Below are 57671 nucleotides of genomic sequence, written 5' to 3'. Positions count from 1 at the left end.
CCATGCCAGGGAGTACTTGAAACATCACGATCGTCCCGCCCACGGCATTTGCAGCGATACTTGCTGTGCCAAAGAGTGAAACAAGGCTCAAAACGATGATGCGACCCACATAGAACATCGAATTTTCAAAGCCATAAGGCACACCGATATTTAAAATTTTCTTGATGATCTCGTAGTCAAATTTATAGATAAAGCTCTTTCTTATGTGAAGTTTTAGCCTTATATCAAGAAGCAAATAGACTATGACAAAGCAAGCAAGCATCTTGGCTATAAGCGTACTTATGGCGATACCTAAAATACCAGTATGAAATGTATAAATACTAATGGCAGTTAGAAGTACGTTTAATAAATTTGCAGCCGCCATAATATACATAGGAAGCTTAGCATTTGACATCGTGCGAAAGATCGCCGCAGCTGCTGCATAGACAGCCAAAAATGGCGCGGAAATGGCTGAGAAAACAAGATAGTGGCTAGCATCATGCCTTACTTGCTCACCAATATCGCCAAAGACATAATCTAGGATAATATCTTTTAAAACTATGATGACCGCTGCGATAAAAAGGGCAAAGATAAAACTAAACCAAACGAGCTGATTTGCTGTGATTTTGGCGTTGCCACTTTGTTTATTACCAAGATACTGGCTAGCAACCACTGAGCCGCCAGTAGCGATAGCAGTAAATATGCTAATAAATAGCGCCATGACAAATTCCACAAGACTAATCGCACTTACAGCGCTTTCACTAACACTTGTGCCATTAGCGAGTTTGCAAGCCCTAGGCTATACTCTAAAAACTGCTCAACCACAATAGGGAAAAATAGCTTCGCAAGATCAGCATTTGAGAAAAATTTTGTATTTTGATCTTTGATTTTGTTTACCATGCTTCCCCTAAGATAAACTTAAAAATTTTAATATTTAAGCCAAGATCTGCTTTTTGCAAATCCTGACTTAAAAATTTAGTGTCTCGAAAGATAATTTGTATCGTAGTTATTGCTTAAAAAGTCTTTGTTTTCCATCATAGCGATGTGAAAATCTTTTGTTGTTTTTATGCCATTTATTATGAGCTGATCAAGAGCTACTTTCATCTTGTGGATTGCTCTGTTTCTATCAGTGTCCCAAACTACGAGCTTACCGATCATACTGTCGTAATACGGTGGTATAGAGTAGTCTTGGTAGATGTGGCTATCCATTCTCACGTTGCGGCCACCTGGGCAGACATATTTTGTGATCTTGCCAGGACACGGCGTAAATGTATTTGGATCTTCAGCTGTTATCCTGCACTCGATCGCATGACCTTTTAGCTCAATGCTCTCTTGTGATGGTAGTGCCTCGCCTTCAGCCACTTTTATCATAAGCTCGATGATATCAAGTCCGCTTACCATTTCGCTCACCGTGTGCTCAACTTGAAGTCTTGTATTCATCTCGATGAAGTAAAAGTCCAAATTTTTATCAACCAAAAACTCAAACGTACCAGCTCCCTCGTAGCCGATCGCTTTTGCCGCTTTTATGGCTGTTTCGTGAAGCCTCTTTCTTGTTTTTTCATCAAGTAAAATAGCTGGGCTTTCTTCGATCAGCTTTTGGTGGCGACGCTGCATAGAACAGTCGCGCTCGCCGATGTGAAGCACATTGCCATGGCTATCACCGATGACTTGGACTTCGATGTGGCGTGGGTTTAGGATATATTTTTCCATATACATTGTTCCGTCACCAAACGCACTCATCGCTTCACTTTCAGCTGACCAAAAAGCCTTTTCTAAATCCTCTTCACGTTCAACCACGCGCATACCACGTCCACCGCCACCTGCAGCAGCTTTTAAGATAACAGGATAGCCGATCTTTTTAGCTAGCTCTTTTGCAGCTTTTGTGTCAGCCACTGCTCCATCTGAACCGGGGATGACTGGTACTCCAGCTCTTTGCATAACCTGCTTTGCCTTGCTCTTATCGCTCATCAAAGCCATTGCAGCAACACTTGGTCCTATAAATTTGATCTTATGATGCGAGCAAATTTCTACGAAATTTTGATTTTCACTTAAAAAGCCATATCCAGGGAAAATAGCATCTGCTTCGCTGATCTCAGCTGCGCTTATGATAGCTGGGATATTTAGGTAGCTATCGCTTGAGCGCTCTTTACCGATGCAAATGGCCACGTCGGCGTATTTTACGTAGAGTGCGTCTTTGTCGGCAGTTGAGTAGACTACAACAGCTTCTTTACCCATCTCCTTTATCGTTCGCAAAGCACGAAGAGCGATCTCGCCGCGGTTTGCGATTAAAATTCTTTTTAATTCCATTAATTTTTCTCCACGCCAAATAACGGCAATCCAAACTCAACTGGCTGTCCGTCAGAGACTAGCATTTCAGTGATCTGGCAGTCAAACTCAGCCTCGATCTCATTCATGATCTTCATAGCTTCGATAATGCCCACTACATCGCCTTTTCTCACTCTTTGACCTACTTTTACGAATGGAGCCGCGCCTGGGCTTGGAGCAGCGTAGAAAGTACCTACCATAGGAGATTTTATACTATCTTTTGGCGAGTTTGCAGCTGGTTTTACCTCTGAATTAACGACTACATTTACAGGTGCTGGAGCTGGTGCTTGTGCTGCTGGTTTAGCAGGCGCGCAATAATCTGAAAATTTTTCAAGCTCTACCTCAAAATCACCACTTTTTATTTTGATATGATTCATCTCCATATCATTAAAAAATTCGATAAGCTCTTTTATATCTTCTTTTTTCATAGAAATTTCTCCTAAATTTTTATATAAGCGTCTAATTGTAGCGAAAATTAGATAAAAATTTTTTTTATGAAGCAAAAACGAGAACTCAAAGCTACTCTTTTTTGCTAAGTTATTTTTCAGTAATAATTATCTTAATACCTTTAGTATCAACTAAATTTTCATCGATGATGATCTCATCTATCTTTGCTGCCCTTATCACGCCACTTTTTGGATTTTTTATGCTTTTTATCGCTCCGCTTGTGCTTACATCGACACTTGAATATTCAAACGCAAGACTCGTATCCATAAAAATGCAATCTTTTACGACCAAATTTTCCACGTAACAAAGGGCTTGCAAGCTCTTTATCGTGCAGTTTATGAGCGTTACATTTTTTGAGTTCCAAGCCAGATATTCGCCTGAGATTAGACAGTTTTGTGCAACCACGTTTTCGCAGTTCCAAAAAGCATCTTTTGAAATGAGCTTTGAGTTTGTGATATGGACATTTTTACAACCATCAAAGCAGTAGTTTCCGTCTAAATTTAGCCCATCGATCTCTAAATTTTCGCTATTTGCCCCAAAATAATCGCCACTGGCAAAAACATTTTTTATCTTCACATCCGTGCATCCCCAAAGTGTTTCACTAGCATCTGAAAAATTTATATTTTCTAATGAAATTTGCGAGCTTTTTCTAAAGCTTTTTGGAGCGTTGATGAGCGCGTCTTTGAAGCTTAAATTTGCACTGTACCACATGCCAGCTCTTGCTAGAGGCTCCAAGTATCCGCCATTTAGCGTGACATCGCTTGCGTACCAAAGTGGGTATTTGTAGGCAAAAACGCACTCATTTAGCTTTAAATTTGAGCTATGCTTTAGTGGCGACTCGCCATCTTCAAAGATACAGTTTGTAAAATTTACACTTTTTGCCCCAAACATCGCACGCTCGCCAGTAAAAATTTCTGCATTTTTCTCTTGCATTTTTGTCCCTTATTAATTTTTGCTGTTAAAATTATACTAATTTTCATCTAATTTATTCGCTTTACTAAATTTACTTTAAAGACGCAAAGCGTTATAATCGCCCAAAAAAGGAGCAAAAATGGGTTTAAAGTCAGACTCTTGGATAAGAAAAATGTCGGTTGAGAAAAATATGATAGTACCGTTTGCTGAGGAGCAGGTTGGACGCGGCGTCGTTAGCTACGGCGTTTCTAGCTACGGCTACGATATCCGCGTTGGTGATGAGTTTAAAATTTTTACAAACATCGGCGGAACCGTGGTCGATCCGAAAAATTTCGACGAGAAAAACGTAGTCGATTTTAAGGGCGATGTCTGTATCGTGCCGCCAAATTCATTCGCTCTAGCGCGCACGATCGAGTACTTTAACATGCCAGATAACGTACTAGCGATCTGCCTTGGCAAAAGCACCTACGCAAGGTGCGGCATCATCGTAAATGTAACACCTTTTGAGCCCGGATTTAAGGGGCATATCACGATAGAAATTTCAAATACTACGCCACTTCCTGCAAAAATTTATGCGAACGAAGGCATTGCGCAGGTGCTATTTATCGAGGGCGACGAGCCATGCGAAGTGACGTATGCTGATAAAAATGGCAAATACCAAGCTCAAGAAGGCATCACACTGCCAAGAATTTTGAAGTAATTTTTATGCCTTTGCGACTTTGCAAAGGCTAAATTTAAATACTACTTTTACAATTTCCTCTAAACATTAATTAAAATTTGACGAAATAGAATCTAGAAAGATAAAAAAATTTTTAATAAATTTTAAAATTTTGGCATAGCTTTTGCTTAAATTTTTATAAAATACAATTTAGATTTAGCTATTTATACCCCAAAAAATAGTTAGTAAAGGGCGCAATAATGTTTAATGATAAATCAATACTAATCACCGGCGGAACAGGAAGTTTTGGTAAAAAGTACACCGAAATTTTGTTAAAAAAATACAATCCAAGAAGGCTAGTTATCTACTCACGCGACGAGTTAAAGCAATACGAAATGGCTCAAGTCTTTAAAGATAAAGCGATGCGTTTTTTCATCGGCGACGTGAGGGACTATAAGCGCTTAAGAACCGCGATGAATGGCATAGACTATGTCATCCACGCAGCTGCGATGAAACATGTACCAATCGCAGAATATAACCCAATGGAGTGCATCAAAACAAACATTGACGGCGCTCAAAACGTCATCGACGCCTCTTTGGAGTGTGGCGTTAGCAAAGTGATCGCACTCTCAACCGACAAAGCATGCAACCCTGTAAATTTATATGGAGCTACAAAGCTAGCAAGTGACAAGCTTTTTGTTGCTGCAAATAACATTGTTGGAGACAAAAAAACAAGATTTAGTGTCGTAAGATATGGAAATGTCGTTGGTTCTCGCGGATCAGTCGTACCGCTCTTTAAAAAGCTGATCGCGCAAGGAGAAAAAGAGCTTCCTATCACGCATGAGAAGATGACTAGGTTTTGGATTACGCTTGAACAAGGTGTAAATTTCGTCCTTAAAAACTTTGAGAGGATGAAGGGCGGCGAAATTTTCATACCAAAGATCCCATCGATGACGATGGTAGATCTCGCAAAAGCCCTTGCACCAGACCTTGGCGTCAAGATCATAGGCATTCGCCCAGGCGAAAAGATGCATGAGATGATGATCTCAAGAGACGACGCGCATCTTACATACGAATTTGATGATTACTACGTTATCAGTCCGTCTATCCAGTTTTTAACAGCCCAAGACTTCTCGACAAATGCTCTTCATCAAAAGGGCAAACCAGTGAGCGAGGACTTTGAATATAGCTCAAATACAAATAAAATTTGGCTCGATAGAGCAGGCCTTCTTGAGATGATAGGAGATGCTAAATGATCCCTTACAGCCGTCAGCAGATCACAGAAGAGGATATAAAGGCAGTCACAGATGCCTTAAAAGATGACATCTTAACAGGTGGCCAAAAGGTCAGTAAATTTGAAGAGGAGCTGGCAAAGTATGTTGGCGTAAAGCACGTGATCGCTATGAACTCAGCCACTTCGGCCCTTCACGTAGCCTATCTTAGCCTTGGCGTAAAGGGTGGCGATGAAGTGATCACGACACCTATCACCTTTGCAGCCACTGCAAATGCAGCTTTGATGGCAGGAGCGCAGGTCAAATTTTGCGACGTAAAAGCAAATGGTAACATCGATGAAGAGAAAATTTCAGCTCTAATCACTCCAAAGACAAAGGTGATAACTGCGGTTGATTACGGTGGCAATCCAGTGGAGCTAGATAAGATCATAAATTTAGCCAAAAAGCACGGCATAAAAGTGATAGATGACGCTTCTCATGCCCTTGGTAGCGTGCAAAATGGCGTAAAAGTGGGCGTTAAGGCTGATATTAGCATATTTAGCTTTCACCCAGTAAAGCCTATCACCACGCTTGAAGGCGGTGCGCTTGCTACAAATGATGATGAGCTAGCAAGACTTGCAAGGCTATATAGAAGCCACGGTATCACTAAAACAAAGCTTTGGGATAGCGACATGAGCCTGCTTGGATACAACTACAGGATCACAGACGTGGCCTGCGCTTTGGGGCTTAGCCAGCTAAAAAGGCTGGACGGCTTTATCGCTAAAAGAAATGAGATAGCTAAATTTTATGATGAGAAATTTAGCGGGTGTGAATATTTTAAAACTATAAATATCCCAGCAAATACAACTAGCTCAAGGCACCTATATCCGGTGCTTTTGGATAAGAAATTTTGGGATAAAAAAGAGCAAATTTTTGAAGCGCTCTTGCAAAAAGGCGTTGGCGTGCAGGTGCATTATAAACCAACATATAAATTTAGCTTTTATAAAGCGCTAGTTGGCGAAATTTCACTGCCAAATGCGGAGAAATTTTATAGCGCCGAGCTTAGTATCCCATGCCACCATGGCATGAGCGTGGATGATGCTAAATTTGTTGCAAGCACGCTTTTTGATGTGCTAAAAAGCTTTAGCGAGTAAAAATGATCTGCATCATCCCAGCAAGAGGCGGTAGCAAGAGAATACCTGGCAAAAATATAAAAGACCTTTTAGGCAAGCCCTTAATCGCATATAGCATCGAGGCTGCACTAAATTCTAAAGTTTTTAGCGAAGTGATCGTAAGCACTGATGACGAAATGATCGCAAATGTGGCTAGAGAATTTGGAGCTAGTGTGCCATTTTTTAGGGAGGCGAGCTTAAGCGATGACTACGCGACGAGCACTGACGTGATAAAAGACGCGATAAGGCGCACAAATTCTAGCTTTAGTGACGTCTGCTGCCTTTATGCCACAGCACCGCTCATAAAGGCTGAAATTTTAAAAGATGCCGCAGGAGAGTTTAAAAAGCAGGAGTGTAAATTTTTATTTTCAGCGACTGCGTTTGATTTCCCTATACAAAGGGCGATAAAACTTGACGAAAACGCTAGAGTTAGCATGTTTTATCCGCAGTTTGAAAAGACACGCTCGCAAGATCTTGAGCCTGCGTTTCATGACGCTGGGGCATTTTATTTTGGCAAAAAAGAGGCTTGGTTGGAGTGCAGTGCTATCTTTGCGCCACACTCAAAGGCATATTTATTGCCAAGAAATTTAGTCTGCGACATCGATACGCTAGAGGATTTTGAGTTTGCTAAAAAGCTTTATTTGATAAATAATGGAAAGATTTGATTGAAAGAATTTAAAGGACTCCCCCTGCTAAAAACGCTCGTGCGCGCTGATAGTAGCAGCAAGATAGGGCATGGGCACATCAGGCGAGACCTTTTGCTTGCTAAAAAATTTAGTAACATCTCATTTGCGTCTTTGAGGCTAGATGGTGACATTTTTGATGAGATAAACTACCCTAAATTTAGCTTAACAAGTGGCGATATAGATGAGATTTGCGAACTTATAAAAGATAATAAATTTGAACTTCTCATCATTGATCACTACGGCTTTAGCTTTGAAGACGAAAGAGCTATAAAAGAAAAAACCGGCGTTAAAATTTTATCATTTGACGACACTTATGAAAAACATTGTTCAGACTATATTTTAAATGTAAATTTATATGCACAAAAGGCAAGATATGAGAGGCTTGTAGAAAAAGGCTGCGAGGTATTTTGCGGAAGCAAGTTTTTGCTAGTTAGAGATGAGTTTTATGAAGAAGCGCAGGTAAAAAGGGAGAAAATTTATGACTACGCTATCATTCTTGGAGGCACTGATATCTCAGGGCTAAGTGCAAAAATTTCAGAAAAACTGCTTCTTAAAAAGCTAAAAACAGCAGTCATAACAACTAGCGGAAATAAAAACTTAAGCGCTCTAAAAGAGCTATCTAATAAAAACGAAAATTTCAGCCTTTTTGTAGATAGCAAAAGCGTGGCAAAGCTCATGAACGAAGCCAAAATGCTCATCATAACAGCAAGCTCACTCGTAAATGAAGCTTACGTTTTGGGAGCTAAATTTAAAGCCATTTGCGTAGCGGATAATCAAAAAGAGATCTTTGCTTGGCTTAAAGAAAATGGATATGAAGCTTACTGGGGAGATGAAATTTGCTTGAGCTTATAAATTTTACCTCGCTTAGTGGAGAGCAAAAACTGATGGTCTTAAAGTGGCGAAACGACGAGCGGATAGCTAAATTTATGAAAAATAAAAGCGTTGGCAAAGAGGAGCATTTTGCTTTTTTAGAGAGATTAAAGAGCATTCAAGATAAGATTTATTTTCTAGTAAAAGATGAGGGTGAATTTATCGGAGTGGTGAGCTTCGTTGATATAACGAAAGAGAGTTGCGAATTTGGTATTTATAAAAATCCGGAGCTAAAAGGAGTGGGTAAAAAGCTGCTTGATCTCATAAAAGACTACGCTTTTTTTACATTAAAGGTTGGCTCGCTAAAGGCAAAAGCTTATAATAGTAACGAAAAAGCACTCGCACTTTATAAAAATTTTGGCTTTAAGATCTACGCAAAAGATGATGAATTTAGCTATCTTGAGCTTAAAAAAGAAACGGACTAGCGGATGAAAATAGGAAATTTTGATACAGACAAAAAGGTCTTTATAATAGCAGAGCTCTCTGCTAATCACAGCGGTAGCCTAAAAACGGCGGTAGATACGATAAAGGCGGCTAAGCGTGCTGGGGCGGACGCAATAAAGCTTCAGACATATACGCCTGATAGTTTGACTCTAAATTCGCACCTAGACGACTTTGTCATAAAGGGCGGACTTTGGGACGAGCGAAATTTATACGAGCTTTACCAAGAGGCGCTAACGCCAAAAGAGTGGCACGCTGAGCTTTTTAAAGTAGCAAAAGAGGAGGAGCTTGTCTGCTTTTCAAGTCCATTTTGCAAGGATGACGCCAACTTTTTAGAACAGTTTAACCCACCAGCCTATAAGGTCGCAAGCTTTGAAGTGACGGATTATGATTTTGTAGAGTTTGTGGCCAAAAAAGGTAGGCCCATCATCATCTCAACTGGCATAGCCTACGAAGAAGAGATACAAGACGTGGTGCAAATTTGCAAAAATGCAGGTAATAGCGACATCGCCCTTTTAAAATGCACTTCAAGCTACCCAGCGCCGCTAAATGGCATGAATTTACAAACGATAGCTAATATGAGAGAGAAATTTGGCGTTGAGGTTGGCTTTTCAGATCACACTTTAGGCGTGACAGCCCCAGTTGTTGCGGTTAGCCTGGGTGCTAGGATAATTGAAAAGCATTTTATACTTGATAAAAGCGTAAAAAGCGTTGATAGCGCATTTAGCCTTGATGAGAGAGAATTTGCTCTTATGGCAAAGTGTGTTAGAGAGGCTGAGGAGCTTTTAGGCGTGGTAAACTACGAGCTAGATGAAAAAGCGGTTCTAAACAGGAGATTTTCGCGCTCACTTTATGCGAGTGCGGATATAAAAAAAGGTGAAATTTTTAGTGAGCAAAATGTAAGGAGTGTGCGCCCAGGGTACGGACTGCACCCTAAATTTTTAAAAGAGCTGATCGGCAAAAAAGCAAAAAGAGATATAAAATTTAGCGAGAGATTAACAAAGGAGGATTTTATATGAACAATAAAAACGATAAGGCATCTAATAAAAAGGCGAAACCGTCTAAAGATAATGTATCAAATATCCAAAATCCTATCTTTCAAAAAAATCTTCAAGCACTATTTCAGCAAGATGAAATTCTAGCAGCAAGGCTTTGGTCTATTGCTGGAAATGAAGACTATGAAATTTTTATAGGAAAAGATCCAATTGATATAAATTTAATAAACAAGCATACTTTTAAATATATCTATGAAAATCCTGGAGCAGACATTTTAAAGCTACTTGAAGATATAGAAAGTGACTATAAACGTTATCCGATACTATTTTTTTATGGACTAGGCAATGGCGTACTCTATAAAGCACTAGCAAAAAATGAAACACACCAAAAAATCGTGGTCATAGAGCCAGAGATCGAGATCATATATCTTGTTTTAAACGTTATTGATCTATCAAGCGAACTAGAAAGTGGGCAGATAATACTTTTTTATTCAAAATTTGCAACCTATACACATTTTTATTATCTGGTTACAGAAGCAAAACTAAACTCATATGCAAAAACCTATGATAATCTTATGATTCATATGCCTTTTTATGATCAATTTGAAGAAGACTACATAAGAATAAATAAAGAGATTACAAGAGCATTTTCTCAAATAGTAGTTGCTCACGGCAATAGCATAGACGATCTTTTATTAGGTACAAGACAAAATTGTGAAAATTTAGTGCCCATGATTAGCAATTATTGCTACACAAGTCTTGTTAAAAAAAGATATGGTCTTATGGATACAGCTATAATTGTATCAACTGGCCCAAGCCTAGATAAACAGCTTAATACGCTTAAAAAATTTGCTCCATATGTTAGCATTATAAGCGTTGATGCCTCTTACCCAATCCTTGCGAGGCATGATATCAAGCCTGATTATGTGATGTCGATTGAAAGAATAGAACCAACTTCTAGTTTTTTTGAAAAAAACATCCAAATATTGATGACAATATACACTTTATTGTTGCCTCAGTTACACACAAGCAAACTATTAAAAATATCTTGCCAAGAAAACTAGTACTAACTATGAGACCTCAACAAGAGGAGTATATGTTTGGCCTAAAAAGATATGGATATTTGGGCGTAGGGCATAGTTGTGCAAACATGGCCTACCAACTAGCCTATGTCTTAGGACATAAAAATATCGTTTTCATAGGACAGGATCTAGCGTTTGGCAAAGATGGGGCGAGCCATGCAAAAGGTCATGCTTTTGCGCAAGCGGATGAAAATATATTTGTTAAAGCTTATGGCGGAGAGGGAGAGGTTAAAACAACGTATGTTTGGACTCTATTTAAAAATCAGTTTGAAAATGACATCGCCCAATCAAGCTTAGAGAATATAAAATCATATAACTGTACCGAAGGTGGTGCTAGAATAGAAGGCACTATAGAAAAGCCGTTTTTAGAAGTAATGCATGAGCTTTGCAAAGGCAAAGAGATTAAAAAACTGCCTAATATAAAAAAAGATAGTGAAACGACGGTAAATAAAAACCTTTTAAAAGCTTATAAAGTCATACTTGCAAAAATAAAAGCTCAAAGTGAAGTCAAACAACAAATAGAAAAAGTCTTTTTAGAAGTAGTGCCTAGTATAGATAAATTGCTTGAGCTCAATAAAGAAAATAAAATAGAAAAAAAGCATTTTGATGAGCTTCTTAAAATAACAAAAAAGATAGATAAACTAAAAGATGTAATCGCAAAACGTAATTATCAAAAATATGTAGATAATATATTGCAAATTTCAGTCTATTATCAAGAACTTGAGCTTGCAAAAATTTCTGTAGCGCCAAGCGACACAACTATCCAAAAAACTAACAAACTTCTTATGTGGGTAAATATGCACAAATACTGGATATTCTCTGCAGCTGGTGGTCTAAATGCCGACATTGAAGTTACTAAAAAAGCTTCAAAAACACTTGTTGCTGAGCTAAAAAAGAGAAAACTAATAACTAAAAACGAGATAGGAAAAGCAAAAGAAAATTTTATACTGAGTATATAAGCTAATTTGTAAGTAGAATTATTTTATTTACAGTCTTTTTATTTGGCTTACTAGTTTTAGTAAGCCTCTGTCACAATTATAAATTTATAACACAACCCATTATTAAACCACTAGAGCAAAAATGAAATAGATACATTACTGTTTATTTTTAGTAGATAAAGCCCCAAAGTTAAACTCTGGGGCGTGGGTTTGCGTATTGTAAAAGCATTAACACTCTAAGGCTTTGTACTGCAACAAAGCCTCTATTTTAAAACCTTAATTAACTACTGTAGTAGCTTCATTACGTTTTGTTGTACGCTGTTTGCTTGACTCATAGCATAAGCACCTGATTGAGCCAGGATGTTATGTTTCGAGAAGTTAGCAGACTCGCTAGCAAAATCTACGTCTCTGATTTGAGATTCTGCTGATTTTACGTTAACTTGAGTTACAGTAATGTTATTAACTGTAGCTTGAAGTTGGTTTTGAACTGAACCAAGGTCTGAACGAACTTGATCAAGTGTTTTTTGAGCAGACTCAGCAATACTCATAACAGCCATCGCACCACGAAGTGTCATAACACCAGCAGATTGAGCTACTGATAAAGCTCCACTCATTCTTTGGAAGCCCATAGCAGTTGCTAGGTTTTTATCTATTTGACCTCTTATGTCTCTTAGTGATACTGATTGTTGAGCACCACCATTAGCAGAGAATGCTAATGATAGTTTAGCAACGCCACCAGCATTTAACTTAATATCTCTACCATCAAGGCGAACTAGGTTTAGTCTACCTACGAAACCGGTTAAAGATGTACCCTTACCAGCATTACCTTTGCCACCAAGACCTTTTGAGATATCTTTACCACTTGCTACGATAGCACGGCCATCGCGGCTTGTTAGGACCATTTTACCTGTTTCAGCATCAACAGAAGCTTCAACGCCGGTTTGATCTTTTACAGAGTTGATAGCATTTACAAGCGCACCGTTTGCATCATTTGCTTTAACTTCCAAGTCGCCAATTTTAACGCCATTGATTGTTAAAGACTGAATTAAGCCACCGACAATAGCAGCACTAGCTTTCCAAGTAACATCAGCTGTAGCTCTAACACCAGTTCTATCAGCAACTTTATTGATATTCTCAGCCAAAGAACCAAGTCCTTTACCTATACCTGTTGAGATAGTAGCAGCTGTAACGCCAACATCATTTACACCATCAACGTTTAAGAATTTAAGATTTACTACACCCATAGCTGTAAGTAGTCTTGAACTCTCAAAACGTGTAAGACCGATCTTATCAGATGTGGTCGCACCAATACTTGCTTTAACAGTTTGGTTTGAGTAAGCACCTATTTGGAATTCTTTATTAGAGAATGTTCCGTTTAGCAGTTGCTGACCGTTAAATGAAGTAGTGTTACCGATATTGTCAAGCTCTTCCATTAGACGAACGATATCAGCTTGCAATGCTTGGCGTGATTGAGTTGTTTGGCCGTCTTGAGCTGATTGAGTAGCTTTTGTCTTGATAGTATCAAGAATTTTTAGCTGCTCGTCCATAGCTTTATCGGCAACTTGAATGATACCAATAGCATCATTACCGTTTGCAATAGCTTGACCTAAAGCTGAAGCTTGACTTCTTAAGCTATCTGCGATAGATAGACCTGAAGCATCGTCTGCAGCTGTTTGAATCCTAAGACCTGAGCTAAGTTTGTTAAGTGACTTAGATAGGTCAGTGTTGTTGCTAACTGCGTTAGCGTGTGTGTTAAGTGCGTTTACGTTTGTGTTAATACGAAAACTCATTGTAAATCCTTTTAATTTTTTAGTTACGACTTCTTGTCGCACAAAAACTATATCGTGAAATTTTTTAAAAACTTTATAGGCATGAATGAAAAATTTTCAAAAGATAGACCTTGGGCTTGATTTTTTATGCCTTGATACTTTAAAAATTATTTTTGCTACAATTACGCCAAAAAAATTAAAGGCTATATATAATGAAAAGCTTAATCATCGTGGAATCTCCCGCAAAAGCAAAGACTATCAAAAATTTTCTAGATAAAAGCTACAACGTCATCGCCTCAAAAGGCCACATCAGAGACCTGCCAAAAACAAGCTTTGGTATCAAGATAGAAGATGATAAATTTACCCCAGAGTACCGCATCAGCAGTGATCACTCCGCCATCGTAAAAGAGATAAAAGAGCTTGCTAAGGGTGCAGATGAAATTTACCTCGCGACCGATGAGGATAGAGAGGGTGAGGCGATCGCATTTCACATCGCAAACGCTATCGGCAAGGAGCCAACTAGCCTGCCTCGTATCGTCTTTCACGAGATCACCAAAAGTGCCATACAAAATGCTCTAAAAAGCCCAAGACACGTCGATATGAATAGCGTCAATGCCCAGCAAACAAGGCGCTTACTTGACCGCATCGTTGGCTACAAGTTAAGTCCGCTTTTAAATTTAAAGATACAAAAAGGCTTAAGTGCTGGCAGGGTGCAAAGTGCAGCGCTAAAAATAATAGTTGATCGTGAGCGTGAGATACAGGCATTTAAACCGGTTGAATACTACACTATCGACACCATTTTTAAAAAAGACCTAGACGCTGAGCTAGTTAAATTTGAAAATCAAAAGATCGAAAAGCTAACTATCCAAAACCCAGACCGCGCAAAATACATCATTGAAAATTTACAAAATGAGAAATTTAGCGTCCGAGAGATCGAGAGTAAAGATAGAAAGATACAGCCAAGCCCACCATTTATGACATCAACACTTCAGCAAAGTGCGAGTAACCGCCTTGGCTTTAGCCCTAAAAAGACGATGATGATCGCACAAAGCCTCTATGAAGGTGTACAGACTCATGAGGGCTTCATGGGTGCGATCACCTACATGAGAACAGATAGCTTAAATTTAGCCAAAGAGGCTGTCGTAGCCGCTAGGGAGCATATCCTCCAAAACTACGGCAAAGAGTACTTGCCAGCCAAAGCGATAAGCTACACAACAAGCTCAAAAGCCGCACAGGAAGCTCACGAAGCGATACGTCCTACAAATTTAAGCTTTACGCCACAGATAGCTGCTAAATTTTTAGAAAAAGATGCGCTAAAACTCTACACGCTCATCTATAATAGATTTTTAGCATGTCAAATGAGCGCATGTGTAAGCCAAACGCAAAATGTCTACGTCGCAAGCGAAAAAGGCGAGTTTAAAATAAGTGGCAGGAAGGTGCTATTTGATGGCTTTTATAAGGTTTATGGCGAGCTTGATAAAGATAAAATTTTGCCAAATTTAAAAAAGGGCGACGAGATGAGCTACAAAGCATAAAAAGCACGCAAAATTTTACCGAGCCGCCGTCTCGCTACTCTGAAGCTGGCCTTGTTAAAAAGCTAGAAAGTCTAGGCATCGGTCGCCCAAGTACATATGCACCAACTATCTCACTGCTAACATCAAGAGACTACGTCAGAATCGAGAAAAAGCAGCTCATACCAAACGATATCGCATTTAGCATGATAGGTGTTTTAGAAGAGCACTTTAGTAACATCGTCGATAGCGAATTTACATCGCTGCTCGAAGAAAAGCTCGATGAGATCGCACTTGATAAGGCTGACTGGCAAAAGGTGCTAAGTGACTTTTACTATCCATTTATGGAAAAAATCAGCGCTGGCAAAACTGGCATAAAAAGTCTAAAAACAGCTACTCCAATCGGAGAGAAGTGCCCAGATTGCGGAAGCGATCTCTTGCTTAGAAAGGGCAGATACGGCGAGTTTATCGCTTGCTCAAATTTCCCAAAATGCAAATACTCAAGAAATATTGCAAAAGATAATGAAAAGAGTGCCGAGTCAGGTGCTGTTACGGCAACCAAGCCAAAACGTGAGCTTAAAAAGCTTGACGTACCATGTCCAAAATGCGGTGGCGAGATCGTCGAGAGATTTAGCAGGCGCGGTAAATTTTATGGATGTGCCAACTATCCAAAATGTGACTTCATCTCAAGCTACGAGCCAGTGGCTCAAAAGTGTGACGAGTGTGGTGGAGATATGATCAAAAAAGAGCTTAAAAAAGGCACATTTATAGAGTGCACAAAGTGCAAGAAAAAGACGCTTATTTCTGAAAACTAAAAATTTCTAGCCAAATTTGAGCCCTTGAGCCTAAATTTGGCTTTTATAAATTTGGAATTTAAAATACCTGACAGCACCGCTAAGCTTAGCCAGCATAAAGGGAAAATCGTCACCAACTGTACACATCTAAGGGGCAATCTTCACACTAAAGTACGCACTTTTTGGGCTTTTTGACGAGCTTAGCGCTTTGCCAAATTGGAATAAAAGAGAGAGCGGAAATTTATAAGAGAAAGTAATGTCATAAAAATTTAATCTTTTCGCATAGTTTTTAATAAGTTTATATTGTGGAGCAAATTTTAAAATTCCATTCACTTGCAAGAATTGACTACTAAAATTTAGCTTCGCTTATGACTTGGCTCAAATTTTAGAGCCGAAATTACTCGTTCTTGAAATTTTAAAATTTATAGATATACGAACGCATGTGGTGCAAAGTGCTATCACATGCACTTCTAACGTGCGAAGGATTTAGAGGATTTAAATGAGGATAAAGGGACGGCTCTTTGCTTCGCTAGCTCGCAGCTGCAAGCAGACCGTAACTCAAGCCCATTTATCTCCCTTTGAATAAAAATAAATTTATACATTTCATCAAACTATTTTTGCAAATTCATAAATCACCCTACTTAAATTTTAAACCTATCAAAGCTATAATACGCCCCAAAAAAGGATGAAAAATGAAAACAATTATGCTCTGTGCGATATGCTCAGTCACTCAAGGAAACTGCGCCGAGGACTGCGCTTACTGCACACAAAGTGCCAAAGCTGGTGCCGATATCTCAAAATTTAAAGAAAAAAGCGTGCAGCAGGTGGTGGACGAGGCCAAAATGGCTTATAAAAACCACGCACTTGGCTTTTGTTTGGTCACAAGCGGTGCTAGGCTAAATGACAAAAAGACCGACTACATCGCGTCTTTAGCAAGAGCCGTGCATGAAGAAGTGCCAAATTTGATGCTCATCGCATGTAACGGCATGGCGACTTACGAGCAGCTTAGCGAGCTTAAAAAAGCTGGCGTTTTTAGCTATAACCACAACCTTGAAACAAGCCGAGAATTTTTCCCAAAAATTTGCAAAACACACACTTGGGATGAGAGATATCAGACAAATTTAGATGCAAAAAGAGCTGGGCTTATGCTTTGCACTGGTGGAATTTACGGCGTTGGCGAGAGTGAGGCCGATAGAGTAAGCTTTAGAGCTAGTCTAAAAGAGCTTGAACCATTTTCATCACCGATAAATTTTTTCATAAAAAATGAATCTCTAACTCTTGATCTGCCCCCTCTTAGTGTGGATGAAGCCCTAAAGATCGTACGTGACACCAAAAGCGCTCTTCCAGAAACTAGAGTCATGATAGCTGGCGGTAGGGAGAAAATTTTAGGCGATAGACAATACGAGATCTTTGAAAATGGTGCTGATGCGATCGTGATAGGCGACTATCTCACCGCAAAAGGCGAGAAAGCTAGCAAGGATATCGAGGAGCTTACAAAGCGCGGTTTTAACTTCGCTAGTATCTGTCACTAATGCTCGTAAATTTACTTTTCGCAGGACTTGGGGGCTTTATCGGAGCTGGTTTTAGGTTTTTGGCTGGTGAGCTCCTAAAATTTAGCCACTTTCCGCTAGCTACGCTTGGCGTAAATGTGCTTGGCAGCTTTATTATCGGCGTTTTGTTTTGTCTAAATTTAAGCCAAAGCGTGAGAGTATTTTTGGTCATTGGCATACTTGGCGGATTTACAACATTTTCAAGCTTTAGCCTTGATAGTGTGAAATTTTTACTAGAAGGCGAGCTGGCAAAAGGCTTTTTAAATATCTTTTTAAACCTTGTTTTTTGCCTACTTGCAAGCTATCTTGGAATTTTGCTTGGCAAAAATTTGTGAGGTTTTTAAGGCGTGTAGTAAAATAGCTTTGTTTGTGCCATTTTACAAATTTTAAAACTTTACTCGCTTACCATAGCAGACTGCTAAATTTGGGCTTCGCTTCGTTTAGCACTAAATTTAGAGCCGTGATATGCTTGCTCGTAAATTTTAATTTTTTAGAGCTTCTTTAGAACAAACCGGATGCGGCACGATAGTCGTATTTCGTGCACTTTGAGCGTGTTAAGGGATTGGGGGATATAAAGTGGGATAAGGGGGCGACTTACGCAATTCAAGCCCCTTTGTTCCCCTTTAAGTAAAAATTTCATCAATCTATGTGCAAATTTTAAATTTCATTCACTCACAAGAATTGGCTATTAAAATTTGATGAAATTTGACAAAACCGCATGCAGTGCAAAATACCGCCACATCCACCTTTCTACCTAGCTTCTACCTTTGGTATTTGAAGCATAAAATTTCTAGCTTCACTTAAAAGTACAGGCTTAAGCCCATCTACCAGAGTTTTTGGATCATAAATTCTCTCATATGAAAGTATTAAGACTCCATTATTTTTAAGTAAAAAGTGGATTATTTCTATATTTTTACTGCTAGTTTCATCTTTTATGAGAGCTAAAATTTGATCATTCTCTTCACTATAAAGCACCTCTTTAGCCTCTTTTATCTTCTTTTTTAGCTCAGCAAGCATACTTTCACTTTTTATATTTTTGTCAAATTTTACTCTAAAGCCTACGAAATGCTCATCAAAATTTTCATTTTTTAAAAAGTAAAAACTCTCATCTCTGGCTGTATTTTTCTTATAAAAAACACTTCCATCAAATTTAAAACTTTGAACCAAATTTAGCTCGTCTGTAAAGCCAAAAATTCCAAAAAACATCAAGACAAAAAATAGAAATTTACGCATAAATTTGCACTCCAAATTTTTAAAAATTTGTTGCCATTTTGCCCAAAGATCGCTTAGCTTAATCAAAAAATAACAAAGCTTTTTATACAATCAAACATTTTTAATTTAAGGATCTTTTTGCAGTTACATCAAGCGAGCGAGCTTAGTATTCTTGTCGTTTTGGCATTTATCGTCTTTGCTTCGCCTTATATTTCTAAAATTTTACGCATTCCTGTCGCTCCTGCTGAGATAATACTTGGGGCACTAGCTAGCTACATCGGGCTTGTCGGCGAAAATGAGATGTTTAAGCTAATTAGCGAAGTTGGCTTTTTCTTTTTGATGTTTCTAGCTGGCATGGAGATCGATCTTAGAATGCTTATAAATATCGACCGCAAAATTTTACGTCTGGGGCTTATCTATCTTGCCCTCATTTACTCGCTAGCAACCGCACTTACATTTAGTTTTGATCTTAGTTTGCTTTATATTATCATTATCCCGATAATGGCCGTTGGCATGATATTTACGCTATTTAAAGAGTATGGCAGAGATGTAAAATGGCTAAATTTAAGCATGCTTATTGCAACTATTGGTGAGCTTATAAGCATTACGCTTTTGACATTTATAGCTGCCTATTTGCAGTTTGGAGCTAGTATAAATTTATGGCTAACGATTGGCTATTTGATCTTATTTTTAGCTATCAGTGTGCTTAGCTTTAAAATTTTAGATGTGCTTTTTTGGTGGTACCCGGGGCTTAAAGTGATCCTTATGCCACACTACGATAAGGATGAAAAAGATATTAGACTAAGCATTGCTGTATTTTTTTCGATGATTGCACTTATGCTTTATTTAAATTTAGAAGTTGCCTTTGGTGCGTTTATCGCAGGTATGTTTATAGCGACATTTTTTGATCATAAAAAAGACTTACCACACAAGCTTTCAAGCTTTGGATTTGGATTTTTGGTACCGATATTTTTTATACACATAGGCTCGACCTTTAAACTCTCAAGCCTAAGCTCAAATGAAGTGATAAAAGATGCTATTTTTATATTTTGTGCGATGCTTGCCACAAGGCTTTTTTCAAGTGTGTTATTTGTAGGGAAATTAGGATTTAAGGGGATATTTTTGTTTTCCCTCTCACAATCCATGCCACTAACACTTCTAGTAGCAGTTGCTACTATCGCACACAAATCAGGTGAGATAAGTGATTATTCTTACTCATCTTTTATCCTAGCAAGCCTAGCTCAAGCTATAATAGGGACAATAATTATAAAATTTCTAATGCAATCAAGAAGTAAGGAGTAAAAATGTCATCAAATACAGCTACGCTAACTGATAACAGAACCGGCAAGAGTTACGAGTTTCCTATACTAAAAGGCACTATGGGGCCTGATGTGATAGACATCTCGACATTTTTTAGTGATACTGGAATGTTTACTTTTGACAGAGGTTATACTTCAACTGCGATGTGTCGCTCGGCAATAACTTACATAGACGGCTTAAAAGGCGAACTAATGTATAGAGGTTATGATATCGCGTATTTGGCCGAAAATAAGACATTTTTAGACGTGGCATACTTACTCTTAAACAAAGAGCTTCCAACAAATGAGCAGTATATAAATTTTAAAACCGAGCTTAAAAAAAGAAGCTTTATACATGAAGGCATGATGAAGCTATTTGACGCATTTCCAGATAAAGCTCACCCTATGGCGATATTACAAGCGGCAGTCTCAGCGCTAAGTGCCTTTTACTCAGATCACTTAAATATGGATAAACCTGAAGAGTATCACGAGATGGCTATGCGTATAATCGCTAAAATTCCAACGATTGCAGCCTTTAGCTACCGATACTCACGCGGTCTTCCTATCATATATCCGAATTTAGATCGTGGCTTTACTGAAAATTTTCTTTATATGATGAGGGGCTATCCATACGAGCACGTCGATCTTAAGCCAATCGAGATAAAGGCGCTTGATACGGTCTTTATGCTCCACGCTGATCATGAGCAAAATGCTTCAACAACGACTGTTAGAACCGTTGGCTCAACGCACGCTCACCCATACGCATGTATAAGTGCGGGCATCGGAGCACTTTGGGGCTGGGCTCATGGCGGTGCAAACGAGGGTGTCATCCGCCAGCTTGAAGAGATAGGTTCGGTAGCAAATGTCGATAGATACATCGCTAGAGCAAAGGATAAAAACGATCCATTTAGGCTAATGGGTTTTGGTCACAGGGTCTATAAAAATTTTGATCCTCGCGCAAAAGTGCTCAAAAAAATGAGAGATCAGCTTATGGATGAGATAGGCATTAACTCAGAGCTCATCAAGATCGCCAACCGCATCGAGGATATCGCGCTAAATGATGATTATTTTGTGAGTAGAAATTTGTATCCAAATGTTGATTTTCACTCAGGACTCATCCTAAAAGCGCTTGGCATACCAAATAATATGTTTGCCGTCATCTTTGTAATCGGCAGGACTCCTGGCTGGATTAGTCAGTGGATCGAGCTAAAAGAGCAAGATACGATAAAGATCGTCCGCCCAAGACAGCTTTATGTTGGAGAGACAAACAGAACACCAAAATGAGTGAGCTTCTAAATTTAGCTAAAAAAGCAGCCGTTAATGCTGGAGCGCAAATAATGAAATTTTACTCTGCAGATAATACGGCTCTTAAAGTCTGCCTAAAAGATGACAGCTCGCCACTAACTAGCGCTGATCTAGCTGCAAATGAAGCGATAATAAAAATTCTAAGCAAAAGTGGGATAAAAATTTGCTCTGAAGAGAGCATCTTGCAAGAAAGCGTTAAAGACGAGTTTTGGCTCGTAGATCCTCTTGATGGCACGAAAGAATTTCTAGCTAGAAATGGCGAATTTTGCGTTTGTATAGCACTTATAAAAAAAGCTAGACCGGTGCTTGGCGTGATATTTATCCCAGTTAGTAAAGAGCTTTTTTACGCTGATGAAAATGGCGCTTTTAAAGAAATTTTAGATGACAATGATGAAATCATAAAGAGAGTTGATTTAAATAAAAAAGATAAAAATTTAGACAATCTAATCTTTTCAAGCAGAAGAGGCGACGCCAAAGAGATAGAATTTATAGGGCAGAGCTTAAATTTTGAGCAAAGGTGCATCGGCTCAGCCATAAAATTTTGCCGTTTGATTGAATTTGGTGGAGCTTATTTGAGATTTGCCCCAAGCTATCTTTGGGACAATGCAGCAGGAGAAGCGCTCGTAAATTTTTGTGACGGAAAAGTATTTGACGCTAATAGCGGCAAAGAGATGAGCTACGAGCTTGCTAATTTAAAAAGTCCATTTTTCATAGCTCTCTCAAAAAACACACTAAATCTAAAAGATAAAATCACACAACTATATAAACAAAGTAAAATTTAAAAACTTAAATTTCTTCTATCAGATAAAGCATACTAGCTATTTTTGCTGTGCCTAGCACGTAGCTCATTATGTTTGCTGCGACTTTATCTTTTTTAAGCACTTTGCCATTTATGTCAAATATATCTTCGTTGTTCTCTTTGATAAATTTTAAGGTTTTTGCTGCGACATCTTCTAAGCTATTTTTACCATCAAGCAATAAAAGTATGTAATAATCGATATTGTTAAGCTTCCTTGAGATGCTAAATTTATTAGCAAAAACAACATCGGCATTATTTTTATGATTTAAGAAATATCTTACATAATTTATTAAATTTTGACTAAGCCTTGAGTGTCCAGGCCTATACTCGATATTTTTTTTGCTCATCTTTTAAAATCATTGCATCAGACGAGTTTGTTAAAATTCTTACAAAAGCACTATAAACCATGAGCTTATCTTCTGGCAAAATTTCTAAAATCTGAGAAAGGTTTATGCTGGCTGGATACATCTTATAAAAGACCTCACAAAGCCATGATATATCTTGTGGCATAGCACCATAACTATCTTGCCACTGGTTATCTTTCTTTATAAAATCTGCCACAACGTGAATTTTATTAATATCGCTTGGGCCTATTTGTTTATTGGCTATGCTCTCATAAGTTTTGCTATGGACTATTAGGCTTTGTCTAAAGACTTTGTTGCTAATCATATCCATGAATTGCTCTAGATCGATCCTATCTTTAAATTTATTATTTTTGTATTCATCTACTACGGCCGTACCAACATCTGGGGTAAAAATATCATCAAGCGTATACTCACAAAGATAAGTAAGCTCATTTTTGGCAAGCATGGCATTAAAATCTTTAAAATAAAACGGATCATTTGTGTATTCTAAAAACTCATGAGCTATGTAAAAGTCATCTTTTGAAAGCACATGTTCTATTGTAAATAGAAGCATAGTAAGCGGCATTTTATTTTCATAAACTTCTTTATCTCTTGTTAGTAAATACTCTTTATAAACCAAAAGTGCCTCTCTAGCCGCTTTTAGCTTCTCTTGCATTGTTTCTTTGTCTTTTGCAGCAAGTAGCATTATGTCTCTTATGACATCTTTTACTTTCCAACCAGGATAAACATTATAAGAGATAAATGCCACGCCGTTCGTGCTTAAATTCTCTCTTACGACTTTTAATATAGCTTCTTTTACAAAGTCTGGCACCCAGCTAAAAACGCCATGAGCGATGATATAGTCAAATTTCTCATCACTTTTAAATTCGCAAATATCGCCGTGTATAAGCTCTAAATTTGTAAGCTCCATCTCTTTAACGATTTCTTGCCCACGCCTTATCTGCTCGCCACTAAGATCTATGCCAACTACTTTTGCGTTTTTATTATTCACTGCAAATGGGATCAAATTTCCACCAAAGCTACATCCTATCTCTAAAACTCTTGCAGTTTTGCATGGTGGCGGATTTACGCCAAGAAGTGTGGCGCAAGCTTCAAGCCTGTAAGGTGATGATTGTGCAAAAGCTATTGATTTATAAGTTAGTTCGTCATAAGACTTTTCGATTTTGCTATTTTGACTCATTTTAGCTCCTAGTAGTCTTTTTCTTTGAGTTTTTCTAGCATATTTTTGGCATCATTCTCAGGATCATCCACTATATATGCGTGCCTTACCTTGCCATCTTTTATGATAAGTGTTTGTCTAAAGTAGAATTTATGACCATTTGATGCAGAAAAAACTGGAAGTTCAAGTGCGCTCTCAAGCATAAACTCACTATCATTTAAGAACATAACTCCAGCTGAAGTTTCTTCTTGAAATTTCCTTTGAGCTGCGATATCTTGGGAGCCAACAGCCACTACCATGAAACCAAGATCGTTAAAATCTTTTAAAAATTTCTTGTAGTTTATTGCTTGTTTGGTGCAGCCCTTCATGCCAGCTGTATTTTGCAGTTCCTCGCTTAAAAGCTCAAAGTCATCACCTATCTTTGGGTAGATAAAAATAACGCAATCATGCGTCCTTGCAAAGGTAGAAAAATCAAATTCCTTACCGTCTAGAGTATTTAAATATATATTTGTAGGCACGTTTATCATATTTCATCCTTTAAAATTTTTACTATTATATCTCTATAAGCTTTGTCTTAAGCTTTTTTAGAATTTAAAAGATAAACTATAAAAAGGACAAAAAAGCTAATTATTAACATCAAAAGTGCATAGACATGAGCCTTGGTATAATCAAGCATTTCAACCGCTTCAAATATCGCAATACTTGCGACTTTGCTCTCTCCAGCTACGCTACCGCCTATCATTAAAACAACGCCAAACTCGCCCATAGTGTGAGCAAAGCTAACGACAGTAGCTGTTAACAAATTTGATCTAATGCTTGGAAGTATCACTCGAAAAATAGTTGTAAGTTTGTTTTTGCCAAGGCTATAACTCGCTTCAAAAAGGCTCTTTTTTAGGCTGTTTAGTCCAGCATAAATCGGCCCAAACATAAATGGCAATGAATAAATACAACTTGCCACAACAAGACCTGTGAAGTTGAAAACCAGCCTAACTCCAAAAATTTCTTCGATAAATTTACCAAAGGCAGAATAAGGCGATAAAAAAATAAGCAGATAAAAGCCAAGAACACTTGGCGGCAAAACCAAAGGTAGTGAGATTATCGACTCTAAAAATGATTTACCAAAGAATTTTTTCTGCGACATAAAATATGCAAGCGTAATGCAGGCAAAGAACAAGATAAAAGTAGTTATAAAAGATAGTTTTAACGAGAGCCAAAACGGCTCGTAATCGATATTTTTTAACTCGTCTATCATACTTTTTCCAAATTTACGCTAAATGCTTTTGTGCTAACTACCACCATATCACCTGCTTTTAGATTCATTGCCTTGTTGCTACTTAATACAACTTCACAAATTTGACGGTTTATTAGTACGTTTGCTACGAAGATCGCATCACATTTTTTTATCTCTAAAATTTTGGCATTGAAGGCAAATTTCTGCGATCCTGCACTCTTTAAAAATATCTCACTTGCACTACCTGATCTTGAAATTTTGCCGTTTTCAAGGACAAAGACTTTATTGCAAAGCTATAAATTTCAGCGATATCATGGCTTACTAAAATAATGCTCATCTTAAACTCATCATGAAGTGCTAGTAAATAGTCTTGAAGTTTCTCACGCATGGCGTTATCAAGCGCACTTAACGGCTCATCAAGCAGTAAAATTTCAGGTCTTCTCATAACTGCACGAGCAAGTGCTACGCGTTGTTTTTGGCCGCCAGAAAGAGTGCTAATTTTTGCATTTTTTAGGCTGGTTAGACCGCAGATATCAAGAAGTTTATTTGCTAGGCTTATGTCATCTTTTGCAAAGAGTAAATTTTTAAAGACATTCATATTTTCAAACAAAGCATAATCTTGAAATAAAAAGCCGATATTTCGTTTTTGTGGAGCCAAATTTGTCTTTTCATCAAAGAAAATTTTATCTCCAACCTTTATAAAGCCACTTTGTGGTGCTTCAAAACCAGCGATCAAGCGTAAAATAGTGGTCTTTCCGCCACCGCTTGCTCCATAAAGTGCGACAAGATCACCACTTTCAAAGCTAAGGTCTGCCTCAAGCATAAATTTGCCGTCGCCACCATTTAGCTCTTTTTTACAAGAAATTTCTATCATTTTTGTGTACTTATGTGAATGCTTGTAGATTTTATATAGGCAAAGACTTCATCGTTTTCACCTAAATTCATAGTTTTTAATGCGTGATTTGAGATAATAGCTTCGAAGTAAATTTCGCCACATTTTAAGCTAACAACACTTAAAATTTCACCAAAATTTATAGCTTCAATCACGCATTTTAGCTCGTTTTCAAGTGAGTTATTACTTAGTTTGTCTTTTGCCAAGATAACATCGGAGCTTTTAAAACCTAAGTCAATCTCATCATTTAAGGCAAATTTGCTAGCCTCATTCAAGACTAGCATAAATAAATTCGCCTCTAAATTTAGACCCTTTAGCTCAAATAGGCTAACGTCATCTTTAGTCAAAATTCCAACGATCTTTGCTCTTATCATTTAGCTGGAACGTTGTAACCAAATTTCTTGAAAATTTCTCTTGATTTATCACCTAAGATAAACTCGTAAAATGCTTTTGCATCATCATTTTTTTCAGTATGTTTTAGAAGAACGATACCTTGATCGATCGGAGTGTATAGCTCTTGTGGAACAAAGATGTAATTAACGCCCTCTTTGTATTTTGACATTTTCTCATCAAAAAGTGCGCTAGCAGCGATAAAACCTACATCAGATGCACTTAGCGCCTGAGATAGAGTTTCAGAAATTTTTTGAGCATAGACGATATTTTTTTCTACTTCATCATAAAGTTTTGCATTTTTTAGTGCTTCTATACTAGCTTTGCCGTATGGTGCAGTTTGTGGATTTGCGACAGAGATCGCTTTTAAGCCACGAACAACTTCGATACCTTTTTTAAAGTCAACATCTCTGATAGAAAAAATAGCAACAGCGCCTTGTGCATAAACTTTTGGCTCAGTACTTGCAAAGCCTGTATCATAAGCTTTTTGCGCAAAGCCCATATCAGCAGCCATGAATATATCAGCTGGAGCTGAGTTTTGGATCTGAGTAACAAGACCACCACTTGCACCAAGGGTTAAGTTGATCTTTGCGTTTGGATGAAGCTTGTTAAACTCTTTTATAAGCTCAGGAAATGCATATGTCGTATTTGCCGCAGCATAGACATTTACTTCAGCGCCAAATGCGTTTATGACAAGCAAAGCCGCCACACATAAAAATTTAAAAACTTTTTTCATTTAAACTCCTATAATGATTTGTGATGATTTTACTATTGCTAAAAGTGTATCGCCAACACCTATTTGCATATCCATCGCACTATCTTTTGTGATGATAGCAGTTAAAGTCTGCTCATCGCTTAGTTTTAAAGTAATTTCAGCGTTTACAGCACCTATCTTTGCTTCGATCACCTCGCCTTTTAATTGATTTTTTGTGCTTATTTTTATATCTAGATCCCTAGCCAAAATAACAGCTGGAGCTTTAAAAATATAAATAACTTTTTGCCCAACTTTTAGTCCTAAATTTTTCTCACTTTCAACCGTGATATTTGACTCAAGCGTGCAGCCATTACTTAGTTTTGCAACTATTTGAGAATTTACCGCACCGCGGTTTATGCCAATAATCTCGCATGAGAGCTGATTTCTAGCACTTAAGTTCATATTCATTCTTTGAAGATTTACAATATCTACATCCTCAAAATCTACTTTTTGACAAATTTTTTGCAAAAAATCCTTTTGAGTCTCAAGAATGGCATCATAAATTTTTATCAGTTTATTGGCATACTCGCTTAGCTCGGAGCCACTATTTTTTTTATTTCCATCAGCTCTAATAATAAGCGGCTTGCTGCTTTTGTTATTTATCGTATCAAGGCAGTCCCAAGCATTTTTGTATGATATGCCAACCAATTCCGCTGCTTTTGTGATACTTTTTGTCTCTTTTATGGCCTTTAATAATGTAATATGTTTAGCTAAAACCTGGGTATCTTCGCCTAAAAATAGTTCTAAATTTATATCTGCTTTCAAAATTTTTACCTTTACTATATTAGAGAATAATTTGTGAAGTATATCTAATTATATTAATCCTTAAGCTTAAAGATTTAAGCCAATTTATAAATTTCTCTTAATTTCTTGTAAAGTTTTTAAAAGATAAAATCGAGATACATTTTATAAATAAAAATAAGGCTTAGTATGAAATTTTTGCTTTCTATCTTTTTTAGTTTGCTTTTAGCCTGTGCTAATACGGACATAAATACGAACAGTGAAAGCGACGAATTTGATGTTGAATTTGAAGCAAGAAAAGATGTTTTTGACCCACTTAGTGGCTACAATAGAATTATGACGCATGCAAATGACTTTATCTATGTAAATATGCTAACTCCAGTGGCAAAAGGCTATGCCTATGTTGTGCCAAAAACAGCTAGAACAATGGTTTCAAATTTCTTTGACAACCTGCTTTTTCCGGTTCGCTTTGTAAATAACTTACTTCAGTTTAAATTTCAAAACGCTGGCGAAGAGACATTGAGATTTTTAGCAAATACGATAATAGGCTTTGGCGGACTAACAGACGGAGCAAAATACTACAATCTCAAACCTCACGATGAAGATTTTGGACAAACGCTTGGATATTGGGGTCTTGGCAGCGGTTTTCATATAGTTTGGCCACTTATTGGACCATCAAATTTAAGAGATACTGGTGGCATGGTCGGAGATTATTTTGCTGATCCTATTAGCTACGTTGATCCTATACTTTTATCCACTGGTATCAAGTCATATAGAGCGTTTAATAGCTTTTCGCAAGATCCAACTGCTTATGAAAAACTAAGAAAAGATGCTATTGATCTTTATCCATTTTTACGCGATGCTTACGAGCAAAGACGTGACAAGCTTATCAAGGAGTAAATATGAAAATTTTAAAAATTCTAACTATGATTTTACTTTTTACAACTAGCCTTTTTGCTATTTCGAAAGAGCAGATCAAGCCTGAAGTAGAGATGAAAACAACAAAGGTTATTGAAATTTTAAAAGATACAAATTTAGACAATAATGCAAAGACAAAAGAAATTTTTGCTCTTCTTGATCCATTTTTTGACTATAAACAAATGGCAAAGATAAGCCTTGGTAAACGTTACAACAGTCTAAGTAGCGATGAGCAAGCTAAATTTGACGTAGCATTTGAGCAAAAACTAAAAAGCTCATACATAGATAAACTTTTAGGATACAAAGATCAAGAGATACGTATAACTGGCGAGAGCGAACCTCAAAAAAATAGATACTGGCTAACATCTGAGCTTATAAATGATGGCAAGAGCTACGAATTTGTCTATAAATTTTATGACGCTAAAGAGCGTGGTTGGCTCATTTACGATCTTGATATCGTTGGTGTAAGCATCATTCAAACATACAGAAGTCAGTTTGGTGATGTGCTAAATAACGCTGATTTCAATACTCTTTTACAAAAGCTAAACGAAGCTGTTTTGCCTGATCAAAATAAAACTAACCCTTAATGCGACAAATTTTTAAATTTATCATTGCTAAAAACAAGCTTATTATTGCTCTAATTTTAGCTTTAAGCGTAGTTTTTGGCTATCTTAGCACCAAGCTTAGCGTTGATGCGTCAGCTGAAACGCTACTGCTTGAGCATGATCCTGACTTAAAAGCTTATAGAGAGATAGCCAAACGCTACGACTCACCCGGATTTTTAGTGGTTGCTTTTACTCCAAAAGATGATCTTTTTTTATCTAAAAATTTAGAACTTATCAAAAATTTAGGCGATGAACTAGCTAAAAACGATATGGTAAATAGCGTCATCTCTATAATAAATATTCCACTTTTAAATAGTGTAAAAGGGGGGATTACTGGTATCTTAGATCATACTCCAACGCTGCAAGATAAAGATATAAATATTTCAAAAGCAAAGCTCGAGTTTGCCAAAAGTCCGATTTACAGCGGAAATTTGATAAGCAAAGATCTAAAAACCACAGCAATTGCTCTAAATTTAAAACAAGATGAGAAATTTAATGAACTTGTAAATGAGAGAAATTTACTTAGCCAAAAAGAGTCAAACGGCACTATCACACAAGCTGAGCGACTTAAGCTAGAGGCTCTTGCCTATGAGTTTAAAGCCTACCGAGATGAGCTTAGAAAAAGTGATCACGAAAACCTTGAGGCCATAAAAGCAACCATAGCTAAATTTAACGCAAATGACGAGCTGTTTTTAGGTGGTGCAAATATGATCGCTGATGATATGATAGGCTTTATAAAGAGCGATCTTTTAGTCTATGGCCTAAGCGTACTTGCTCTTCTTAGCTTTAGTTTATGGCTATTTTTCAGGCAGATTAGATGGATAGTTTTACCGATGTTTATATGTGCCGTAAGTGCCATTTTTACGACTGGAATTTTTGGTATATTTGACTGGGAAGTGACGGTCATTAGCTCAAACTACATCGCGCTTCAGCTCATAATTACCATTTCAACTGTGATTCATCTTGTCGTTAGCTATAGAGAATTTTTCGCAAAGCATCCAAAATATAGCCAAAATCAGCTAATTTATCTAACACTTAGTGATAAATTCTCTCCATCTTTTTGGGCGATATTTACCACGGTTATTGGCTTTAGCTCGCTTATGAGTGCTGACATAAAGCCAGTTATCATGCTTGGCATTATGATGAGCACTGGCATTAGCGTTTCGCTTGTGCTTGCGTTTTTGCTATTTGGCGCGATAAATGTAAATTTAGAAAAATTAGCTCCTATTAGAACCTTTGAAAATAGCTTTAAATTTACAAAATACTGCGCGAATTTAGCCCTAAACTCAAGAAAGATTATCTACGTAGTTTGCGCTCTAGTTGTCTGTTTTGGCGTTTATGGTATCAGCAAGATAAAGGTTGAAAATAGCTTCATTGGCTACTTTAAAGAAAGCACAGAAATTCGCCAAGGAATGCAAGTCATTGATACTAAGCTTGGTGGCACGATACCGGTTGATGTGATAGTGAAATTTAAAGAGCAAAAACAAGAAAAAAATGCCGAGCAAGATGAGTTTGAAAATGAGTTTGAAAGCAATGCCAAGGATGCAAAATACTGGTTTAATAGCTATCACACAAGGGTTGCTGAGAAAATTCACGATTATCTAAAAGAGCAAAAATTTGTCGGACATGTAAGCTCGCTAGCAACCCTTATAAAAGCCATAAAAGAGCTAAATAACGGTGTAAGTGATGATTTTTTATTAGCTGCGATGTATGAGAAATTGCCACAAAATTATAAAAACATCTTATTAAGTCCTTATGTAAGCGTTGAAAATGATGAGCTTAGATTTAGTATAAGGATCGTTGATAGTGACTCTGGGCTTAGACGAAATTTATTTCTAAAAGAGCTTAGAGAAGGGCTAGCACAGCTTACTAAAAATGACAATGTAAGTATAGAAGTTGCCGGAATGATGGTGCTTTATAACAATATGCTTCAAAATTTACTTAGCTCGCAAGTTGATACTTTTGGGCTAACTGTTGCTATACTTTTTGTCATATTTTGCTTTGTTTTTAGAAGTATCAAACTAGCAACCATTGCGATAGTTTCAAATTTAATCCCACTTTGCACACTCTTTGGTGTGATGGGATTTTTTGGCATTCCGCTTGATGTGATGAGTATCACGATCGCAGCCATTAGTATTGGTATCGGCGTTGATGATATCATTCACTACATACACCGCTTTAAAGAAGAGATGCTTACAAAAAGCGTTTTTGAGAGTATTAAAGTCGCACACGCAAGCATCGGATATGCGATGTATTACACATCGTTCACCATTTTTCTTGGTTTTAGCGTGATGATAACTAGTAACTTTATCCCAACTATATATTTTGGCTTACTAACCGATCTTGTTATGGTATTTATGCTTCTTGGCGCGCTAATCATCTTACCAAGCCTAATAGCAAGCTTTGTAAAAAAGAGCGATATTTAAGCTAAATTTATTTGATAATTTTGATGAATGAGTAGACATCGGCCACGCCGTCAATATGCTTAGCGTACCAAATAGCATGTTTTTCTTGCTCAATGCTATCAACTACGCCACTAAATACAACATCACAGCCAACTATGCTAACACGCACATTTGTGCCCTCAACTATACTATCTTTAAAAAGATTTTGCTTTAAGTTTGCAAGAATTTTTAGACTATCGCACGGATATTCTGGCTTTTTGATACGAAGATAGGTATAAATTTTTCGCACACCATCTGTACTTTTGGCTAGTTCTACTAGCTTATCTTCAAGCTCTTTACTATCAACAAGTCCGATCAGATAAGCATCTCCGTAAAAAACCTCTATCTCGATATCAATATTACTAAGCCCTTTTGAAAATAAAATTTTGCTTTGCAATTTGCTTTGTATAAATTTATCTCTTGTGATCGAGTAAATACCACGTTTATCGCGTGAAATAGAGTACGCATCATAGACATTTAGTGGCGCGGTTGCTGGGGTTAGTACTGAAGAGCAAGCGCAAAAAAATAAAACCAAAAATGTGAAAATGCCTAATTTTAAAATCATAGATCCTTTTTGTAATTAAAAAAAGTTTATAGAAAATGGGCTAAAATTTATATAAATCTGCTAGAATAACGCGCACGGAGGATAAAGTAATCTGGTGATGCTCACGGGCTTCAAACCCGATGACTGGGCGGTTGACCGTCTGGTGGGGAGTTCGATTCTCTCATCCTCTCGCCATTCTCATTTTAAATTTTACCTTTATCAAGCAAATTTATAATCCCAAACGAAATAAAACTTAACACAACCAAAACAAGGCTTAAAACCAGTGCCTCATCGCTTTTGCCATCGTATACAGCATTATAAATGGCAAGCGAGATAGTGTCTGTTTTGCCTATGATATTGCCACCCAAAATTAGTGTTATGCCAACCTCGCCAAGCCCACGCGAGATCGCTAAGATAAAAGCCGCTGCTACGCTTTTTGCAACACATGGAAAAAGCACAAAAATAGCTGTTTGAAATTTATCTTTTCCGAGGCTGTATGCTGCTTCACTTAGGCTCCTTGAAAGTGAGCTAAGAGCAGAAGCGACAGGCTTTACAAATAGCGGCAGCGAAGCTATAAAAGCAGCTAACACAAGAGCCTTAAAACTAAAAATAATTTCTAAATTTAAAGCCTTGCCGACGATGCCATTTTTACCAAGCAGATAAAGCAGTAAAAATCCAGTCGCAATGGGCGGAAAAATGAGTGGAAAAGTTACGATCATCTCTAAAATAGCTCTAAGCTTTGTCTTACTAAAAGCTAAATAATAAGCCAAAGCCAGCCCAAAAACGATAAGCAAAGCCCCTTGGCATAAAACGACCTTTACGCTTAAAAATAGCGGATCAAATAGCCAAGAGAGCTCTTGCAAGCTTAGCCTTATCTTATGCCAAATTTAGTGTAAATTTCTTTTTATCTCTCGCTTTTTAGCTTATTTAGAAATTTCTCACAATCAGCCTTTTTATCGCATCCTTCAAGCTTTGCAGCTACGATGTTTGCTGGAGCATAAAGCGATTTGTCTATCAAGATAAAACTGCCAAATTCATCTTTGTGTGCATTTAGTTCGGTCTGGTTGATAAAGCCAGCATCAACTTCGCCGTTTAATACATAAGTAACGACTTGTGGCACGCCAGCAACTGCTAAAATTTTATCTTTTAGCTCGCCACTTAAATTTGCTTTTTGCATAAATTCATTCGCTCTTTTGCCATAAACCGTCTTTGTAGCGTCTGGCATAGCGATCTTAGAAAGCGCTTTTAGCTCGTCAAATTTTTCAATTTTCACGCCCTTTTTGGTAACTAAAACCAAAGTGCCTGAGCCTAAATTTACGTATTCAGCGATCTTTAGATCAGACTTTTTCAAAAAGTCTTCATCGCCCACTATCACGTCAGTTTTGCCCTCTTTTGCCTGTGCCATGATCGCTGTGATGTTTGCAAAAGAGGTGTCGATATTTACGCCATCTTTTTTGAGATTTTGCGCGACTGCTTCAACTATCTTTTTATATCCGCCACCCGCACTTACTAGCAAATTTTCATTGCCAAATGCAAAAATTGCGGCCATTAGAAGTAAAAACTTTTTCATATTTTTCCTTTAAAAGTAAAATTTCAAGATTTTATAAAATATACTCTTATACATTCTTAAAATATATTTTTATAATTTTCACTTTTCTACCAAAATGCTATAATTACGCTAAAAAGGACAAATATGAACGAACTCGAGCTAAAGATGCAAGGCAAGATAAAAAGGCTAACAGATAAAACTTTTAGGCTAGATCCAAGGATCGGCGAGGGCTACTTTACTGCGAAATATTTTCTAAAAGTAAATGAGATAATTAAGCAAAACCTGCCAGATCAGCATGTGACGATGCAGTTTTTCCAAAGGCGTGATGATATCGTGCTTTGTGGCATCGACGAGGTTTTAGCTATCATCAATAAATTTGCCAAAAACCCAAGTGAGCTTGAAATTTACGTACTTAATGATGGCGATATCATAAACGCAAACGAGCCAGTTTTAAAAATAAGCGGTAAGTATGAAAATTTCGGCTTTTTAGAAAATGTGATTGATGCGACGCTTACTAGAAGAAGCTGCGTGGCGACAAACTCAAGAGATGTGATAAGAGCGGCAAATGGCAAGGACGTTTTCAGCATGGCAGACAGGCAAGATGACATCTGCACACAACCAGGTGACGGCTATGCCTCATTTATCGGCGGTATAAAAAAAGTTGCTACTGACGCTCAGGGCGAGCTTACGGGGCTAAAAGGTGGTGGCACAATGCCTCATGCGCTCATTCAAATGTGCGGCGGGGATATAGTAAAAGCCTCAGAAATTTATGCTAAGACCTTTGAAAATGAGAAGATCACGGCATTGGTGGACTATAATAACGATGTGATTACAGACGCATTAAAGGCTGCAAACGCCCTAAAAGAGAGGCTTGGCGCGGTTAGGGTTGATACTAGTAAAAATTTGATAGATAAATATTTTGAGGACAAAGACACGAGTAAATTTGACCCACACGGTGTTTGTAAGGAGCTTATATTTGCTCTAAGAGAGGCGCTTGATAAAGCTGGCTTTAAATACGTTAAAATCGTCGTTAGCTCAGGTTTTAGTCCTAAGATTATAGAAGATTTTGAAGATTATAACACGCCGGTTGATACTTATGGCGTTGGAAGTTATCTTGTTAAAAATGACATTTGTGGCTTTACTGGCGATCTAGTCGAGCTAAATGGCAAAAATGAAGCTAAATTTGGTAGAAAAAATTTTATTTCAGATAGACTAAAGAGAGTGAAATTTTAAGAGAAAAGATGAAATTTATAAAAATTTTAATGCTTGTGTTACTTTTGCTGACTGCTTGCACTGCCGCAAACTACGCTAATGCCTTTGAAAAGGTTGGCATCCTTGAAGACGGAGTTTATCGTTTTAGCAAAAATGGACTTGGAGCGAACAAAAATCTGCTTGTAAAGGTGATCTCGGTGCAAAACGCAGAAATTCCTCATAAAAAGATCATCTCCATGCTAAATATCCCAAAAAAGTCTAAAATAAATGACTTTAAAACAAACGATACTGGCGTGATAGTCTGGCCATTTTACGAGTTTGAGGGCAAATTTATAACGACAATAATCGTTGAAAATATAAAAAAAGAAGATAGCGATCAAAAACTACTTAAGATGCTAGAGCTTAAGCATCCGTTTTACTCAACGCTACTAGCACGAAGAAAAGTTGCTAAAGACGCCATAGACGTGAAATACGTGCTAAATTTCAAAGAGGCAAGGCTAGTAAAATCGTTTAAAAACCGCCCTTAAAACTTTATTTTAAATAAATTTCATTAAAATGGTGTAATCAAAAAAAGGATCATCTTTGCATAATCTAAAAACTATAAACGTCGCCCACTCGCCGGACGCTGACGATATTTTCATGTATGCTGCAGTCAAATTTGGCTGGGTTAGTAGTAAAAATTTAGCCTTTACATCGAAGGCGCTTGATATCGAGACCCTAAACGAAGAGGCGCTAAAAGGCACTTATGAAGCCACGGCGATCAGCTTTGCTTTGTATCCAAAAATCTGCGATGAATTTGCACTTTTGCGCTGTGCGGTGAGCTTTGGCAATGGCTATGGCCCAAAGCTTATCAAGCTAAAAGGTAAGCAGCTAAAGCGAAATTTTAAGGTCGCACTCTCTGGCAAAAACACAACAAATGCTTTACTTTTTCGTATCGCCTATCCAGAAGCGAGAATTATTTATAAAAATTTCTTAGAGATAGAAAATGCTGTACTTAGCGGCGAAGTCGATGCTGGCGTACTCATACATGAAAGTATATTAAATTTCTCCGACCAGCTCTGCGTAGAGCGTGAAATTTGGGATATCTGGAGTGAACTAAACGGTGAAAATTTACCGCTCCCACTTGGCGGCATGGCACTTAGACGAAGTCTGCCCATAACCGACGCGATCGAGTGCGAGAGAGTGCTTAGCGAAGCCGTTAGGATCGCCACTTCGCACAAGCCATTTTTGTCTCACATGCTAATGGAGCGAAATCTCATCAGGGTTGGCAAAGATGAGCTAAAAACATATCTAAATTTATATGCAAATGATGAGTCTATAAGCATGAACGAAACTCAGTTAAAAGCGCTAAATAAGCTCTACCAAATAGGCTACGAAAAAGGCTTTTTTGAAAAGCCAATCGACGTAAACGACTACCTCATCCCGACTGGATATAACGAAGTAAGGTTTAGCTGATGCAAAGTACGCTTGTCTCGCTTGGAGTTGAAACCTTTAAGATCGCCCTTTATATCAGCCTTCCGATGCTGCTAAGCGGACTAATAGCTGGTCTTATCATCTCCATTTTTCAAGCGACCACGCAGATAAATGAAACCACACTAAGCTTTGTGCCAAAAATTTTGCTAGTCGTCGTTGTTATCATATTTTTGATGCCATGGATGATCTCGATGATGGTTGAATTTACCACTCGTATGTTTGAGTTTATACCGGAATTTATCCAGTGACGAGGCTTGTTGATTTTTCTAAATTTACCTCGGTTAGGATAGGTGGCGTGCATGAAGTTTTTGAGGTTAATAGTCTTGATGATCTAAATTCGCCTGAATTCTTGGGTGCTGTGATGATAGGTGGAGGTAACAACCTACTTATCTCGCCAAATCCCCCAAAAATAGCGATGCTTGGCAAGAGTTTTGACTATATAAATTTAGAACGCTTAGGTGATAAAATTTACCTTGAGATAGGTGCTGCAACAAAATCGGCTAAAATTTATAACTTCTGCAAGCAAAACAACATGGCTCACCTTGAGTTTTTAAAAAATATCCCAGGCACACTTGGCGGACTTATAAAAATGAACGCTGGGCTGCTTAAATTTAGCATAAGCGACAGCCTCACGCATGTGCGTCTGGCTCGTGGCTGGGCGAGCAAGGATGAGATAAATTTTAGCTACCGCCACAGCGGCATAGATGAGGCCATTTTGGGAGCTAAATTTGAGCTTCACAGCGGTTTTGACGCAAGCATTTCTGATGCCATAAGCGCAAAAAGGGCAAATCAACCAAAAGGGGCTAGCTTTGGCAGCTGCTTTGTAAATCCTGAAGGGCACTTTGCAGGGGTGTTGCTCGAGGCGGTTGGACTAAAGGGATACGTGATCGGCGGAGCGAAATTTAGCGAAGAGCATGCGAATTTCTTGATAAATTTTAACCACGCAAGCTTTGAGGACGCCATTAGCCTTATAAATTTGGCAAAGGTTAGAGTTTTAGAGAAATTTGGCGTAGAGCTTAAGACCGAAGTTTGCATTTTGTAAGGATGATGATGAGTGAGTTTTTAATAGAAGTTTTTACCCTTTCATTTTTGTTTATGATTATTGGTCTTTACGCTGTTTATAGGGCTAAAAAGGCGCAAAGCGAGTATGAGAAAAATGTGGCTGATTATGATAAAAATTTACTAAATTTTGCCAAAATTTTAGGTGTAAAAGATCGCATAGACTTAGTTAAATTTGATGAAATTTTAGTTCAGGCCTTAAAAGAAAAACTAATTTTTAAATTTAATAAATCTACTACCAAAGAGGAATTTATCTCTTTTATAAAAGATGAGAATTTTAAAACCAAACCCCAAATTTCACAAAATCATATCGATGAAGCTTTTTTAAACATTTGCGCAAGCTCGCTAGTAGAGCCGCTAAATCTTGCGATACTAAAAAATGAAGATCAAATTTATGGATTTTTGTTTGAAAAAGAGCACCTTTTTGCTCTCATAGATAGCGCTGTGCTGCTTGGCGAAAATATTATAATTTGCGAGTAAATCAAGTAAAATTCATCTCTTTTTGGATAAAATCAAGCCAAATTTCAACTTATAAGGTAAAAAATGGCAAAAGAAAAAGATAGTGACAAAAAGATAGCTATCCCAGAGAGCGAAGCAGACAAGAAAAAGGCGCTTGAGCTTGCGCTAAAGCAGATTGATAAAGCTTTTGGCAAAGGCACGCTTTTAAGACTTGGCGATAAAGAGGTTGAGGCTATCGAGTCTATACCGACTGGCTCGCTAGGACTTGACCTAGCTCTTGGCATAGGCGGCGTTCCAAAAGGCAGGATCATCGAGATCTATGGACCAGAAAGCTCAGGTAAAACCACTCTTACACTTCACATCATCGCTGAAGCGCAAAAAGCTGGCGGAATTTGTGCGTTTGTCGACGCAGAGCACGCACTAGACGTAAAATACGCTTCAAATTTAGGCGTAAATACCGACAACCTTTACGTCTCTCAACCAGACTTTGGCGAGCAAGCACTTGAGATCGTTGAAACGCTCGCAAGAAGCGGCGCAGTCGATCTTATCGTAGTTGATAGCGTCGCCGCACTTACTCCAAAGAGCGAGATAGACGGCGATATGGGCGATCAGCACGTTGGTCTGCAAGCTAGACTTATGAGCCAGGCGCTTAGAAAGTTAACTGGAATTTTAAGCAAGATGAAAACAACTGTTATCTTCATCAACCAAATTCGTATGAAGATCGGTATGATGGGATATGGCACGCCAGAGACTACAACTGGCGGTAATGCACTTAAATTTTACTCATCTGTAAGAATAGACGTAAGAAAGATAGCTACACTTAAACAAAACGACGAGCCTATCGGCAACCGGACAAAAGCAAAAGTGGTTAAAAACAAGGTCGCGCCTCCATTTAAAGTGGCTGAATTTGACATTATGTTTGGCGAGGGTGTGAGCAAAGAGGGCGAGATCATCGACTATGGCGTAAAACTCGACATCATTGACAAATCAGGTGCGTGGTTTAGCTACAAGGCCGAAAAACTAGGTCAAGGCAGAGAAAACGCCAAAGCCTACCTAAAAGAGCATCCAGAAATTTCTGATGAAATAGTAGCGGCGATAAAAGGCTCAATGGGGATCGATCACCTAATAAGCAGCGGCGCAAAAGATGAAGACGACGACACAAACGAAGCAGGAGATGAATAATGGTATTTATTGAAGATGTAGAAGCTCACGAGGTTTTAGACAGCAGAGGCAACCCAACAGTTCGTGCGACAGTTAGACTAAGTGATGGAACCGAGGCAAGTGCGATCGTACCAAGTGGCGCAAGCACAGGCAAGCGTGAGGCGCTGGAGCTTCGTGATAAAGACGAAAGATACGCTGGCAAGGGCGTTTTAAAAGCTGTTTCAAATGTAAATGAAAAGATCGCAGAGGCTATCATCGGCCTTGACGCTTACAACCAAAAAGCAGTCGATGAAGAGATGCTTGAGCTTGATGGCACACACAACTACTCAAATTTAGGCGCAAACGCAGTCCTTGGCGTATCTATGGCAGTAGCTCGCGCAGCTGCAAAGAGCCTAAATATCCCGCTTTATCGCTACCTTGGCGGTGCAAACGCTAGCATCTTGCCAGTGCCGATGTTCAACATCATAAACGGCGGCGCACACGCAAACAACAGTGTCGATTTTCAAGAATTTATGATCATGCCATTTGGCTTTAGCACATTTAGCGAGGCGCTAAGAGCTGCAACTGAAATTTACCACAAGCTAAAATCTATCCTAAACGCAGCTGGCCACAGCACGGCTGTCGGTGACGAGGGCGGCTTTGCTCCAAATTTAAAAGACAACGAAGAGCCATTAAAGCTTATCTCACAGGCTGTAAAAGGGGCTGGGTATGAGCTAGGCAGCCAGATAAAACTTGCCCTTGACGTTGCTTCAAGCGAGCTTTATAAAGATGGCAAATACGAGCTTGAGGGCAAGAAATTTAGTAGCGATGAGCTCATTAGCTACTACGAAAAACTTTGTGAAAAATATCCGATATTTTCTATCGAAGATGGCCTTAGCGAGGACGACTGGAGCGGCTGGGCTGAACTTACAAAAAGGCTTGGAAGCAAAGTGCAGCTAGTTGGCGACGATCTTTTTGTCACAAATGAGAAAATTTTGCGCGAAGGCATCGAGAAAAAGATCGCAAATGCGATCCTTATCAAGCCAAATCAAATAGGTTCGGTTACACAAACTATGCAAACTGTCCGCCTTGCTCAAAGAAACGGCTACCGCTGCGTCATGAGCCACAGAAGCGGCGAGAGCGAAGATGCGTTTATCGCTGACTTCGCAGTTGCTCTAAACACTGGCGAGATAAAGACAGGTGCAACTTCAAGAAGCGAACGTAATGCAAAATATAATCGCTTGCTTGAGATCGAGCTTGAGGCTGGAGAGTTTTTGGGGGATAATATTTGAGCGAAATTTTAGACGAATATGGCAACACTGATGGCATATTTCATAAAATTGTAAAATATATTAGACCAACATTACGTTATGTCATAGCCACAATTTGTGTGGCTATGTTTGCCTTTTATGTGGGTAATATGATGTTTGGCAAACGCTCACTTGATGTTATGCTAAGCCTTCAAAGTAAAAAAGAGAGGCTTAGCGAAGACGTGGAAATTTTAAAAAAAATGAACGCGCGTCTACAAAAAGACTATTTTGAATTGCAAGGCCTTGAGCCAGACTTTAATAAAAAGTAGGAATGATGAAAAAAATTTGGTTAGTTTTATCTATATTTGCAACAAGCATCTTTGCTAGAGAGAACCCATTTATGCCTATTAGCGAGCTAAATACAAGCGTTATGACAACAAATATCATAGAAAAATTTGATAGATTTGATTCTCTTTCGTTTAAATTTCCAAGCGATGCGGCACTTTTACTAGATGTCACCATAAGATATAGAGCAAATGATGGCACCATAAAGGAAAAAAGACTAGCTGATATAAATAAAACTATCGATTACAGCGATGAATTTGCTTTAAATAAGGTAAAAAATCCAGAACCAGTTGTGGCAAAAAAGCTAGATGTTTCGGTCACAATGGCAAATATGCCTAGCCAAAAATTAAGCACTCCTGTGATAATAGAAAAAAATGAAACTAAAATTTCAAATAAAGATAGAAATAAAACTTCAGATATGCCAACTCCAAATGTTGTAGTGATCGATCTTAGCACAGATAAAGCAAAAGAAACTAACATAAAACCTGAACAAAAGGTGGTCGAGATAAAGATTGAGCCTAGTGCAAAACCCGTTGATAGTGTCAAAAATGGAAAAGATGTTAAATTTCTAGGTTTTATAAGCTTTCTAGCCAACAACAAAGAGCTAAAAATCGCTACAAAAACTAAAAATTTAAAGCATTTTACTTATGAGAAAAATAAGATCGTTCTTGACTTTGCAAGGCCGCCAAGAAGCTTTAAAACCAAGAGCTTAAAACTTGAAAATGAACATTTTAAGAATGTGATCATAGGCTGGCATGATAGATATTTCAGAGTGGTTTTAGAGCTTGATAAGATGCATAAATATAAGCTTGAAGCCGTTGAAAATGGATATTTGCTTAAGCTTTTATAGTTGAATTTTAAAAAGAGTAGATTTTATAAAATTTCAAATATAATACTTTTTAAAATAAAAATTTAAGGCTATTGGTTTGAAATATCCACTTGATTGCAAAGATAATTTTGAAAACTCATTCATATTTTGGCTCACCCGCTACGTCAAATTTAAGCTAAGCTCACTTTCAAATAAAGAGCTTAGGGATCCAAAGGCACTTGCAAGTGTGAATTACGCTCTAAGCCGCGAGGTAAAGAACATTGATCAGCTTGATGGCTTGGTAAAAAGTGCGAGAAATGCAGGGCTTACTGGCATAAATACCTACTTTAATCCACTTAAAAAAATATATGAAACGATGAAATTTTACGAGCTTAGCAGCCTAAAGCAGATCGATGAAGAGCTGTTAAGCGAAATACTAGCTAGCACGACTGGCGGACTAAGCGATGCTAGTAAGAAAAATTACCGCATCTCAGTGATAAATTTCTTTGCGTTTTTAGACAAACAAAATGAAGAGGATGGCAAGGCTCATGTTTTTGATATAAATTTAAAAAACTGGGGCGGAGTGAGTGGCAACAAAGGGCAAAAGTTACCTGAGTTTATGGGCGAAGATGAGGTCAAAAAATTTCTTGATGCGATCGAGGAGAGTGATTTTAAGCAAAACTCAAATCGCAATAAGCTCATAATAAAAACGATAATTTTTACTGGCATTCGTGTGAGCGAGGCTCTAAATTTAAAGCGAAAAGACATCACTGAAGATGGCGATCTTTTTATCATTAGGATCCGGGGCAAAGGCAACAAATACCGCATCGTTATGATAAAACGACACTTAATAGAAGCTCATCTAAACGCGATTGCAATAAACTACATCAACAAAGAGGGCTATCTTTTCATCAATAAAAAAGGCACCAGACTGACGCAAGCCTATGTAAGTCGCATAGTGGAGCAGATCCTTTTTAAGGCTGGTATTAGAAAAGAGAAAAATGGTGCTCACATGCTGCGCCACACCTTTGCAACGATGCTTTACAAAAAGCAAAAGGACCTTGTTTTGGTGCAAGAAGCTCTAGGTCATGCAAGCTTAAATACCTCGCGAATTTACACACACTTTGATAGTGACAAGCTAAAACTCGCTGCAAAAGTAGCTGAGGATCTAGCGAATTAGAGTTTAAAAGCTTTAAAAGTAAAATTTGGCGAGCAAATTTACTCTGCTCGCCAAATTTATATTAAATTAGCCGATCTTTCTTATCTTTGCAGGAAGTGCCTGTCTAGCACAGGTGCCCACCAGCCAGTCATTTAGGCTAAATTCTCCATTTCTTTTTGGATCAAGAAGTCCAAGTTTGTTGTGATTAACGCCTTTTTCTAGGTTGGCAATCCCAAAGGCTGGCTTTCCGTCGACGAGGTGTGTTCTTATACCAAACTCATCATGACCAAATCCATGCTCGATACTAATAACACCCCTAGCAACGCCATCTGTCACAAATGCCTCGCCCACTTGCGCGCCGTAAGGCGTAGTCACTTTGACCTTGTCGCCTGAGACTATGCCTTGCTCTTTAGCCACGTCTGTTGCAATCCTGATGAAGTTTTTAGGATGAACAGCTCTAAGTCTTGGGCTAACAAAGGTGTAGAAGTGCTGGATATTTGACTTTCTAGAGCTCACCACATATTTCCACTCAGAGCGTGGGAAAAATTTCTCAAGCGGCGTGCCGTCGCTTGCAACTGGTAGCATCAGACTTGGCACTCCTGGCATATATTCGCCTGTTATTGAGTGTCTGTGTCCACCAAGTGGCTCATAGTAGATAGAAGCTGGCGTAGGCGCTGGCACTTTTACGGTTGCTTTATCGCCCTTATATGCGCTCTCGTAGCTATCATATCTGCCGCCTTTTGCTAGTATGTGTGCTACTTTTGGCTTCTCTTCGTCTTTTAGATAAGGATCGAGTTTTGTCATCACTCTTGATATCTTACTAAGTTTTTTGTCCTCGTCGCTTATATCTTTCACACCCTCGCCGTCAAAGGCTAAATTTGCTAGCGCAGCCGCGTAGTACTGCTCTTTTACGTCAAGGTCCATGAAATTTCCATCTTTGTCTTTGAAGGCATTTTTGCCAAAGCCTTTTAGTCCAAGCCTCTTTGCTACGGCTATATAAAACGCCTCAACGTCGATCACGCCGCCGTTTTTATCCTTGCCTGCTTTGAACTAACGGCTGGATAGCGCACGACTGAAGTTTTAGCGATCGTTCCCCAAAGCGAGTTTGGAAGTGCCCGGTTTTCTAAATTTACCCCATCTGGCACGATGTAGTCAGCATAGGCGTTTGTCTCGTTCATAAAAGCGTCTATACCCACAAAAAGTGGTAAATTTTTACTATCTTTTAGCGCGTCTAAAACCGCTCTTTCAAGTCCTGCTTGGCCGTAAAGTACGTTTGTCATATAGTTTATAAAAACTTTTACTTTGTATGGATAGCCAGCCTTATGGCTCGTAAGAGTTTCATTTACAAGTGGCATCGAGATAGGATACCAAGGCTGAGTTGATGGATAGCCGCTGCCGCCAGCTGCTACTTTGCGTTTATACTCAGAGCTTGTTTCGTAGTATTTGCCTGATCTTGATAAGTTTAGACCATTTGGCTTATAAGCGCCCTCAAAGCTCTCAAGGTCATATCTACCCTTTAAAAACTCGTGCGTGCCAGCACTTGCATTGACGTTGCCGCCTTTGTAGCCGTAAGTGCCCATTAGTGTGTTTAGACAAAGTATCGCGTAGGTAGTCATACTAGCTTGCGTATGCATCATACCGCCATGCACGTTTGTGCTCACCTGTCTACCATTTTTGGTGAAATTTTCGCAAAGCCAGACGATATCTTCAATGCTTACACCACAAATTTTTGAGTACTCCTCTAAGCTATGCTTGTAAGCTGATTCTTTTAAAAGCTGCATTGAGCTTTTTACCTCGACTTTTTTGCCGTCTATTAAAATTTTACCTTTATAGTAGAGCTTGGCTGGTTCATTTACCTTGTAGCTTTGTATCTTGCCATCTTGCGAGCAGACCTGCCACTCGTTATTGATAAGTGCAAATTTGCCGTAGTCTTTATGACCTTTTTCGGTGATGACTAGATGCATGGCGTTGCACCAGTGTATCTCGCCTGCTAGCTTTGCTTGGTCTAAATTTGGCTGGATAAGGTAGTTTGTAGCGTATTTTTCATTTTCTATGATCCAGCGTATCATCGCCATGGCTAGAGCTGAGTCGGTGCCTGGCTTTATCGCTATCCAGCGGCCTTTATCTGAAGAGGCGTATTTTACAGCATTTGTAACACTTGGGTCGACCACTGCGTAGCTAAAGTCACCTCTAGTGCCTCTTGCATAAGAGAGCATTTTTGCCTGTTTTTGGAAAGGATTGCTACCATTTGACGGCGAAGTGCCCCAGTAGATAATAAATTTAGAGTTTTCATAGTCTGGTTTTGTGTGTGCAAAGCCCTTTGCGTTGTGCGCGATCTTGCCGCCGACCCTAAAGCCACCACCGCAAATTCCGCCGTGAGAGTAGTGATTTATAGTGCCAAATGACTTTTTAACAAAGCGATCAACGATATCAGAGCGTCCGTCATATAGATAAAAACTTAAAAATTGATTGCGTTTGGTACCGTACTCTGGGTTTTAGCTATCGATTAGCTCGTCGCTATATATTGCTCTTAGTCCATCAACATGCCCCTCACCAAAAAGATCTCCACCCTCTACGACCTCTTCTACTAGCTGCTCAAAGCTTATGCTCTTCCACTTTCCCTCGCCCCTTTTACCAACTCTCTTTAGTGGCGTTAGTATCCTTACAGGTGAGTCTATCATCTCAGGCAATATCGCTCCTCTAGCGCAAACTGTGGCTCGCTTTTCGTCTTCGCCACTTAGTGTTGTGGCAAGAAGTGCGTCATTTATCGATGTGTCAAAATTTGCCCAGTGTACGTTTGAAAGTGGGTGGTATGGGTTGCCACTACATCTTAAAACTCGGTCGTTTTTGTCGTCCACATGAAGTCTTATGCCACACTTCGTCGTACAGCCATGGCACATCGAAAAAATAACACTATGTCCATCACTAAGTGAAATTTTGCCGTCCTTTACTCGAAATTCAGGCTCTAGTGAGTTTGCCTGCGGTTTATAGTCATCCTTATCTTCATCTGCCAGCATAACACTCGTGGTTAGTGTTGAGAGCACGGCTGATCTTTTTAAAAATTCTCTTCTTTGCATTATTTATTTCCTTTTACTGCGCTATCTCTTCGCTCCAGCTGATAACCTTTTTATATCCATTATCAAGCTCGAGTTTCTTATTGTTTTTAGCTAAAATTTCGCTAACGCCGTGGTAGAATACCTGTGGATTTGTATTTTTAGGGCTATCTATAACCATAGTCTCATGTGTGGCTAGAAATTTTCTAATATTTGAGTTAGGATCATTAAGATCGCCTATTATACGGCTACCGCCCACACAGCTCTCTACACATGCTGGCTGAAGCCCTGCTCTTAGTCTGTGGTCACAAAAAGTACATTTATCGGCCTTGTAGGTATGCAGACTAAGATATCTTGCGTGATATGGACAGGCCTCTACGCAAAGCGCACAGCCTATGCACTCTTTTGTATCAATCTTTACTATGCCATTACTTCTTTGATGGCTAGCACCAGTTGGACAAACACTAATACAGGCTGGATTGTTGCAATGGTTGCAAAGTCTTGGAAGTGACGCAATGACTGCCATTTTACCGCTCTTATCTCTTGCCTCGTACTCGGAAACAATGGTTCTAAAAGCGCCTGGCTGAACGTCGTTTTCTAACATACAGCTCATAGTACATGACTGACATCCAACACATCTTGTTAGATCTATCGCCATGCCGTAGCGAACATTACTACCGCTAAAGTCCTTTGGTGCGGCCTTTAGTGCGGTCGTAGCAAAAAATAATCCTGCAGCTGCAATGAAGCTGCGACGAGAATTTAAGGTCTGTTGCATAAAATTCTCCTTTCTTTTTAGAATTTTTTCTTATTTTAGCATAGTAAATATTTTTTCTAAAGTTTATTTTATATTTTTGCAAAATGTATTAAATTTTGAGAATTTTTGCAGCACTTAAAAGATAGAATTTGGATAGTAAAATTTAGAAAGAAGTGGGAAAAAGATAGAAAATAAGCTTCTATCTTCTTAAATTTATGCTTTGTAGTTTAGCATATAAAGGCGAATGACTTGCTCTGCTGTCATCTTTAAATTTCTAATCGCGACATCTTTTCTCATAGCTTCTTCAAGACTCACTGGCTCATTTAATATACAAAAATAGGCATCAATCCCATTTTTGTGGCAATCTTTGGCGCATTTTTGTACGCTTCCAGCAAATGCGATCACTGGCTTATGATACTTTTTTGCTAGTTTTGCAACCCCAGTTGGTGTCTTGCCCATTGAGCTTTGAAAATCCATACGGCCTTCACCAGTGATGACTAGATCAGCCTTTTTGATCTCATCTTCAAGTGCAATAGTCTGCGTAATGATCTCAATACCTGGGCGAAGTTTCGCTCCTAAAAATGCCACGAATGCAAAGCCAAGTCCGCCAGCTGCGCCAGCGCCTTTTTGTGTGTGAAATTTGCTATTAGTCTTTTCCTTTACAAGAGTTGCAAAGTGTTTTAACCCATCATCAAGCTCTTTTACCATACGGCCATTTGCACCCTTTTGAGGGGCATAAACGTGAGCTGCTCCATTCATGCCATAAAGAGGATTGTCTACATCGCAGGCGATTAAAAATTCGCAATCCTTTAGCTCTTTTAGCGCCTCTTCGTCTGTAAACTCATAAATTTTGGCTAAATTTTCGCCTTTTCCTTCAAGTAAAGCGCCATCTTTATCATAAAATTTAAAGCCAAGTGCGCTAAGCATGCCTGTACCAGCGTCATTCGTCGCACTTCCACCGATGCCAATGATAAATTTTCTAGCACCTTTAGCAATGGCATCTTTTATCATTTGCCCAAAGCCAAATGTGCTAGTTTTTAGTGGATTTCTCTCGTCTGGATTTATGAGTGTAAGGCCAGAAGCACTTGACATTTCAAGTATAGCAAGGTCATCTTTTAGGGCGTATCTGGCTAGTATTTCAGTACCAAGTGGATTTTTAACTATTGTATCTATAAATTTCGCACCAAGTGCATCAGCCATCGCCTCTACACTACCCTCGCCACCATCTGCGATAGGCTTGACAACGACCTCGCAGCCAATCTCTTCTAGTCCTTCTTTTACAGCAAGGCCCGCCTCAAGCGAGCTAAGCGAGCCTTTTAATGAATCAATCGCAACTAAAATTCTCATAAAAGCACCAAAGATAATATGTAAACGCTAACTATACCAACGATACCCATTATAAACGTCATAGCTGTTTGTGTGCGATATCCTTGTTCTGCACTCATCTTGCTAAAATTTGTCACAACCCAGAAGTAGCTGTCATTTGCGTGAGATACGCACATGGCACCAGATGCTATCGCCATGACGCAAAGCGCGGCTGAAAGCTCGGTCGTAAAGCCAAGTGTATGCATGAGTGAGTTATCAGCGCTAAACGCACCCATGATAGATGCTGTCGTGATGATAGCCACGGTCGAGCTTCCTTGAGCGGTTTTTAGTACGGCTGAGATGATGAATGGGAAGAAAATTCCTATCGCTTTTATGGCGGTTGCGTTTTCTTTTATGAAATTTACAAAGCCAGCCTCAGTGATGACATTACCCAAAACACCGCCAGCTGCTGTGATAAAGAGTATCGGACCAGCGATCTTTAAAGACTCGTTCGTGATATGGTCAAATTCTCTTATCTTTCTGGCTTCTACTAATAAAAACACGCAAAAGATCACGCCGATTGCAAGAGCAATGATAGGATTTCCTAAAAATAAAAGTATCTTTGGTAAGAGAGCCGTTTTATCAAGCATGCCTTGTTTTGCCAAAACATCGACAATAGAACCAATCGCCATAAAAATGATAGGCATGATGATAGGAGCAAGGCTTAAAAATCCGCAAGGCAATTTGCCAAATTTCTTTAAAAGCTCATCGTAGCTAGCTGTGATAGTAGTGTCAGCATCTTTGTCGCTGATAGTCACACTTTTGCCAACACTCTTTGAAAAGAAATAAACAGCTATCAAAACAGGTACTGAAACGACTGTTCCCATGATGATGACAAGGAGTAAATTTCCGCCAAGGCCAAGTGTTCCTGCGGCTGCTATTGGGCCAGGAGTTGGCGGGATAAAGACGTGAGATGCGTATAGGCCGCCACTTAGAGCGACTGACATCGCGACTGGACTTGCTGAAATTTTCTTATAAAGTGCCTCGCGAATAGAGTTTAAAACAACAAATCCACTATCGCAAAATACCGGAATGCCAACAACCCAGCCCATGATGAGCATGGCAAGCTCTGGACGTTTTTGTCCGACTAGCTTTACGACCATATCAGCTAGCTTTAAAGCAGCTCCCGTTTTTTCAAGCACAGTGCCGATGATCGTTCCAAAGATAATAACGATACCGATACTCTTAAATGTGCCGCTAAAGCCAACACCTATCATCGCTGGGATTTTGGATAGATCGATACCTGCGACGATCGCAAGAACCAAAGAAATGCTCATAAGTGCCAAAAATGGATGCACTTTTAGCTTAGAGATCATAACGATCATAAGTATGATGGCTACAACAAAACAGACAATTAGTGAGATACCGCTCATAAAAACTCCTTTGATCTGAGATTTTGCTTAAGATTTTAGCAAAATTTGCTTGTATTTTTTCTAATATTTTTAAGTTTTTTGATTAATTAAATTTTTTTGACATATTTGAGTAAATTTATGACTATTTGCCTAAATTTAGCCATTTTTTAAGTTTAAAATTTTTAGCTTATTTTAAAATAACAAAACCAAGACCAAATTTATCAGTATGCCTATTATAATCAATCAAACTCTCGCCATATCCCGTAAAATACTGCAAATAGCCATAAACTCCGGTTGAGAAGATAGGAAACATATATGAAATTTCAGCAGCACCTTTATTTGTTTTATCAAAATGTAAGTTATTTCTTAGCATTAGGCTAAAAATGTGATCATTAAGGTTGTAGCTAAGCCTTACATCGCCGTGTCCTATGTATTTTAATATATCTTTATTATCGCCCTTATTGCCCACTACCATCCAAGCTCTTGGCGAAATACTAAGCTTGCCAAAAACAAAATCACTTTGCACATAAGCTCTATTCCAGCTTCTTGAATTGCTACCATCTCGTCCATTTGACTCATGCAAAAGTCCAAATTTTAGGTTTTTTACACCTATTTGCTCCAAATATTTTGGCGAAGCAAAATTTAGAAAAATTTCTGGCTGATAGTTCGTCTCACGAAACGGCGCTGAAGTTCTTGTTATCTGCCACCAAGATGTCTGCGTGTAGGCTGCCACAAGGCTCTCTCTAAGTCCAAAAATATCGTAAAATAGCGGCTTTGCAAGGCTTATTTGAAACTTAGTTTCAACGCTCTTTCGCTCATCATCTGGCACATTTTTAGCATAAGTTACTGGCAAAAGGTAGTTAAATTTATAAAGCTCGATACCAAGTGCATTTTGTAAATTTTTACCACTTTTATCTTCTCTTAAAAGATCAGCTTGCTTTAGCTTCGCCTCTCTTGGTGCTGGCTCGCTTGCTTGTACATTTTGTATCACGCTTTGCTCGTTTAAAGAGCTTTTGGCTAGCTCTTTATAAATTTGCATCGCAGCCTTTATGTCGCCGCTTTGCTCCAGCTCTTGTGCCATTTTAAAATCATCTAACCCACTTGCCATCAAAAAACTAAGACCAAGGCTTAAAAATAATAAAATTTTACTCATCATCTATCTTCTTTTCTTGGATTTTCTTTGCCATTTCGTATTCGTCAGGGAAATTTACGTTAAAAAACTGCTCACTATCTTTAAAATTTACGACTTTGCATTTACAGCTTTTTCTCAAAAGTCCGATTTTATGCTCATTTTTTAAATAAAACTCATGAGCCAAAGTGGCAAGCCTTGGGCTAAAAAAACCACAAAGCGAGTGAATGTGCTCGTTATCACTAGCCACGACCATATCAAATTCATCTTTAAATTTAGCAAGCTCCTCTAAGCTTTTAAGATCAAAAAATGGCATATCAGCTGGTATCACAAAAACACTATGATCAAAATTTTTAAGAATGGAGTAAAGTGCGAGCATTGGCGAATAGTTATTGCTATTTTCATCTTTTATAATCTTTAGTGGCGGGCTAAATTTTTCAAATTTTGAGCTTACATAAACTTCGTCAAAAACTTTGCTAAATTTCGCAACCTCATAATGAGTAAGCGTCTTAAAACCACCAAATGGCAAAAGTGTCTTATCTTGCCCCATACGCGAGCTTTTGCCACCTGCTAAAATCACGCAAGTTTGCATCTTTTCCCTTAAGAAAGTTATGAGGCTAAATTTAGCTAAAAGCGGCTTTGATCTACCAAAAATATGTGATAAAAACTTATTTTTGTTTATGCTACTTGTGAAATTTTAAGCCTGCTTTGCCATTTTCATTGTTAAAAATTCCTCGTAGCGATGATCAATGATAGCTTTGATCAAGACATAGTTTTCTTGTGAATTTTCTATATAAAAATAGGCGTTATCAAAGTATTTTTCACCAAATTTTTTCGAAACAAAATCCGTATAATCCTGCAAATACCAACCATACATTTTGGCAAATTTTGTCCGATCAGTCGTATAGTAAGCTTTTGCAAAGGCTTTACCAGCAGTATTTAGCTCCGCACTTCCAAGTACACCGTCCATAGCATCAAAAAGATACTGACGATAGTTAAAATTTTCGTCCATCTGTGCTATATCGTCTGCAAAATCTACTGCAAATTCCTTTGAATAAAATTTGTGTTCCATGCACCAGCGAAAGAAAAATGCAATGTGCGTCGCACCGTTTTCATGCGGTATATCAGTCGGCGCATCTTTTGCACCCCAATGCCATTTTGCTTTGTCATATACTATATCTGGCATTTTTATCCTTTTAAAATGCTCAATTTTACTAAAACCATCTTAATCGTAGTAAAAATCATGGCTATTTTATCCATTTGCTTGCTACAATTAAAAAAGATATAATGGCGCTTTTATTTAAGGAGAAGCAATGAGCGAAAAAAATCTACAAATTTTAGGCTGGATCGGCACATGCCTATCAGTTGTTATGTACTTTTCATACATCCCACAAATAATGGGCAACCTTGACGGCAACAAGACGCCTTTTATACAGCCACTGGCAGCCGCACTAAACTGCACAATCTGGACAAGTTACGGACTATTAAAAGCTAAAAAAGACTATCCACTTTCTGCCGCAAACTTTCCAGGCATAATCTTTGGTCTTTTGGCAACTATAACAGCGTTTTAATGCGCTGATTTAGTTGTTATGGCTAGCACTGCAATAAAAAAGTTATTTGCGTCGCCACAACAGCTAATCTATTATAGTGTTTGCGCTATTTTAGTCAATTTTTCTTTGATTATATTACCTTTTGAATTCAGCAAAAAGGCTATTTTTGTTAGTTCATCTATTATCTCTTTTATACTTTTATCATCATCGTTTGAAGTTCTAAATCTTGTTGCAGTAAGTGGGATAAATTCTTGATATGTAGACATAAAATCCTTATAGTCCTCTTGCAGTTCTGGTGCGTAAAAACTGATAAGCGAGTGTAATTTACCAATTTCAAATTTTGGATTTTCTATATTTAAATTTGGATTTATTAATAAAGCTACTTTGTAATGTATTCCCCCTAAAATATCCCCAACTATAATAAACGCTTCCTCTAGCTTTTGTCGCCTGAGTTTATTTTTCTCTTTTTTCGTGTTTAGATTAGCGTACACCTATTGCACACACATTGTTAGGACTGCACCAAGTACAATTTTCAATAAGTCAGATATCAAACTATCCATATTATTTTTTATAAGTCCCTTGGATCGGCGATTTTACCTGCTATGGCTGAAGCCGCCACAACTGCTGAGTTAGCTAGATAAATTTCACTCGTTCTATCGCCCATACGTCCGACAAAATTTCTATTTGTCGTCGAGATACAGCGCTCATTTGCACCTAAAATTCCCATATATCCGCCAAGACAAGCGCCACATGTTGGGTTACTCACAACTGCTCCTGCTTCGATGAAAATGTCGATTAAGCCCTCTTTCTCGGCAGCTCTTGCGATCTTTTGCGTCGCTGGAGTGATGATGAGCCTTGTCTTGCGAGCTACTTTTTTGCCTTTTAAAATTTGTGCTGCGATACGTAGGTCGCTTAGGCGGCCATTCGTACATGAACCGATAAATGCTTGATCAATGGCTAAATCGTCACGAACCGCTTGTCTTACGCTCTTGCCGTTGCTTGGCAAAAATGGATATGCGATAACTGGATCAAGATTAGTCACATCGATCTCTAAAATTTTGTCGTATTTTGCGCCCTCGTCTGAGTAGAAAAATTTTGGTTTATCGCGTAAATTTTTATCTTTTAAAAACTCTTTTGTTATCTTATCAACTGCGATGATACCGCTCTTTGCACCAGCTTCGATCGCCATATTACACATTGAAAATCTATCATCCATGCTAAGGCCCTCTATCACCTCGCCGCTAAACTCAAGCGCCTTATAAAGTGCGCCATCAACGCCTATTTGGCGGATGATCTCAAGGATGAGATCCTTGCCATAAACGTGCTTATCAAGTTTGCCTTTAAACACGACCTTGATGCTCTCAGGCACTTTAAACCAGTTTTTACCAGTGATCATCGCATAAGCTAGGTCGGTGCTACCCATACCAGTACTAAATGCTCCAAGAGCGCCGTGCGTACAGGTATGGCTGTCTGCGCCGATGATGACGTCGCCTGGGATGACTAGCCCTTTTTCAGGCAAAAGCGCGTGCTCAATGCCATATCTTTTTCGTCAAAATAGTTTTTAAGGTCGTGTTTGTAGGCAAATTCGCGTGAAATTTTGGCTTGGTTGGCGCTTAAGATATCTTTTGTCGGGATGTAGTGATCCATCACGATAGCAAAGCCGTCTGGGTTGGCTAGCTTTTTAGCGCCGCTTCGCTCAAACTGCTTGATCGAAATAGGTGTCGTGATATCGTTGCCTATGATCATATCGATCTTACTTTCGATGATCTCTCCTGCGCTTACCTCTTTGCCAACGTGATCTGAAAATATTTTCTCGGTGATAGTTTGTTTCATAAATTTCCTTTAAATTTTTGAGGCGATTTTAACGAAAATTGCTAAATTTAAAGAAAATTTACTAAGCCAAAAGGCCTAGTAAATTTAGAATTTAACGCTAGCTGTTAGCATAAACTGACGAGCATAGCCTGGTTGTATCGGTATGATATTAGCATCCGTACCAGTAGATGAGGATGTATAATAAAGCTTGTCGGTCAAGTTTTTGACGTTAAACGAGAAATTCGTCTCGTAGCCCGCGATCTTGGTATCGTAGCTGATGAAAGCATCGTAAACAACCGCACTATCCATCTTGAATGCCGTTCCTGCTGGTACTGCAGGTAAATTTGTCCTTATATAGTATGTATACCACGAGCCAAAATATCTAGCTCCACCGCCGATCCTTAGACCTTTTGCGCCTAGGTGGCTAAAGTCGTAGTTAGCAAACAAGCTGGCTTGGTGCTTTGGCGTAGCTTCTAGCGGTTTGCCCACTAGCACGGCAAACGCTCCGCTATCATTTCGCACCTCAGTTTTTGTGAATGCGTAGCTAGCGCCCACGCTTAGTCCTTGCGTCACGCGGCCGTTAAAGTCAAACTCAAATCCTCTAGAGCGCGCCTCGCCCACTGGCGTACTCACGCCACTTACGGTACGCATGATGTTTTTCTTATTGATATTAAAAACCGCCGCACTAGCCGTTATGCTATCGTTTTGAAATTTAGATCCAAACTCTATACTTTTGCCCTCTTCAGGCTTTATATCGCCGATATCGCCTTTCATAGCCATTTGCGGATTGAAACTTTGTGCGTAGTTGGTATAGACCGACCACTGAGGCGTTAGTAGATATAAAAGCCCAGTTTGCCACGTAAATTTGCCATCTTGCTGATCTGTGCTATTTGGCCCACTGGTTGTGCCGCGAGCTACTTGGTCGTAGTATTCATACCTAGTTCCTAAAGAGTAGATTAAATTTTCAGTTAAATTTATGCTATCTTGTGCGTAAAATCCGATCGTTTTTAGCTTTTGGTACTGGATGCTTGACTCCCTGGCAGTTGGTAGTCCTACTATTCCATAGATAGGATGATATATGTTTATGCTTAAGTGGTTACCCGTATCTTTTAGGCCACCTGGTCTATAGCGGTAGTATTCCTTTGCGTCGATGCCAAAGAGCAAGTTGTGTTCTATCTCACCTGTTTTAACATAGCCGTTTAAATTTAGTGATCCAGCATGTGTGCGGTGGATAAATCCGTCGTAATATTCGTTTCGCCTAGTCGCTGTGCCATTATTTAATACATTCATTAGCCTTATGTGACCATACTCATGTTTTGAACGAGAAAATGCATAAGCGCCCTTTAATAGCCAGTTTTCTCCGAGATTTTTCTCAAAATTTACATCTAGTGTGTCAAGCTTTGTTTTTAGCTTATTGAATGGCTCGTCAAGGCGTCTTTTCTTATCTATCGGCAGTAGCTTACCAGTGCTTGGAATGAGATACATGCCTCGGTCAATCGGATCGGTCGAGCGTGTATGCGCATAGGCCAAATTTATGCGGTAGTCATCGCCTTTATACGAAAGCGATGGCGCAAAGAGAACATTTTTATATTCGCCAAACTCTCTCCAGTAGTCCTTTTGCATTGTATCAAATATAAATCTATACGCAAATCCACTCTCCGCAATAGGTCCTGTGGCATCAAAGCCTGTATTCCAGTAGTTGCGGTTGCCGATGCCTGCCCAAATTTCGTTTGAGAAGTCGTATTTTGGCTTTTTGGTAACCATATTTATGATGCCGCCAGGTTCTTGCGCGCCGTAGAGCAAGCTAGCCGGGCCTTTTAGCACCTCGACACTTTCTACGGTTTTATTAAAGCTATGCATGACGCTAGCCGGTACGCCGTTTCGCATGATCGAGCCGTCGCGTCCGCCGCCAAATCCCCTTTTTATGATCGAGTCAAAGATACCGCCCGTGGTGTTGCCGTAGCTAATGCCGCTCACGTTTTGAAGGCTCTCTGCTAGGCTCTCGGGTTTTTTATCTTTTAGCTGTTGTTGCGTCACGACGTTTACCGTCTGTGGGATCTCAAGAATTGGCGTATTTGTCTTGCCCACCTCACTCGTTGTGGCCCTGTAACCATCGTCTGCGCTATCTTCAATGCTGATCCCATCTAAGCTTACATCAGTAGCATTTAAAGCAGAAATAGCAAAACAAAGCACCGCACTAATACGAATTTTATTCATTTATTATCCCTTAAAAAATTTTTAATATTATAAAAATAGTTATCATTATATAAAAATATATTTTAAATTTTTATGAAAAAAATTTACGAAAAATTTATATTTTAATAACATTACAAATAAAACATTTGTGAAAATTAAACATGGATCAGAAAACAGATTTTTACTATTCTTTTCATAGTTAGCGATAAAGCTTTTATTAAAACATTTTTGCAACATTTCTGATATAATCCCCACATGAAGTACGCACATTTAGTTCAAATAGCAAGTTATTTATCAAATTTTACAAAGATAAACCAAGCAAAACGCATTAATGATATGGCTATTTTAATCGAATTTAATGCCGAGAAAATCATCTTTGATCTAAATAAATCAAACTCTGCTATCTACAAAGATGACGAGTTAAAAGAAGCAAAAATTTATCAAGCGCCTTTTGATAATGTCCTAAAAAAGCGCTTCAATGCCTCGCATATAAAAAGCATTGAATGCTTAAAAGATAATAGAATTTTAAAATTTATCTGCACGCAAAGCGGCTCATATAAAAGTGAAAATTTTATCCTCTATCTTGAATTTACTGGCCGCTTTACAAATGCTGTGATAACTGACGAAAACAACGTGATAATCGAGGCACTAAGGCACATCGATAATAGTTACCGCAAAATAGAAACCGGCGAAGTTTTAAAGCAGCTTCCAGCCATCGCTATCAAAGAAAAACCGTGCGAGCCCATAACTGACTTTGAGGCGTTTTTTAAGAGCGAAGCGGCCAGAGTAAATGAATCCAGGATAGCTAGCTTAAAAGAGGCAAAGCTCGTAAGCGTACAAAAAAAGATAGATAGCATGAGCGAAATTTTAAACTCACTTGAAGATAAAGATGAGCTGATGAGAAAGAGTGAAGAAGCTGCAAATTTAGGATCACTTTTGCTTGCAAATCTGGGGAATTTTAAGGGCTATGAGAGGGAAATTTGTCTAAAAGATTTTGATGGCAACGAGATAAAATTAACTCTTAGCGATACTCCAAAAAACAGCGCAAATGAGTTTTACGCAAGATCAAAAAAGCTTCGCGCAAAAGCCCTTGGCGTGGAGATAGAAAAGAGAAATTTAAGCGAAAAGATCGAGTTTTTTGAAGGATTAAAATCTCTTTTAAAAGAAGCGAACAGTCTTTATGAGCTTGAAATTTTAAGTCCAAAAAACAAGGCAAAACAAAAAGAACGTCATGTAAAAGATGTGAGTGAAAATGCTGAAATTTTTTACGTTAGAGAGTTTAAGATTTTAGTTGGTAGAAACGAAAAAGGCAATATAAATTTGCTTGACCTTGCCAAAAAAGACGATATATGGTTACATCTAAAGGATACCCCAAGCGCTCATGTCATTATTAAAACAAACAAGAGCAAGGTACCCGAAGATGTGCTAAAAATGGCAGCTAAATTCTGCGTAGAATTTAGCGTAAAAGGAGCTGGCAGATACGAGGTGGACTACACCAAACGCGAAAATTTAAAACGTGAAAACGGTGCAAATGTCACTTATACGAACTATAAAACTATCATCATAATTAAAGGCTAAAAAATGGCTGTAACACCTTTAGGAAATAGTAACTTTATAAATCAAAACGCACCAGTAGTGTCGCAAGTGCATGCAAATCAACAAGCTAGATTTGATATGCAGTCTTTGATGGCAGCTGAGCTTGCCTCGCAACAAAGTGAAGAGATCAAAGAGGTACGTCCGATGGAAGAGTCTTATAAAATAGACCCTGAAAAGGAACATGAACGCCAAAAAAATGAAGAAGAGGCAAGTGAGTTTGAGAGTGAAAAACAAAATTCAAGAGATAGTGACGAAGAAAATTTGGACGATATAGCAGATAATGAGGAAATAGTACCTAGCGAACATCACATGCTTGACATAACTATTTGATGCCTAAACACCCCAGCTCCACAAATACCACATCTCAAGCCAGCAATACTCCCCCAATACCTAACCCTCCTTCAAATTTTTAA

The 57671-nt window shown here is 38.5% G+C and carries 51 protein-coding genes and 7 pseudogenes (1 of these 58 running past the window's edge); 31 read left to right on the top strand and 27 right to left on the bottom strand.

Features of this window, described 5'->3' with window-relative positions:
* The 4 genes and pseudogenes from A3835_06150 to A3835_06135 all read right to left on the bottom strand — a co-directional run.
* Positions 1 to 879 (bottom strand): annotated as a pseudogene (locus A3835_06150) (MATE family efflux transporter) (it extends 479 nt beyond the left edge of the window).
* Positions 880 to 954: 75 nt separating this feature from the next.
* Complete coding sequence (locus A3835_06145) at positions 955 to 2286, bottom strand: acetyl-CoA carboxylase biotin carboxylase subunit (GenBank protein ORI07169.1); 1332 nt, start codon at positions 2284 to 2286, stop codon at positions 955 to 957.
* Positions 2286 to 2732, bottom strand: coding sequence for an acetyl-CoA carboxylase, biotin carboxyl carrier protein (locus A3835_06140; GenBank protein ID ORI07168.1), 447 nt, complete (start codon positions 2730 to 2732; stop codon positions 2286 to 2288). Before A3835_06140 ends, A3835_06145 begins: the two co-directional genes overlap by 1 nt.
* 109 nt (positions 2733 to 2841) lie before the next feature.
* A complete protein-coding gene (locus A3835_06135; protein ORI07167.1) occupies positions 2842 to 3684 on the bottom strand; it encodes a hydrogenase in 843 nt (280 codons plus the stop codon).
* A 118-nt stretch (positions 3685 to 3802) separates the two neighbouring features.
* Here A3835_06135 and A3835_06130 point away from each other — a divergent pair, with 118 nt between their 5' ends.
* From A3835_06130 to A3835_06095, 8 genes and pseudogenes are all read left to right on the top strand, one after another.
* The gene (locus tag A3835_06130; protein ID ORI07166.1) at positions 3803 to 4363 is read left to right on the top strand and encodes a dCTP deaminase; all 561 of its coding nucleotides are present in this window, start codon (positions 3803 to 3805) and stop codon (positions 4361 to 4363) included.
* A 218-nt stretch (positions 4364 to 4581) separates the two neighbouring features.
* Entirely contained in the window at positions 4582 to 5577 is a 996-nt protein-coding gene (locus A3835_06125) for a UDP-N-acetylglucosamine 4,6-dehydratase (inverting) (GenBank protein ORI07165.1), read from the top strand.
* Positions 5574 to 6686: a UDP-4-amino-4,6-dideoxy-N-acetyl-beta-L-altrosamine transaminase gene (locus A3835_06120; GenBank protein ORI07164.1), complete on the top strand. Its 1113-nt coding sequence runs from the start codon at positions 5574 to 5576 to the stop codon at positions 6684 to 6686. The genes A3835_06125 and A3835_06120 overlap by 4 nt, the downstream gene beginning before the upstream one ends.
* A 2-nt stretch (positions 6687 to 6688) precedes the next feature.
* Positions 6689 to 7369, top strand: a complete 681-nt coding sequence (locus A3835_06115; GenBank protein ORI07163.1) for a pseudaminic acid cytidylyltransferase — start codon at positions 6689 to 6691, stop codon at positions 7367 to 7369.
* Positions 7370 to 8242, top strand: coding sequence for a UDP-2,4-diacetamido-2,4,6-trideoxy-beta-L-altropyranose hydrolase (locus A3835_06110; GenBank protein ID ORI07162.1), 873 nt, complete (start codon positions 7370 to 7372; stop codon positions 8240 to 8242).
* The gene (locus tag A3835_06105; GenBank protein ORI07161.1) at positions 8227 to 8685 is read left to right on the top strand and encodes a UDP-4-amino-4,6-dideoxy-N-acetyl-beta-L-altrosamine N-acetyltransferase; all 459 of its coding nucleotides are present in this window, start codon (positions 8227 to 8229) and stop codon (positions 8683 to 8685) included. Before A3835_06110 ends, A3835_06105 begins: the two co-directional genes overlap by 16 nt.
* Before the next feature lie 3 nt (positions 8686 to 8688).
* Complete coding sequence (locus A3835_06100) at positions 8689 to 9720, top strand: pseudaminic acid synthase (GenBank protein ID ORI07160.1); 1032 nt, start codon at positions 8689 to 8691, stop codon at positions 9718 to 9720.
* Positions 9717 to 11737: pseudogene (locus A3835_06095) on the top strand (motility accessory factor). The gene A3835_06100 and the pseudogene A3835_06095 overlap by 4 nt, the downstream one beginning before the upstream one ends.
* A gap of 263 nt (positions 11738 to 12000) precedes the next feature.
* Here the strand turns inward: A3835_06095 and A3835_06090 are convergent.
* Positions 12001 to 13506, bottom strand: coding sequence for a flagellin B (locus tag A3835_06090; GenBank protein ID ORI07159.1), 1506 nt, complete (start codon positions 13504 to 13506; stop codon positions 12001 to 12003).
* 191 nt (positions 13507 to 13697) lie between these two features.
* On the opposite strand from A3835_06090, the pseudogene A3835_06085 reads away from it, so the two are divergent.
* Positions 13698 to 15811: pseudogene (locus A3835_06085) on the top strand (DNA topoisomerase I).
* Between the two features lie 126 nt (positions 15812 to 15937).
* On the opposite strand, the gene A3835_06080 reads toward A3835_06085, so the two are convergent.
* The gene (locus A3835_06080; protein ORI07158.1) at positions 15938 to 16123 is read right to left on the bottom strand and encodes a hypothetical protein; all 186 of its coding nucleotides are present in this window, start codon (positions 16121 to 16123) and stop codon (positions 15938 to 15940) included.
* Between the two features lie 359 nt (positions 16124 to 16482).
* Here A3835_06080 and A3835_06075 point away from each other — a divergent pair, with 359 nt between their 5' ends.
* Both A3835_06075 and A3835_06070 read left to right on the top strand, forming a co-directional pair.
* A complete protein-coding gene (locus tag A3835_06075; GenBank protein ORI07157.1) occupies positions 16483 to 17322 on the top strand; it encodes a biotin synthase in 840 nt (279 codons plus the stop codon).
* A complete protein-coding gene (locus A3835_06070; protein ORI07156.1) occupies positions 17322 to 17675 on the top strand; it encodes a chromosome condensation protein CrcB in 354 nt (117 codons plus the stop codon). The genes A3835_06075 and A3835_06070 overlap by 1 nt, the downstream gene beginning before the upstream one ends.
* Before the next feature lie 415 nt (positions 17676 to 18090).
* Here A3835_06070 and A3835_06065 read toward each other — a convergent pair whose 3' ends face one another.
* Positions 18091 to 18573, bottom strand: a complete 483-nt coding sequence (locus A3835_06065) for a hypothetical protein (GenBank protein ORI07459.1) — start codon at positions 18571 to 18573, stop codon at positions 18091 to 18093.
* 117 nt (positions 18574 to 18690) lie between these two features.
* Here A3835_06065 and A3835_06060 point away from each other — a divergent pair, with 117 nt between their 5' ends.
* Genes A3835_06060 through A3835_06050 form a run of 3 tightly spaced genes read left to right on the top strand, consistent with a single transcriptional unit; the run spans position 18691 to position 21937 of the window.
* Positions 18691 to 19854 (top strand): sodium:proton antiporter, encoded by a 1164-nt coding sequence (locus A3835_06060; GenBank protein ORI07155.1) that lies wholly within the window; start codon positions 18691 to 18693, stop codon positions 19852 to 19854.
* Between the two features lie 2 nt (positions 19855 to 19856).
* Positions 19857 to 21134 carry a citrate (Si)-synthase gene (locus tag A3835_06055; GenBank protein ORI07154.1) on the top strand — a complete coding sequence of 426 codons (1278 nt, stop codon included), beginning with the start codon at positions 19857 to 19859 and terminating at the stop codon, positions 21132 to 21134.
* Positions 21131 to 21937, top strand: coding sequence for a 3'(2'),5'-bisphosphate nucleotidase CysQ (locus A3835_06050; GenBank protein ORI07153.1), 807 nt, complete (start codon positions 21131 to 21133; stop codon positions 21935 to 21937). The genes A3835_06055 and A3835_06050 overlap by 4 nt, the downstream gene beginning before the upstream one ends.
* A 4-nt stretch (positions 21938 to 21941) precedes the next feature.
* Here the strand turns inward: A3835_06050 and A3835_06045 are convergent.
* The 7 genes and pseudogenes from A3835_06045 to A3835_06015 form a co-directional block, all read right to left on the bottom strand.
* Positions 21942 to 23499, bottom strand: a pseudogene (locus tag A3835_06045) (SAM-dependent methyltransferase).
* A gap of 8 nt (positions 23500 to 23507) precedes the next feature.
* Positions 23508 to 24005 (bottom strand): thiol peroxidase, encoded by a 498-nt coding sequence (locus tag A3835_06040; protein ORI07152.1) that lies wholly within the window; start codon positions 24003 to 24005, stop codon positions 23508 to 23510.
* A 47-nt stretch (positions 24006 to 24052) separates the two neighbouring features.
* A complete protein-coding gene (locus A3835_06035; GenBank protein ORI07151.1) occupies positions 24053 to 24730 on the bottom strand; it encodes a molybdenum ABC transporter permease subunit in 678 nt (225 codons plus the stop codon).
* Positions 24727 to 25583 (bottom strand): annotated as a pseudogene (locus A3835_06030) (GTPase). Before A3835_06030 ends, A3835_06035 begins: the two are co-directional and overlap by 4 nt.
* Positions 25580 to 25975, bottom strand: coding sequence for a hypothetical protein (locus A3835_06025; protein ORI07150.1), 396 nt, complete (start codon positions 25973 to 25975; stop codon positions 25580 to 25582). Before A3835_06025 ends, A3835_06030 begins: the two are co-directional and overlap by 4 nt.
* Positions 25972 to 26727, bottom strand: coding sequence for a molybdate ABC transporter substrate-binding protein (locus A3835_06020; protein ID ORI07149.1), 756 nt, complete (start codon positions 26725 to 26727; stop codon positions 25972 to 25974). The genes A3835_06025 and A3835_06020 overlap by 4 nt, the downstream gene beginning before the upstream one ends.
* Complete coding sequence (locus tag A3835_06015; protein ID ORI07148.1) at positions 26728 to 27510, bottom strand: molybdenum-dependent transcriptional regulator; 783 nt, start codon at positions 27508 to 27510, stop codon at positions 26728 to 26730.
* Between the two features lie 165 nt (positions 27511 to 27675).
* Here A3835_06015 and A3835_06010 point away from each other — a divergent pair, with 165 nt between their 5' ends.
* Genes A3835_06010 through A3835_06000 form a run of 3 tightly spaced genes read left to right on the top strand, consistent with a single transcriptional unit; the run spans position 27676 to position 31435 of the window.
* The gene (locus tag A3835_06010; GenBank protein ORI07147.1) at positions 27676 to 28386 is read left to right on the top strand and encodes an ABC transporter; all 711 of its coding nucleotides are present in this window, start codon (positions 27676 to 27678) and stop codon (positions 28384 to 28386) included.
* Between the two features lie 2 nt (positions 28387 to 28388).
* Positions 28389 to 28991 (top strand): toluene tolerance protein, encoded by a 603-nt coding sequence (locus tag A3835_06005; protein ID ORI07146.1) that lies wholly within the window; start codon positions 28389 to 28391, stop codon positions 28989 to 28991.
* Positions 28991 to 31435, top strand: a complete 2445-nt coding sequence (locus A3835_06000) for a hypothetical protein (protein ID ORI07145.1) — start codon at positions 28991 to 28993, stop codon at positions 31433 to 31435. The genes A3835_06005 and A3835_06000 overlap by 1 nt, the downstream gene beginning before the upstream one ends.
* Before the next feature lie 7 nt (positions 31436 to 31442).
* On the opposite strand, the gene A3835_05995 is transcribed toward A3835_06000, so the two are convergent.
* From A3835_05995 to A3835_05985, 3 genes are all read right to left on the bottom strand, one after another.
* A complete protein-coding gene (locus A3835_05995) occupies positions 31443 to 32018 on the bottom strand; it encodes a transporter (GenBank protein ORI07144.1) in 576 nt (191 codons plus the stop codon).
* A gap of 182 nt (positions 32019 to 32200) precedes the next feature.
* Complete coding sequence (locus A3835_05990) at positions 32201 to 32860, bottom strand: molybdenum ABC transporter permease (protein ORI07143.1); 660 nt, start codon at positions 32858 to 32860, stop codon at positions 32201 to 32203.
* A 41-nt stretch (positions 32861 to 32901) separates the two neighbouring features.
* On the bottom strand, positions 32902 to 33567 hold the full coding sequence (locus tag A3835_05985) for a molybdate ABC transporter substrate-binding protein (protein ID ORI07142.1): 666 nt from the start codon (positions 33565 to 33567) through the stop codon (positions 32902 to 32904).
* A 123-nt stretch (positions 33568 to 33690) separates the two neighbouring features.
* On the opposite strand from A3835_05985, the gene A3835_05980 reads away from it, so the two are divergent.
* From A3835_05980 to A3835_05930, 11 genes are all read left to right on the top strand, one after another.
* Positions 33691 to 34779, top strand: coding sequence for a nicotinate phosphoribosyltransferase (locus A3835_05980; protein ORI07141.1), 1089 nt, complete (start codon positions 33691 to 33693; stop codon positions 34777 to 34779).
* A gap of 8 nt (positions 34780 to 34787) precedes the next feature.
* Positions 34788 to 35285, top strand: a complete 498-nt coding sequence (locus A3835_05975; GenBank protein ID ORI07140.1) for a chemotaxis protein — start codon at positions 34788 to 34790, stop codon at positions 35283 to 35285.
* Between the two features lie 112 nt (positions 35286 to 35397).
* The gene (locus A3835_05970; protein ORI07458.1) at positions 35398 to 36213 is read left to right on the top strand and encodes an S-ribosylhomocysteine lyase; all 816 of its coding nucleotides are present in this window, start codon (positions 35398 to 35400) and stop codon (positions 36211 to 36213) included.
* The gene (locus tag A3835_05965; protein ID ORI07139.1) at positions 36213 to 36479 is read left to right on the top strand and encodes a flagellar biosynthetic protein FliQ; all 267 of its coding nucleotides are present in this window, start codon (positions 36213 to 36215) and stop codon (positions 36477 to 36479) included. Before A3835_05970 ends, A3835_05965 begins: the two co-directional genes overlap by 1 nt.
* Complete coding sequence (gene murB, locus A3835_05960) at positions 36476 to 37273, top strand: UDP-N-acetylenolpyruvoylglucosamine reductase (protein ORI07138.1); 798 nt, start codon at positions 36476 to 36478, stop codon at positions 37271 to 37273. Before A3835_05965 ends, murB begins: the two co-directional genes overlap by 4 nt.
* A gap of 8 nt (positions 37274 to 37281) precedes the next feature.
* Positions 37282 to 37770: an addiction module antitoxin gene (locus A3835_05955; GenBank protein ORI07137.1), complete on the top strand. Its 489-nt coding sequence runs from the start codon at positions 37282 to 37284 to the stop codon at positions 37768 to 37770.
* A gap of 63 nt (positions 37771 to 37833) precedes the next feature.
* The gene (locus tag A3835_05950; protein ID ORI07136.1) at positions 37834 to 38931 is read left to right on the top strand and encodes a DNA recombination/repair protein RecA; all 1098 of its coding nucleotides are present in this window, start codon (positions 37834 to 37836) and stop codon (positions 38929 to 38931) included.
* Positions 38931 to 40181, top strand: a complete 1251-nt coding sequence (gene eno / locus A3835_05945) for a phosphopyruvate hydratase (GenBank protein ORI07135.1) — start codon at positions 38931 to 38933, stop codon at positions 40179 to 40181. Before A3835_05950 ends, eno begins: the two co-directional genes overlap by 1 nt.
* A complete protein-coding gene (locus A3835_05940; GenBank protein ID ORI07134.1) occupies positions 40178 to 40468 on the top strand; it encodes a septum formation initiator in 291 nt (96 codons plus the stop codon). Before eno ends, A3835_05940 begins: the two co-directional genes overlap by 4 nt.
* A gap of 5 nt (positions 40469 to 40473) precedes the next feature.
* A complete protein-coding gene (locus tag A3835_05935; protein ID ORI07457.1) occupies positions 40474 to 41334 on the top strand; it encodes an AMIN domain-containing protein in 861 nt (286 codons plus the stop codon).
* Positions 41335 to 41410: 76 nt separating this feature from the next.
* Positions 41411 to 42472: an integrase gene (locus A3835_05930; protein ID ORI07133.1), complete on the top strand. Its 1062-nt coding sequence runs from the start codon at positions 41411 to 41413 to the stop codon at positions 42470 to 42472.
* A gap of 66 nt (positions 42473 to 42538) precedes the next feature.
* Here the strand turns inward: A3835_05930 and A3835_05925 are convergent.
* The 7 genes and pseudogenes from A3835_05925 to A3835_05895 form a co-directional block, all read right to left on the bottom strand.
* Positions 42539 to 45528 (bottom strand): annotated as a pseudogene (locus tag A3835_05925) (orotate phosphoribosyltransferase).
* A 13-nt stretch (positions 45529 to 45541) separates the two neighbouring features.
* Positions 45542 to 46279, bottom strand: coding sequence for a chemotaxis protein (locus A3835_05920; GenBank protein ORI07132.1), 738 nt, complete (start codon positions 46277 to 46279; stop codon positions 45542 to 45544).
* A 192-nt stretch (positions 46280 to 46471) separates the two neighbouring features.
* Positions 46472 to 47605 carry a glycerate kinase gene (locus A3835_05915; protein ORI07131.1) on the bottom strand — a complete coding sequence of 378 codons (1134 nt, stop codon included), beginning with the start codon at positions 47603 to 47605 and terminating at the stop codon, positions 46472 to 46474.
* Positions 47602 to 48996 (bottom strand): gluconate transporter, encoded by a 1395-nt coding sequence (locus A3835_05910; protein ORI07130.1) that lies wholly within the window; start codon positions 48994 to 48996, stop codon positions 47602 to 47604. The genes A3835_05915 and A3835_05910 overlap by 4 nt, the downstream gene beginning before the upstream one ends.
* 166 nt (positions 48997 to 49162) lie before the next feature.
* The gene (locus tag A3835_05905) at positions 49163 to 50128 is read right to left on the bottom strand and encodes a phospholipase (protein ID ORI07456.1); all 966 of its coding nucleotides are present in this window, start codon (positions 50126 to 50128) and stop codon (positions 49163 to 49165) included.
* A complete protein-coding gene (locus A3835_05900) occupies positions 50121 to 50696 on the bottom strand; it encodes a molybdenum cofactor guanylyltransferase (GenBank protein ORI07129.1) in 576 nt (191 codons plus the stop codon). Before A3835_05900 ends, A3835_05905 begins: the two co-directional genes overlap by 8 nt.
* 105 nt (positions 50697 to 50801) lie before the next feature.
* Positions 50802 to 51290 (bottom strand): hypothetical protein, encoded by a 489-nt coding sequence (locus tag A3835_05895; protein ORI07128.1) that lies wholly within the window; start codon positions 51288 to 51290, stop codon positions 50802 to 50804.
* 127 nt (positions 51291 to 51417) lie between these two features.
* Between A3835_05895 and A3835_05890 the strand changes: the two genes are divergently transcribed.
* A complete protein-coding gene (locus A3835_05890; protein ORI07127.1) occupies positions 51418 to 51675 on the top strand; it encodes a hypothetical protein in 258 nt (85 codons plus the stop codon).
* A gap of 71 nt (positions 51676 to 51746) precedes the next feature.
* On the opposite strand, the gene A3835_05885 is transcribed toward A3835_05890, so the two are convergent.
* From A3835_05885 to A3835_05875, 3 genes and pseudogenes are all read right to left on the bottom strand, one after another.
* Positions 51747 to 52145: a hypothetical protein gene (locus tag A3835_05885; protein ORI07126.1), complete on the bottom strand. Its 399-nt coding sequence runs from the start codon at positions 52143 to 52145 to the stop codon at positions 51747 to 51749.
* 77 nt (positions 52146 to 52222) lie between these two features.
* A pseudogene (locus tag A3835_05880) lies at positions 52223 to 53487 on the bottom strand (3-isopropylmalate dehydratase large subunit).
* An 84-nt stretch (positions 53488 to 53571) separates the two neighbouring features.
* A complete protein-coding gene (locus A3835_05875) occupies positions 53572 to 55683 on the bottom strand; it encodes a ligand-gated channel protein (GenBank protein ORI07125.1) in 2112 nt (703 codons plus the stop codon).
* 234 nt (positions 55684 to 55917) lie between these two features.
* Between A3835_05875 and A3835_05870 the strand changes: the two genes are divergently transcribed.
* Together A3835_05870 and A3835_05865 are read left to right on the top strand one after the other, a co-directional pair.
* Complete coding sequence (locus A3835_05870) at positions 55918 to 57240, top strand: hypothetical protein (GenBank protein ORI07124.1); 1323 nt, start codon at positions 55918 to 55920, stop codon at positions 57238 to 57240.
* 3 nt (positions 57241 to 57243) lie between these two features.
* Positions 57244 to 57588, top strand: coding sequence for a hypothetical protein (locus tag A3835_05865; GenBank protein ID ORI07123.1), 345 nt, complete (start codon positions 57244 to 57246; stop codon positions 57586 to 57588).
* Positions 57589 to 57671 lie beyond the last annotated feature (83 nt).

The organism is Campylobacter concisus, from assembly GCA_002092835.1.
GTDB classification, from domain to species: domain Bacteria; phylum Campylobacterota; class Campylobacteria; order Campylobacterales; family Campylobacteraceae; genus Campylobacter_A; species Campylobacter_A concisus_K.
Note: the sequence above shows the minus strand (reverse complement) of the source record. Positions and strands in the feature narration are given on the sequence as shown.

Coding starts and splice junctions, on each gene's coding strand:
- eno (ORI07135.1), top strand. CDS start 38,931: ATGGTATTTATTGAAGATGTAGAAGCTCACGAGGTTTTAGACAGCAGA.
- A3835_06025 (ORI07150.1), bottom strand. CDS start 25,975: ATGATAAGAGCAAAGATCGTTGGAATTTTGACTAAAGATGACGTTAGC.
- A3835_06140 (ORI07168.1), bottom strand. CDS start 2,732: ATGAAAAAAGAAGATATAAAAGAGCTTATCGAATTTTTTAATGATATG.
- A3835_05955 (ORI07137.1), top strand. CDS start 37,282: ATGAGTGAGTTTTTAATAGAAGTTTTTACCCTTTCATTTTTGTTTATG.
- A3835_05975 (ORI07140.1), top strand. CDS start 34,788: ATGAAATTTATAAAAATTTTAATGCTTGTGTTACTTTTGCTGACTGCT.
- A3835_06145 (ORI07169.1), bottom strand. CDS start 2,286: ATGGAATTAAAAAGAATTTTAATCGCAAACCGCGGCGAGATCGCTCTT.
- A3835_06090 (ORI07159.1), bottom strand. CDS start 13,506: ATGAGTTTTCGTATTAACACAAACGTAAACGCACTTAACACACACGCT.
- A3835_05980 (ORI07141.1), top strand. CDS start 33,691: ATGAACGAACTCGAGCTAAAGATGCAAGGCAAGATAAAAAGGCTAACA.
- A3835_06050 (ORI07153.1), top strand. CDS start 21,131: ATGAGTGAGCTTCTAAATTTAGCTAAAAAAGCAGCCGTTAATGCTGGA.
- A3835_06070 (ORI07156.1), top strand. CDS start 17,322: ATGCTCGTAAATTTACTTTTCGCAGGACTTGGGGGCTTTATCGGAGCT.
- A3835_06065 (ORI07459.1), bottom strand. CDS start 18,573: ATGCGTAAATTTCTATTTTTTGTCTTGATGTTTTTTGGAATTTTTGGC.
- A3835_06035 (ORI07151.1), bottom strand. CDS start 24,730: ATGATAGACGAGTTAAAAAATATCGATTACGAGCCGTTTTGGCTCTCG.
- A3835_05920 (ORI07132.1), bottom strand. CDS start 46,279: ATGCAACAGACCTTAAATTCTCGTCGCAGCTTCATTGCAGCTGCAGGA.
- A3835_06040 (ORI07152.1), bottom strand. CDS start 24,005: ATGATAAACGTGCCTACAAATATATATTTAAATACTCTAGACGGTAAG.
- A3835_06135 (ORI07167.1), bottom strand. CDS start 3,684: ATGCAAGAGAAAAATGCAGAAATTTTTACTGGCGAGCGTGCGATGTTT.
- A3835_05915 (ORI07131.1), bottom strand. CDS start 47,605: ATGAGAATTTTAGTTGCGATTGATTCATTAAAAGGCTCGCTTAGCTCG.
- A3835_05910 (ORI07130.1), bottom strand. CDS start 48,996: ATGAGCGGTATCTCACTAATTGTCTGTTTTGTTGTAGCCATCATACTT.
- A3835_05865 (ORI07123.1), top strand. CDS start 57,244: ATGGCTGTAACACCTTTAGGAAATAGTAACTTTATAAATCAAAACGCA.
- A3835_06055 (ORI07154.1), top strand. CDS start 19,857: ATGTCATCAAATACAGCTACGCTAACTGATAACAGAACCGGCAAGAGT.
- A3835_05970 (ORI07458.1), top strand. CDS start 35,398: ATGTATGCTGCAGTCAAATTTGGCTGGGTTAGTAGTAAAAATTTAGCC.
- A3835_05950 (ORI07136.1), top strand. CDS start 37,834: ATGGCAAAAGAAAAAGATAGTGACAAAAAGATAGCTATCCCAGAGAGC.
- A3835_06005 (ORI07146.1), top strand. CDS start 28,389: ATGAAAATTTTAAAAATTCTAACTATGATTTTACTTTTTACAACTAGC.
- A3835_05875 (ORI07125.1), bottom strand. CDS start 55,683: ATGAATAAAATTCGTATTAGTGCGGTGCTTTGTTTTGCTATTTCTGCT.
- A3835_05890 (ORI07127.1), top strand. CDS start 51,418: ATGAGCGAAAAAAATCTACAAATTTTAGGCTGGATCGGCACATGCCTA.
- A3835_05870 (ORI07124.1), top strand. CDS start 55,918: ATGAAGTACGCACATTTAGTTCAAATAGCAAGTTATTTATCAAATTTT.
- A3835_06130 (ORI07166.1), top strand. CDS start 3,803: ATGGGTTTAAAGTCAGACTCTTGGATAAGAAAAATGTCGGTTGAGAAA.
- A3835_06020 (ORI07149.1), bottom strand. CDS start 26,727: ATGAAAAAAGTTTTTAAATTTTTATGTGTGGCGGCTTTGCTTGTCATA.
- A3835_05905 (ORI07456.1), bottom strand. CDS start 50,128: ATGAGTAAAATTTTATTATTTTTAAGCCTTGGTCTTAGTTTTTTGATG.
- A3835_05965 (ORI07139.1), top strand. CDS start 36,213: ATGCAAAGTACGCTTGTCTCGCTTGGAGTTGAAACCTTTAAGATCGCC.
- A3835_06000 (ORI07145.1), top strand. CDS start 28,991: ATGCGACAAATTTTTAAATTTATCATTGCTAAAAACAAGCTTATTATT.
- A3835_06120 (ORI07164.1), top strand. CDS start 5,574: ATGATCCCTTACAGCCGTCAGCAGATCACAGAAGAGGATATAAAGGCA.
- A3835_06010 (ORI07147.1), top strand. CDS start 27,676: ATGAAATTTTTGCTTTCTATCTTTTTTAGTTTGCTTTTAGCCTGTGCT.
- A3835_05995 (ORI07144.1), bottom strand. CDS start 32,018: ATGATTTTAAAATTAGGCATTTTCACATTTTTGGTTTTATTTTTTTGC.
- A3835_06125 (ORI07165.1), top strand. CDS start 4,582: ATGTTTAATGATAAATCAATACTAATCACCGGCGGAACAGGAAGTTTT.
- A3835_06100 (ORI07160.1), top strand. CDS start 8,689: ATGAAAATAGGAAATTTTGATACAGACAAAAAGGTCTTTATAATAGCA.
- A3835_05935 (ORI07457.1), top strand. CDS start 40,474: ATGAAAAAAATTTGGTTAGTTTTATCTATATTTGCAACAAGCATCTTT.
- A3835_06075 (ORI07157.1), top strand. CDS start 16,483: ATGAAAACAATTATGCTCTGTGCGATATGCTCAGTCACTCAAGGAAAC.
- A3835_06115 (ORI07163.1), top strand. CDS start 6,689: ATGATCTGCATCATCCCAGCAAGAGGCGGTAGCAAGAGAATACCTGGC.
- A3835_05895 (ORI07128.1), bottom strand. CDS start 51,290: ATGCCAGATATAGTATATGACAAAGCAAAATGGCATTGGGGTGCAAAA.
- A3835_05900 (ORI07129.1), bottom strand. CDS start 50,696: ATGCAAACTTGCGTGATTTTAGCAGGTGGCAAAAGCTCGCGTATGGGG.
- A3835_05985 (ORI07142.1), bottom strand. CDS start 33,567: ATGAAAAAGTTTTTACTTCTAATGGCCGCAATTTTTGCATTTGGCAAT.